This window comes from Nocardia sp. PLKS1-43 (assembly GCF_059510335.1).
The window spans coordinates 862,005-910,822 of sequence record NZ_JCAJZQ010000002.1; the positions used below are offsets into that span (position 1 = coordinate 862,005).

The following is a 48,818-nucleotide window of genomic DNA, read 5'->3' on the forward strand; positions in this document are numbered from 1 at the left end:
AGCGGGTGAGTTCGTCGGCGACCTGGCCGGGGGTGCCCGCGAATCCGGACCGGTGTGATGTTTCGATCGCGACCTGACGCAGACTGAGGTTCTTCGCCTCGGCCAGTTCGCGCCACGCGCGGGCGATCTCGATCCGGTTCTGGCCGTCGCGTTGAGCGCCGCGCGTTCCCGAAATCGGTAAGGGCGCGGGATCTTCCGCGGGCAATGAGCCGTCCGGATCGCGATCGGACAGATCCAGACCCCACACCTGACCCACCAGCGACAGCGCGGTGGGACCGGTGATCTGATTCTCCAGCACCCAGCGCACCTTGTCCGGAACCTCGGATTCCTTCTCCGCCAGCACGATCTGGGTTCCGGGCAGGATCTTGATATCGTCCTGCGGCCGCCCGGCGGCGCGCAGCCGGGCCCGGATGTCCGCGGCGAAAGCCGAGGCCTCGTCGAAATCGGTTCCGTGCCTGGAGAAGATGACCTCGGCGTGCGCGGCGGCGAAATCCCGTCCGGCCGGTGAATCACCGGCCTGGAAGATGACCGGATGTTCCTGGGGGCTGCGCGGCAGGGTCGGGGTGATCGATACCCGGAAATGGTCGGTGCCGGCTTGCACGGGACGTACCGCACCGGGGTTCAGCCACGCGGGACTGTGGATCGAGGAGGCGATGGCGTCCTCGGACCACGAATCCCAGATTCGCCGTGCGAGAGTGAGGAATTCACCCGCCCGCTCGTAGCGCACGGCATGGTCGGCGAATCCGCCGCGCCGGAAATTCTCCCCCGTCCACGCGTTGTCCGTGGTGACCGCATTCCAACCGGCCCGCCCGCCCGACAGCAGATCCAGCCCGGCCAGCTTGCGCGCGAGGTCGGCGGGCTCGTTGTAGGTGATGTTCTGGGTCGCCACCAGACCGATGTGGCGGGTGATTCCGGCCAACGCGGCCAGCTGGGTGATCGCATCGGGGCGGCCGGCGATATCCAGATCCAGGATCTTGCCGTCCTGTTCGCGCAACCGCAGGCCCTCGCCGAGGAAGAAGGCGTCGAAGAGTCCCCGTTCGGCGGTCGTCGCCATCCGACGGAAGGTCTCGAAGTCGATCTGGGAGCCGCTGCGCGGATCGGACCAGATCGTCGTGTGGTTGACCCCCTGGAAGAAGATGCCGAAATGAATCTTCCGGTCCGGGAACCGATCCTGGCTCACAGCTGCTCCTCGGCGTATCGGTTGGCCGGTCGCGCCAGGCCGAGATTGGCCCGCAGCGTCGCACCGGGGACGGGTCGGTGCGCGATTCCGGTGCGGAACAACACCGGAAGTACCGCACGGGACAGAATCGGCAGATCTTCGTCGATCACCGCGGGGTGCAGGCGGACGCCGTCGACGTGCCGGGACAATCGCGTCAGCAGGCTCACCAGATCGCCCGGCGGGCCCGAGAATCGCAGGCGGCCATGGGGTTCGCGGGTGGCGTGGGATTCGAGTTCGGCCAACCGGGTGGCGGCGCTGTGGCTCGGAGTGTCCAGGGCGACTTCGAGATCGATGAACACCAGCGCGTCCCCGGCTGCCTGTTCGGCGGTCGAGACGGCCGCCCCTTCGTCGGGCCCGGTCACCAGGACGACATCCGCGCCTCCGAAAGAGGCTGCACCCGAGCCGGGTTCGTTCCACCCGGGACCGTGCACCCGGCCCACTCCGGCAGTCGCCCCGTCGGCGAGCACCGTCGTGCGGTCGGCGAACACGACGACCTGTCCCTGCGGCGGCCGCGGCACGATCGCGGGCCCCTTCACCGAGAACGTTTCCCCCTCGAAGTCGATGTAGTGCAACCTATTCCGGTCCAGGAACCGCCCGCTGCCCCAGTCCCGGATCACCGCATCGTCCTCCCAGGAATCCCAGAGACGACGGGCGACCTCGATCGAATCACGCTGTTCGCGCCGCACCTCGGGTCCGCTGGTGCGTGGTTCGCGTCCCCAGGTCGCCGCCGCGCCGGGATCGACGGTGGCCAGCCACCCGGCCCGGCCTCGGGACGAATAGTCCAGTGTCGCAAGCGCGGACGCGGTGTGGAAGGGCTCGGCGTACGTGGTTGCCACGGCCGGAACCAGCCCGAGCGTGCTGGTCGTCGCCGCGACGAAACAAGCCCGGGTCGGCGCATCGATCCGCCCGGCCGGACCGGTTTCGGGCGGCAGGATCGAATCCTCGAAGGTGGCCAGGGTGAATCCGGCGTTCTCCGCGGCGCTCACCCGCGCCTGCAGTGTCCGCGCGGACAGCAACTCGGCGGGCTCGCCCCGCGATCTGCGCCACGCGGCGGGATGATATCCCGCACCGTCGAGTTCGATCCCCACTGCGAAGCGGCTCATACTTCGACGATCGTCGCCCCACCGCCCGGCGACCATCATTTCCCTCCACGTGATCGCAACACCGGGAAGAGCCGACCGCGCGCGGGAGGCTACTGTGGCTATCGGTCATCCGTAGATCGGGAGGATAAGCGATGAGTTCCACCAGCCCTGCTTCGAACGGCCTGGTCAAAGGGCTGATCCGGGCATTCAACAATGGAATGGTCGCCCTGATGCGGTTGCCCGTGCTGGGTGAGCGGATGAGCGGCAGCATGGCCGAGATCAGCTACGTCGGCCGCCGCTCGGGCAAAACCTTCCGCACCCCCATCGCCTACCGCCGCACCGGAGACGACATCGAGATCGGCGTCGCGATGCCCGACAAGAAGACCTGGTGGCGCAACTTCCTCGGCGAGGGCGGCCCCATCACCGTGCACCTGCGCGACGGTGACCGCACCGGACATGCGGTCACCACTCGGGACGAGAAGGGCACGGTCACCGTGAACGTCCATCTGGACCAGCCGGCCTGAGCCGCCCGGGGCCGGGCGAAACGCTGTGCATCGCAACAGGTTCCGCTGATCGACGGCGGATTCATGCCGAGTACGGGATCTGAATCTGCTCCGGCTCCCGCGATCGGGTGAGCAGGATGGCCCGCCCCGCGGCCAGCGCATCGGCACTCACGTCGCCGGTGAGAGCAACGCTCTCCTCGGCCGGTGTTCGCAGCATCAGCATGGGCGCGGAGAGCTTGCTCAGGCAACCCAGCAGTCCGGTCTTCAGTGCCTTGTCCAAGCCGGTCGCGCGCCGGGTGACGATCAGATGAAAGCCGATCTCACCCGCCATCGGCACGAACTGCTCGAGTGGCGACAACGGGTCCTCGCCGTCCGCGACGACCGTGTCGTAATCGTCGACGAGTACGTAGAGTTCAGCGCCCGCCGCACTGCCACGTGCCCGCCGCCCGGCGGTTTCGATGCCCTCGATCCGGTCGGCGAGGCGAACGCACAGGCGCTCGACCTCCTCGCGCAGTACCGCGGCCGAGGGCGCCGCGACGATCGCCGAACCCTCGTCCACCGAACGCACCAGCGCACGCCGAGAGTCGACCAGCAGGATGCGGACCTGGCCCGGCGTCGCGTTCTCGAGCAGACCGAGCAGCACGGTACGCAACAGAACGGTCTTGCCGAAACCGGCGTCGGCGAATGCCATCAGATGCGGATTATCCTGGAAATCCATTATCACCGGCGATAATTCGCGCTCCCCGATGCCGATGGCCAGATGCGTCTCGTCCTGCGTCAGGCCGGCGTCGCGGGCCGCCCGACGGACCTGGTCGCGGGATATCATGCGCGGCAACGGCAGCACTCGCGGGGCCTGCCGCGCACCGTATCCGGTGCGGATCCGCCGGACCGTCGCGGCCAGGCCGTCCTGCGGCCGCTGTGCACCGGTGTCGGTATCCACTCGGGGCAGCGCGATCAGTAGATGCCGTTTGTCGGGTGACAACCCCCTGCCGGGACGGTTCGGCGGAACCTCTCCGGCGGCGCCCCGGTCCAGCCGGGAGTCGGCCGGGTCACCCAGCCGCAACTCGATCCGGGTGCCGATGGTGTCCGGCAGGGCGAACTGGGACCACGGCGGCAGGGTCACCACGACGTGAATCCCATACCGCGCTCCGGTCGCGGCCAGGGTGGAGATGATCCGCTCGAGCGCCGGATGATCCTGGTGGACCACATCGAGGCCGTCGACGATGAGGAAGACATCGCCGTACGCATCGGCCGAAACTCGGTCCACCGCTGCGACATCGGAGTTCGTGGCCGCCGAATCCCGCCTGCGGGAGCGGAATTCGCACAGCGAGTCGATCATCTCGTCATCGAACAGACGCTCTCTGCGCTCCAGCAGAGCCGCCACATCGAAGACGGCACGGCGAATCCCATCCACGTTCCGGCGCCCGGCGACGGTGCCGACGTGCGGCAACTCGGCCAGCTCGGCCAGCGCGCCGCCGAAATCCAGACAGTAGAACTGCACCTGCTCGGGAGTACACAGCTCCGCGGCGGCCACGATCAATGTGCGCAGAACGGTCGACTTCCCCGATCGCGGACCACCGACGATCGCCAGATGCCCGGAACCACCGTCCAGATCGACGACCATGACATCCAGCCGGTGCCGCTCCGGGATGTCGACGAGCCCGAGCGGCAGGCGCAACGCTTCCGGCAGGCCCGCACCGGACGCACCGTCCCAGCGCGCCAGCAGTGTCCCGACCGTCGGCGAGTCGGTCAGCGGATCGGTCCACAACTGCCGCGCCTGCGGGGCGCGCCCGGTGAGCGCGTTCGCCAGCAGTTCGACCATCGGCCGATCGACAGGGTCGGCGGCTCCGACCGGCCCGGGACCAGAGACGAACGCTGCCCGGAACCGGGACGTGATTCCTGCCGCGGTGCGCAGGTATCCGTAGCCGGGGATGCGCGGCAGGTGATACGCGGCGGCGGTCTTCAGCAGCAGATTCGATTGCGCGAACGAGAAGGTGCGCAGCACGATTCGATACGACAGGTAACTGTCCAGATCACGCAACTGCCACTCGTCCGGACGCTGCGTGCCCAACAGCAGATGCACCCCGAGCGATCGGCCCAGCCGCCCGATCCGCACGAGTACCTCGGCGAACTTCGACATGCCCGCCACCAGATCCATGAACTCCTCGATGACGACGACCAGCGCCGGTAGCACCGGCAGCGACACCCCGGCCGCGCGGGCGGCTTCGTACTCATCGATGGTTCGGTAAGGGCACTCCTCACCGATGTGTCGCTGCCGCTCGAGGATCTCGCCCTCGAGCACCGCCTGCAGCCGCTGCAGCAGATAGAGGTCCCGTTTCACGCGTACATGACCGGCGACGTGCGGCAGGCCGGCCAGCGGCTCGAAGGTCGCGCGATCTTCGACCCCGACGAGCAGGAAGTTCACCCGATCCGGGCCGTGCCGCAACGCCAGACCCAGCACGATGGTCCGTAGCAACTCCGATTTCCCGGCGCCGGTAGCACCGGCGACCAGTCCGTGTGGGCCGGTGCCGCCGTCGGCGCTCTGCTCGAGGTCCAACACGATGGGTTCGCCCGGGCCGACGATGCCGATGGGCACCTGAAGTCGCCGGCGAGGCGGGCCCGCTCGCCACCAGCGATCGGTGTCCGGCGCGGACACATCTGCGATCTCGAACAGGTCCTCGAATCTCACGTCCAGTTCCTGGCCCGCCGTGATCTGACCGGTCCGCGCGACGGCGCCGCGGTCCCGGAACAGTTCGACGAGTTCGGCCGCACCGTCCCCGGCATCGTCCGCCTCGGCCGGGTCCGCGGCGGGTTCGCGGATATCGGGCAACGCGATCCGGAACGGCTGCTCACCGTGCAGCGCCCAGCCGGCGCCGTCCGGGAGACGGACCGCTCGGTCCGCGGCGGCCCGCGATTCACCGGACCGGTGCAGCCGAAGTTCGATCTGCACGGTGAGCAGCCTGGCCGCCCAATCCGGAACCTCGTCCCAGGCCCGGAAGGTGGCGACCACGTGCACGGCGTATTCGGGTCCGGTCTCGGCGATGCGCCTGACCTTCTCCTCGACGTCCGGCAGCAGTGCGAAATCTTTCCAGCGATCCAGAATCAGGAACAGATCGGGCACCGGGCCCTCCGGCAGTTTCTCGGCGCGAGCCGCGCGCAATCTGGCCGGGGAGTCGATGCGATGGTTGCGATACAGCTTCTTCCGGTTCAGGATCTCCTCGATCACGCCGGTCAGCATGGCTTGCACGGACTCGCTCTCGTCGTCACCGACGACGCCGGCGACATGCGGCAGATCTCCCATCGACCCCAGTCGGTTACTGGAATCCAGGACGTGGATGCGCACCTCGTCCGTCGAATGGGTCAGCGCCAGGGCCGCCACGAGCGTGCGCAACAGCGTGCTCTTGCCCGAACCGGCGCGCCCGACGATCAGCAATCCGTGATCCGGAGCGGCGAATTCGAGCTGGACGATATCGCCGGGTGCGCCGTCCGGCCGACGCTGCCGGCCGATCGGGACGCACAACTTGCTTGTCCCCCACCAGCTTTCCGCACGCATTCCGGAATCCTGCACCTGCTCGAGCCGTCCTAACAGACTGCCGAGCAGAACCCGGTCGCCGCCGTTTGCGGCACCCGGTCCACGCCGTGTCTGCGCGATGTACACCTCGTCGTTCAGCAGACCGTAGTTACCGGGGGTCTGGCGGTCGGTGCGGCGGCGGACCTCGTCCTTGACGTAGGTCCACAGACTGTGCGTGCTGATCTGCCCCGACCCGTTGCCCGCCAGGCCGGTCAGGATGCCGTTGACGATCGCCGCGGTGAAGGTCGACATCGGTACGGAATCCTCTGCGCCCGAACGGTTGCCGTCCTCGGCGATCTGGACGCCGGTGCACGCGGTGAGCACGCAGAGCCCCTCGCCCGTGACCAGATGCTCACCGACACCGTCACCGAGATCGTCCCCGGCCTTGAGCGCGTCGCCGCCGAGAAACGCGCCGCTGTAGCAGCAGTCCAGCAGAATGATCTTGGAAGCGGCGTTCGACTCGCGAATCATCTCCTTGATGAACGACGACGAAATCCCGGAACTGCCAGGTAGATTCGCATCCGTATTGCTGGCCGCGAGATAGAGATTCTGGCTGGTACGAATGCCGTGTCCGGAGTAGTACAGCAGCAGCAGATCTTCCGGGCCCGCGCCGCGGAACATCCGCTCGATGCCGCGCTCGATTTCCATCTTCGATTCGTTGACCAGTATCTCCGCGGGCTGGAATCCGCCGATATCCGGTTCGTGCAACAGGTTTCGCAGCGCTCGCGCGTCCGAGACCGGTGCGTAGAGCCGGGACAGCGACCGCGAATAGAAGGTGTCGTTGGCAATGAACAACGCTACCCGGCGACCTTGCAGATCAGCCATCGCTCAATAGGTCCGACAACTGCGCGACGATCGTGTCGACCTGCCCGTCGGAGGGCCGTTCGATGGTGACTTCCCGATCGCCGTTGCGCAGCGTCACCGAAGTCGCCCGGCGCCGTTCGAAGAACTGGATCAGCACATCGCGAATCGCCGAAGTCATCGCGCCGCCGAGCGCACCGGAAACCACCAGGGAACCAATGGCCAAGCCCACAGCGGACTTCGCACCCGGGACATCGGCTGCGCGAACTCGGCGGACCGCCACTCCCCGGACGCTGCGCAGATCCTTTTCCAATTCCTCGACCCGCTGATCCAGTTGCCGCATTTCGCGCGGATCGATCGTGACGGTCAACAGCAACTCTGCCATCACTTTGCCTCCCCATACCGACGACCGCACTGCCACGGCGTATCACCACTCTAACCACACTCCACCCGGCGATCACCGCTACGACGGGAACACGTGCGTACTACAGCCCAGCTTGATGAGCCTTGGAGTGCTGCAACACTTTCAGCGTCGTGGTCGTCATCCGATCACGCAGCTGACCCACCCGTGCGGTCCACTGCCGGGTGAAACCCGGATCGGACTCGAGACCCTCCCAGATCGGCCGCAATCGCGGCGACGCGTGCGCACCCGGCATCCACAGCGGCACCAATTCGTCCAGCACCGGAGACAATTCGTCCAGGACCGTATCGGGCCGGGTCTCGAACGCACCGAAGCGTCCGGCTACCCGCCCGATGGCGGTCAGCAACCAGTCGTGGGTCGCGAGATCTTCACAGAAACGTTGCGCCTCGGCGATGTGCTTGCGCGGGAGCACGATTCGCACCGAGCGCAGGGTGTCGTCCTCGAGCCGGAACGAGAATGGCAGCGCGTGCTCCGCCGGTTCGCCCACCTCCACCGCCCAGCGCAAACGCGTGGTACCCGCGTGGCGAAACGGAATACGGTGATCGAGACGGGGATCCACGCGGGTCAGATTCGACATCCGACCACAGATCGAGGTCAGATCCAGCAGATCCTCCGCGGACGGGCGCAGATAGCCCTCGACCAGCGACCCGCTGGACGCGGACGCACTCAGCGCCTCGACGGTGCCCGGCTTGCTCAGATAATGTGCCCACGGCTGCCGGTCGGATCCCTGCGCGCGTACCACCATGGTCTGCGACGAGCCCTGCATGACCCGTCCACCGACAACCACGGTCCGCGAGGCCACGGTGCCGATCACGTGCACACGCTTACCTTCGGTCCGGTCCGGGCGGCCTTGGGCCAGGTTGCAGTCGACCCCTTCCAGCCGATTCGGCGAGATCACCAGGGGCACAGGACGTTCCCGTGAGGTCACCGCACTGCCGAGTTTCATCGCGCTCAGCAGTTCGACGCTCGCCGCGGTGTCCAGTACCTGCCTGGACGGCAGCAGACAGGTCTGGACCTCCCCGAACATCGCGAGAGGGGGCTCGTCCGGGCGCACCTCGGCATCGGCCATATCACGCCCCATCAGCAGGCCTCGCGGAGACCTCATTGATGAAAACATGCTGCAGACGCCTGGTGATCTCGCGAGGAATCTCGACGCCCTCGCGCGCACCGCGCTCGATGATCTGAACCATGAGTTCCTCGTCGACGTGCACGTGGTCGAGAATCGTCCGGACCGCATGTTCGATCTTCAGATAGCTCTGCGGCAGTATGGACAGTGTCTGATAGGCGGCAAATGGCGCCGCTTTCGGATTCAGCTGCACCACCGCGGGCATCTCCCACCAGCCTCCGGGCCAGCCGGCACCGCGCGGCTGCGGCTGTACGGCGGCGCCGCCGTCGTAGCGCACCAAGCCCAACCTCAGCAATTGCCAGATCGACGCGAGGTAGGGGCATGACCAGTGTGTGCGCCGCGAGCCGTCCTGGGCGATGCGCTCGCTCCACATCTCGACGTCCAGGAATATCGAATGCACTCTGCGTCCGAGTTCCTCCGGAGGCCGATACTCGGTCAGCTGCATCGCCTGTTTCGAATCATATTCCGAGGAACGCCGGCCATTACACAGCCAGCCGGACTCCACATCCGGCGGGCGTCCTCCCGTGGTCGCGGGTACCGGTTCGGCCACGATCCACGATCTGACCATCTCGGCCAGCTCGATATTATGTCCGGTTCGCTGATTGTCGACGTATTGTGGCGATTCCCAGCAGCCTGCCTCCCGAGCGAGGTAGTCGATGACCAACCCACATTCCTCGGCGACCCCGAGGATTTTTTTCAGAACTTCCGTCGGATCGGTTTTCGAGCTGAAATAGTCGTCGATCAGGAAACATGTGCTCAACCGCGCGGAGTCGCCGAACTCGGCCTTGGCGGCCGCGGTATAGAGATCCACAAGCTTCTTCACGCGCAAGAACTGCGATCGAATCGGCTCGGTCCCGTTGGTCAGATCCTTCATATAGAAATGTCCGGTCTCGATCGAGACGTGCGACAATTCCACATTGGCGATCCTGGGCTGCTCGGTGGCCTCGCGGTACTCGGTTCCGAATTCCATGGTCAAAATTCCCCCTCTGCCGCCCAGGTTTCGTCGTCGACGAGTTCGTCCGCCAGGTCGGCAAAGGCCTTCACGGTTTCCTTGTTGGCGATCTTCGCCTCGACGTCGGCATCCAGGATCACTTGTTCCCGCCATTGCAGCACCGGTTCCACCGGAGTTTTGCCGAGGGTGACGCTCGTGCTGCCCATCAGATTTGCCTGGGCGAGATCCTCCAGAGCCTCGTTCTGCTTGCGCAGCCATGCCCACTGGGCCCCGCTGCCCGTGACGCCGGGCTGCGCCTCACTGGTCGAGGGCACCGCGGTGCGCACATACCGCATCGAGTCCAGCAGCCGCCCGGTGTCGTGGCCGAGTTTCGCGCTGCTCTCCAGCAGGCCGTTCGGCCCGTGCACCAGACCGTTCGCGGCCAGGATGTGCTGGCGCGTCCAGCGGTGGAAAACGAGCCACCGCGCCACCGCGTCGCGCAGCGGCTTCGCGGCCATGGCACTGAGCACGATTTCCAGAGCCGCCGACCGACCGGCACTCAGATCGATGAATGTGACGTCGAAATCCTGTTTGCAGATCACCAGCATCTCGACGCACCTTTTCACCACGTCGGCGGACGCTCCGAACTCCCCGCCGCCACGGTCCCCCGGAAACAGGGTGAGCCGGTACGGGTGACGCGGTGCCCGCAGATCCGCACGTTTGGTCTCCGAACGAATATCGTACTGGGCCGGGATGGACTTCTTTCCGGTCAAATACTTGTGCAGACCGTTGCCCTCGGTCGTGCCGCGATCCATCCGATCTATCTCGAACAACGCACCGGCGGTGGGAGATCCGAAGTCGAAATCGAGATAGGCGACGTTATATCCCTGGATGCTGAGTCGATACGCTATATTGCAACTCGTCACCGAGCGCCCGGTGCCACCTTTGTCCGAGGTGGAGAAGACGAGTATCGGATCGCGATCACTCAATTCACTCACCCCTCATCGCGTCGAGGGTGGCGAAATCGAGTTCATCCAATTCTCGCAGAGCGTCGGCACACAAGCTGTGCGCGGTTCCCGGCCGCTCATCCACCAGCGCCCTGGCACGCAGCAGCTTCTTCTCTATGTTCTCCAACGTCCACCGATTCGGCGTGTGATCTTTTTCGCTGAGTTCCAGGAATCTCTGGTTGAGCAAATGGTCCGCTTCATTGAGCAGGTCCAGCGAGCGAGTCGCCGAGGTCGGCGAGCGCAACGGTGGATCCCGGTACGCCTTTTCCGCGGCAACCAGGCATTCGATGATACGCTCGGTGAAATACCACGACACATGAGCCGCCTCGGGCGAGAACTCGGCCGATCCATTTCGCCGCGACTCTGCCGAGAAATACCGATCCGCATCGTCCCACAGGCCCTTGGCAGGGCCGTTCTGGAAGGCCCTTCTCTCCAGATGATCCATGGCCGTCTGCGCCAGCTCCATCAACTGATCGCGGGTGGCGAGCGTGTCGGAGAGCTGCGCGGCCTGCAGGGTCCGCTTCAACAGCATCGGCGCGTAGTCCGATACCACCCAGGACAGCCGCGGACCGTCACCGACGGTCTCGCTGCCCTGGAGCCTCAGCGACACTCCCGGGACGTGCAGCGCCCGTGCGGGATCGTTGACGGTCAGCCGGCTGGTGATCCGGCCTCTACGCGCCAGCTCGTCGAAAATCGGTGTGGCCCTTGTGAGATCGTCATCGCTTGCCACCCGCGCGACGAGGTCCTGGATCAACAGCGCGGACATGCAGAGACTGAAATAGTCCGACTCCTCGCCGTCGGCTGTGCGCCACGGAATGTCCTCCAACGGCCAGCGGCCGGTCCCGTAACGGGCCATAGCCGACCAGTACCGCTGCGCCAGATCCCAGCGCAACTGCAGCGCGTCGGCGAGCCGGCGCTGCTCGGCGTCGAGCAGGTCGAGTTCCCGCGTGCGCGGCTGGGTCAGGTCGTTGATACCGTCCAGCGCCACAATGGTGAAGTACAAATACGGCCGCCCCGCCGCATATCCCGGCGCGGAGGCCAGCGGTATGTCGACGAAGTCGATTTTCTGCGCATCGCGCACCACACCCCAGCTCCAGCCGCATTCGATCAGCAGACCTTCGTCCTCGAGGTCGCTGTCGGGGGTTTTGGTGAGCGTGACATCTCGGCGCAGCCGGCTGCGCACCCGCTCGAGCCTGCGAGCCACACCGGCGACCACCGCATCGGGTTCCGATTCGGTCTGGTTGAACATGCTGAGCATCGCCTGGCCGTCATCGGTGACCGGGTCCACCGACCGGACCACGAAACTGCGCACCAGTCCGACCATGGCCGCGGTCAGGCGTCGGTTCAGCCGGCCCTCGACCGGCTCGAGCATCTCTTCCAGCCGTTTCTCGGTCCGCCTGCTACTCGCCGTTCTGAGCGATCCGAGGAACTGCAATCCGGCCAGGCAGAGTGTCAGCGACATCGAGTACGAGTCGACGACGTCGAGCGCTCGCTGCTCGGCGGCGGGCGGGGCGTCTGCCGGGTGTCGCAGGTAGGAGTCGGCCGAGAAGATCGGCTGCCCGTCCTGCTCGTACTTGCGGAGGTATTCGTCCATCACCTGGACGATCCGGATGCCGATACGCCGTCCCAGCGGACTCAACGCCGCCTGAACGTCGTCGGCCATGCGGTCGGGGTCGTGTAACGCGAAGCTCTCGATCTGGGTCGCCGGGTACAGAATGCACAACAACTGCTCGGCATCACTGATGGAATTGGAACCGGCCAACCCACCCCAGTTCCACTCTCCGTCCCGGTAGCAGGCCGCCAGCAGCGAACTCCACACGTTCAAGATCTGCCGCCGTGGCTGGATTCTCATCGACCGCAGTCCCCTTCACTGCTCAACGTGGACGCGCCCCAGCGGCGGGTCGATCCGATCGAGGCCCACTGCGGCGATATGAGGCGAAATTATCATGGGTGGCGATCCGAATCACAGCAAACTTACTCGGTGTCGCAGGATGTCCGTGGGCGGACAACAGCGTTCGCCTACCCGCTCGGGACATCCTCCATCATCCACCTATTGCGGTCAATTCGGACCGGCTTGGCGCACAAGGCCTTCGGCGCCCCTCCGGCGACCACGTCCGCCGAGCCGACAGCACCTCACATGCGGAACCACTTCCGCACCAACAGCGCGAAGAACACCGACATCGACACCGTTCCGGCCCACGGCTCGATCGCGAACAGCCATCGCGCGGAATCGTGCAGTGGCACAAGATCTCCCGGTCCGATCGGGTTCAGGAACGATGTGACGCACATGTAGACCGTGTCTCCGACGGAAGCTCCCACCGATGCGATACCGACGATGGTGAACACCGCCAGTTGCGCCAGCACCCAGCCCAGCAACCAGAACGGCCGATATCCGTAGCCGCACAGCACATCCGAGAACAGACCGACAACCCGCCGCCACCCGTGCGCGGCACGGGTGCGAGCCCTGGCCAGCGCGAGACCGGACCGATCCTGGCCCTCGACGTCCTCGGTCATCCGGTACAACGTCCTGGCCCGCTGATATGCCAGCGCGGCGACCAGCGGGAATCCGGCGAACAGGTCCCCCAGACCCTCGTAGATCTTCGCGAGGTGCGCGCTCTGCGGTTCGCCCAGTCGCACCGGACCGCGGAATTCGGCCTCGGCCGCCACCAGAGCGGCCAGCCGCTTGGCCAACGCCGCGATCTCCTGCTCGTCGGGCACCGGCCGCAATGCGGTCGTGTACATATCCTCGAACAACAGGTCGCCCGATTGGCCGGAAGGTAGCTGAACAATATGCGCGGAGAGGTTTTTGCGCACGGTGTCGGTGAACCGAGTAAGCCAGTCCAGTAGGTCGGGTTGAGTTTTTTCCCGCTTCACCATCTTGCGCGCGTAATCCGCGGCGCGACGGTCGATCCGATCGGATACCGAGGTGATGAATGTCGAGTCCTCCCCCATGGGACGAGTTTACCCGGGCCCGAGCCGGCGCTTCATGATCCGACGAGGTTGCCCGGGCCCGAAATATTGCTCGTCGTATGCCACGGATTGAAAATTCGCCGCCTTGAAGATATTCAACGCGGGCTGATTGTCCGGCCGAACGGTCAATTCCATCTCCAGCGCACCCGCCTCGGAACAGCACCGCATGGAGCCGTGCAGCAGGGCGCGGCCGAAGCCGCGATTCCGCAGCGGTCTGTGCACCGCATAGGTGAACAACAGCGAGCGGTTGTCTTTGACGAGCGCCAGCGCATAGCCGATCAGCACACCGCCGAGTTCGGCCACCAGCCATTGGCCGCCGTGCAACTCGAACAGTTGGCGCAGCATGAGTTGCCCGTAGGGTTGCTCTTCTTCGAAAATTTCGGCCTCGAGCGCCGCGATGGCACTCAGATCCCCGATGGATGCCCGCCGATAGACCGGTTCCCGGTCGTCCGCAGTATCCATCCGCTTCCTCGCCCCGACGCAACAAGCTATACGATAACGAGCCTGTCCCGGCCCCGCACCGCTCGGCCCAGTTTAGCGTCGGATGTACGTATCTTTGTGCGAGAGATCATGATTCGACCGGCCGGCCACATCGCCGCATCGCGATCGGCTCCGGCTTCTCGTGCACGGCAACCGAGCTGTCCAGCACGTTCACGACACCAGTTACCGCATCGCATGGTGTGCTCGGCCGTAGCCGGGCGAGCATGGGGCGGTACGCGACTGCAACGCGGACTGCCACCCCGCACAGATGAGCGCCTGAACTCCCGCTGGTGGCCGATCCATTTCGTATCACGCGGCGCTTCGACCGCCCGTCGACGAATCGGGCCGGACAGACCCCGGCTCGGTGCTGGCCGCCCTGATCGCCGCCGAACTCGAGTTTCGCGGACCGCTGTTCGCGATCGAAGCGCGGGCGGGCACGGTGTCGATGTCGGTGTTGTTCGCGCTGGTGGTTCGCAAGTGGTTCCGAATGTGAAGCGCGCATTACCTCCCGCGTAATCGCACGTCGTCGCCTTCTCCGGCAGGGTTGTGTTCGTTCGGTTCACGATCTCGGAGAAGGAGAATTCGATATGAGCACCTATGACGATGCGGTCCAGCGGTATTTCGCGGCGTGGAATGCTACCGGCGCGGAACTGGCCGACGCGGTGGCGAAGGCGTGGGTCGAGGACGGAGCGTACACCGATCCGCTGACCGAGGTCCGCGGGCACGAGCAGTTGGCGGCGGCCATCGCCGGTGTGCACGAACAGTTTCCGGGCTTCGTCTTCCGCCCGCTCGGCGACGTGGACGGTCATCACGACACCGCGCGGTTCAGCTGGGAACTGGTCGCTCCCGACGGCAGCGCGCCGGTGGCCGGTTCGGATGTCGTCGTGCTGGACACCGACGGGCGAATCAGCAGCGTGCTCGGCTTCCTCGATCGCGTCCCGGCGTGATCGAATGAGTCTTGCCGCGCGGTACGGTCACACCATGACCACCGCCCCGCCGAGAGTCGGCCCACTACTGCGCGAGTGGCGCAACCGCAGACGGTTGAGCCAGCTGGATCTCGCGCTGGCGGCCGACTCCTCGGCCCGGCACATCAGTTTCATCGAGACCGGGCGCTCGCGCCCGAGTCGCGAAATGGTGTTGCGCCTGGCCGATCACCTGGATGTCCCTGTGCGCGAACGCAATACATTGCTGATCGCGGCGGGGTACGCACCGCATTTCCCGGAGCACTCCCTGGAGGATCCGCAATTGCGCGAGCTGCGCAGCAATCTGGAGCGTCTGGTCACCGCGCACGAACCGTTCCCGGCCCTGATCGTGGACGGCGGTTACGATGTGGTGGCATCGAACAACGGTGTCGGACTGCTGCTTTCGGGCGTCGCCCCGGAACTGCTGGAAAGCCCCAACGCGATGCGCCTGACCCTGCATCCCGCGGGCATGGCCCCGCGCATCCGCAATTACGCGCAGTGGCGCGGCCATCTGCTGCACCAGATGCAGCGCCAACTGGCCCTGACCCGCTCCACTCCGCTGCGCGCACTCTACGACGAGGTCGAGTCCTATCCCCCGCCGCCGAACTGCGGCGAGGAACTGGCCCCGGCCTCCGCCGCACCCGCCCTGCCGCTGCTGCTGGAAAACGACGGCCGCACATTGGCTTTCATTTCCATCATCGCCACCTTCAACACCCCCACCGATATCACCGTCTCGGAACTGGCGCTGGAAACCTTCCTCCCCGCCGACCCGGAAACCGCCGCGTTCCTCACCGGATAGAACGGACCGGCCGCGGGTGGCCGGGCGCCTCGCGGCACGGCGGCCGGGGCGACGGCCGGCCGGACGCGGCCGGTTGCTCAGGCGACGGTGGCGGCGCGCGGGGCCGGGGTCAGGGAAGCCCGGCCCAGGCCGAGGTGGTCGCGCAGGGTGGTTCCGGTGTACTCGGTGCGGAACAGGCCGCGGCGCTGGAGTTCCGGGACCACCAGGTCGACGAACTCGTCGAACGTTCCGGGGGACTGGGCGGCCGAGAGGATGAACCCGTCGGCCTCGCCGCCGTGGAAACTCTCCTCGATGCGGTCGGCGATCTGCTCCGGCGTTCCGACGAACTGCGGAAGCAGCACGCCCTGCGCGTAGAGCTTGCCGACGTCGCGCAGCGTGAGGCTGTCCTCGACGCTGAGCCGGTGCGCGACCTCGAACAGCCCCTGGGTTCCGGGGACGGTGACCTCCTCGATGGGCGCGTCGAGGTCGTATTGCGAGAAGTCGTGGTCGGTGTGCACCGACAACGTGATGAGTCCGGAGATCGGATCGGCCAGCTCGTTGTGATAGGCCTGCTTCTCCTTCGCGATCGCCTCGGTCTCCCCGATGAACGGTACGAAGGACGGGAAGATCTTCACGTCGTCGGGATTACGCCCGGCGTCGGACGCCCGGGTTTTGATGTCCTCGTAATAGGCCTTGCGCCCCTCCGGCGTCGGGTCGATCTCGAAGATCGCCTCGGCCCAGCGGGCGGCGAAATCCCTGCCGGTGGGCGAGGATCCGGCTTGGATGATCACCGGCCGGCTCTGCGGCGAATGCGGCACCGTGAGCGGGCCGCGGGTGGCGAACCACTGCCCCTCGTGGTCGACGGTGTGCACCTTGTCCGGATCGGCGAAACGCCCGGATGCCTTGTCCCGCACCAGCGCATCGCGCTCCCAGCTGCCCCACAGCTTGAAGGCGACCTCCAGGAACTCCTGGGCGCGCTCGTATCGCTCGTCGTGACCGAGGTGCTCCTGGACGCCGAAATTGTGCGCCTCGGCCTGATTCAGCGACGTCACCACATTCCACCCGGCCCGGCCACGGGACAGATGATCCAGCGTGCCGAAGATCCGGGCGACCTCGTAGGGATGGAAATAGGTGGTGGACTTGGTGATCGCCAGGCCGAGTCTCTCGGTGACGTTCGCCAGGCTCGCGGCCACGAGCGAGGGATCGATCGTGGCCGCGGCCTGCGTTCCGCGCTCGATGGGGACCCGGATGTCGTTGCCGAAACGCACCGGTGTGGCGAGCAGATCCGCGAAGAACAGGAAATCGAACTTCCCGCGTTCGAGCGTCTGCGCAACCCGGCGATAGTAGTCCGGCCCGAAATAGTCCGTCGTCGATCCGGGATGCCGCCACGCGGCATGTGAATGGGTCACGTTGGAGGCGATCAGAAAGCCCGCCAGATGAAGTTCACGTGCCACTTGCTCGAATCCTAACCGTCGAATCCACACGCGGTGTCGGCCACCGGCGCGTCCGCACTACATGATCGAAGGCGAGCAACCAGCAGGCAACGGTTGCGATCGAGCCGATCCGAACCGACCGGCCGCAGCGCCGGTGTTCGGAACCGGGCCGGAACTCACACGAATTATGTTCCACCCCAGCAGCTTTCGCTCGCGCGATGGCCGATCGTCGCACGGGGCCGCAGCACTGCGCCGGGACGTGCGCACCGCACCCTGTCTACCACGATCCGGCAAGCCGGGCGATCGTGAATCGATCCGGCGACGAATCCGCCATCGGCACAACGGACAACAGCCAGATCGCGGCGCCGCCGGAGATACCGGCGCCGCTCGCACCTGGCCTGGGGCGTAGGCGCGCCCAGCTGTCCGGCACGGCATATCGCCTACCGATCGCCGAGGCCGCGATCGAGCAGTTGCTCGACTTCCTGCCCGATATCCGGCTCGCGGTTGCGTACGACGCACTGACCTGGCGTCCGGGACCGCTGCACCGCACCCTCGCCGATCTCCCGGTGACCTTCCCCGCCTGCCCGCCACTGCGTCTGCCCTGACCCGTGCGGTCGAAACATACCGGGCCACTGAACTTTTCCGTACAGCGACGACGCACGGGAACGATCGCGCGACCCGAGATCGTAGACTTGCGGCCATGAGCGAGACGGTCACGATGGTGGCACTGCCCGGGACACTGTGCTCACCCGCGATATTCGAATCGCTGACCGAAGAATTGGCCGGTCGGCCGCGCGTGGCTCCGTACTCCTGGCTGACCGAGACCGGTCCGTGGGATATTCCGTCGATCTCCGCACGAGTGGCCCGCCACATCGAGCGCACGTATGCCGAGCCGGTGCTGGTGTGCGGCCACTCCACGGGCGGAGCGATCACACTGCACCTCGCGCTGACCCATCCGTCGGTGGTGCGCGGGCTGGTGCTGGCCGACACCGGCGCACAGATGCGCGGCCACGGCGACGTCGACGCCATCCTCGACCGCCTCCGGAACGGATGGGGCGAGGAACTGCGCGCAGCGGTCCTGGACCGCTCGTTCCACACCCCGCCCGATCCGCGCCTGCGCGCCGAACTGCTGACCTGGGCCGCGGCCGTCGATCGGCACGCGGTGCTCGACGTCCTGACCAGCCAGCGGGACCTCGACCTGACCGCCGATCTGGCCCGAATCTCCCAGCCCGCCATGGTGTTACACGGACGCCACGACCGAGCCCGCGACCCCGGACACGGCCGCGACCTCGCCGCCGCCCTGCCGAACGCCCGATTCCGCCTGCTGGATACCGGCCACACCCCCATCCAGGAGGATCCGGCCGCGGTGGCCGAAGCCGTTCGCACACTGCTGACCATGGTCTGATCCGCTGCGGCCCAAGGTGTTTCGGTCTCCACAGCCGCCGAGAGGTCCATCCCGGTACCGCGAACCGGCCGAAACGATCTGCGGCGGCGACATCATCGGATGTGCGGGCGGCGGCGGGTCTTCAGCGGCGCGTCTTCAGCGGCGCGTGATCGTCACCGAAACATCGTGGGCCGCACCGGAAGTGGCAGCGATCTTCACCACCCGGGCATCGGGCGCGGAGACCACGGTCCCGCCGTCCACCCGGACGTCGTAGCCGTGCGGGTAGTGGCGAGCGGGCACGAAGATCTCCGTCGGAGTACCGGAGGCGAGATGTGTCCCGGCAGCGGCGGCGGTCGAATAGCTCAGCGTCATGGCCGAAGTGGCGCGGTCGAAGTGATACTTCGACGGTGTGCCCGCGATCGCGCGTGCCCACGGCACGGCCAGTGCGTCGAGTTTGGCCTGCTTGGCGTTGGCCGGGGAGGCGGGTTTGCGCTCGTCGACCAGAAGGCCCTGGGTGTCGGAGTTCGCCGGATCCTGTGGGTGGTAGACGTAGTAGGCCCAGTAGGTCCACGACCAGAAGTGCTCATCGGCCAGGTCGACCAGCCGGGCGTTGTCGGTGTTCACATCGCTGGCGCCGAATTCGGACAGGAATCCCGGCTCGTCGGCACGGTCGGCGTTCACGGCTACGGCCTGATTCTCCTGCGGCGGGCAGACCACGTCGAAGCCCGGCGGCGTGGGTACGCCGACGATCCCCGCGCCCAGCACCGGGAAGCAGTAGACGTGAAAGTTATGGCCCACAGCCGAATCCACCGGCGCCGTGAGCGCGGTGCTGCCATCGGTGTTCGGATCGGATTCGGGGAAGATCACGTGTGTGTCGCCGGAACCACGCAGCGCGGTGATCACCCGACCGTAGAACTGCGCCAGCGCTCCCCCTTCGAACGCCGGACACGAGGCGATGAACGGCTGGCAGGAATACCCGCTGCCCGCATACGGCTCGTTGAACGGGTCCAGTCCCACGATGTTCGCCCGGCCCGGCCCCGCGTTCAGCATCCGGATCACGTGCTGCCACGCGTGGATGAAATGCGTTTGGATGCCGACTCCGTCGGCCGCGGGCTTGTCGTTCCAGAACGCCTGGAAGTCGTCCTGGGCGTTGCGCGGGTCCGCACCGAGGGTGGCCCACTGCGGGGCGCCGTCACCGCCGCTGTTCCCGAGTTGGGCGATCCCCGCCGAGCGGCTCCAGCCGTCCTGATGGAAGTCGACGAGTGTGCGGATTCCGTGCGCGGCGAGCAGATCGTTCAGCGCGACGATCCGGCGGATGTAGGCGTCGTCGTATACCCCCGGCCGCGGTTCCACCGCTTCCCAGATGAAACCGATTCGCGCGGCGTCGAATCCCTCGCTCGCCAGCAGCGCGGCGTCCGCCGCACCGAAGTCGGCCGGATAGTAGGGCGCGGTCTTGCGGACCAGATTCACCCCGTGCACCGAGATGACCCGGCCCTGCTCGTCGGCCAGCCACTTACCCGCCCGAGCGGGCGGACGCGGAGAATCCGCCGATGCGCTCGGCGGCACGGCCGCCACCGCCAACGCCAACAGCAGCAGCGCGATCAGCCACGGCCGCCGCAGGCCCGTGCGAGCGGCGGCGTGCCGGGGTCTGCCGGGACGAAAGTCGTTGAATCGCATACGTTCTCCTTCTCGATGCGATCGCGGGATAGCTACGAGCGAAAGTCATCGGGCGCAGAGGATCCGCGCCGCGGCTCGATCCCACTCGGCGACCAGATCCATATCGTCGGGGCAACGCAGCCACTGTTCTTCCAGTCCGGTCATCGTGGCGATGAGATGGCGCGCCACCGAACGCGGGTCGTCCGGCAGCTCGAGCCCCTCGACCAGCCGCGTGAAGGCATCCAGTACCCGCGTCTCGCGATCCCGGAAGTACTCGTGGGCCGGATGTTCGCGATACAGCGATTCGCTGCGCAACATCGTGTGCAGCCGCACGATCTCCGGCTGAGACACGTTGCGCGCCACCACGGTACGCAGCGCCCGCCGGGCGTCGGTGACGGTCGGCGTCCGCCCGAACTCCCGCCCGAGCTGCTCGAGCACAGCCTCGGTATCGCGCCGATCCCGCTCCTGCAACAACGCGATCAGCAAGCCCTCCTTGGTCCCGACATGATGCAGCACCCCCGCGACGGTGAGCCCGCACCTGTCGGCGAGCTCCTGAACGCTGAACCCGTAATACCCGCGCTGCCCGATGATCCGAATCGCCTCGGCCAGGATCTGCGCCCGCCGGTCCGCCCGCCGCACACGCCCGCCGCTCGCGACCGCCGTCCCGCTCATCGCACATCCTCCGTTACCTACTAAGTACTCAGTAGGTAACGATGGTAGCCGCTTGCCGAGCCTCGGAAAACCCCGAAACGACCGCGCCCAGGATCTTTCGGTCTTCCCGCCGGCGGCGGCCGTCCGGCGGGAAGGCCGAAGTCGCAGTCCGGACGGCCCGGCGTCACCGCATCCCGAGTGCGGTCGGCTCAGCGCAGGGTGGCGATCCAGCGGCGAGTGTCGGCCGGATCGATGACGTCGTCCAATTCGCCGACCGTGGCCGCGGTGAGGGCTTTACCGCTCTCGTACGCGGCGGCCACGAGATTGTCGAAGGCGGTCTGCCGGGCCGCGGGGTCCTCGATGGCGGCCAGTTCCTTGGCGAAGCCCAGGCGGACCGCCCCTTCCAGTCCCATGCCGCCGATTTCGCCCGTGGGCCAGGCGATCACGAAACGCGGAGCCCGAAAAGAGCCCGCGGCCATGGCCTGCGCCCCCAGGCCGTACCCCTTGCGCACGATGACGGTGCCGAAGGGGACGGTGAGCGCGGCGGCATCGATGAACAGCCGGCTGAACCGGGTGACGGTGGCCTCCTTCTCCGCCTCGGGCCCGACCATGAAACCCGGTGTGTCACATAGGGATACGATCGGCAGGCCGTGGGCCTGGCACAGCCGCAGGAAGGCGCCGAGCTTGTCGGCGGCCGGTGCGTCGATCGCGCCGCCGAGATGGTGGCAGTCGTTGGCGATCAGGCCGAAGGGGCGTCCCTCGAAACGAGCCAGTGCGGTGACCACGCCCACGCCCCAGTCGCGACGCAATTCGAGTGCCGATCCGCAATCCGCGACGGCCTCGATCACGGAACGGATCTCGAAGGCGCGCAGCCGATTCTCCGGCACCACATGCCGCGCCGAACCTGCCTCGGGAGCCTGCCAATCATCCACGGCCCCTTGGAAGTACGACAGATACCGGCGGGCCATATCGACCGCCTCGGCCTCGTCGGCGGCGGCGAGATGGACCACTCCGTTGCGACGCTGCACCTCGATCGGCCCGATGTCCTCCGGCGCGTAGACCCCGAGTCCGCCGCCCTCGATCATGGCGGGCCCGCCCATACCGATATTGGCGTCGGGAGTGGCGATCACGACATCGCACATCCCCAGCAGCGCGGCGTTTCCGGCGAAACAGCGACCGGAGACGATACCGATCAGCGGCACCTTCCCGGACAGCTCGCCCATCACGCGGAAGGTGGTGACGTCCAGCATCGAGATGCCGCCGTGGTCGGTGTCGCCGGGCCGCCCGCCCCCGCCCTCGGTGAAGAACACCACCGGTAGCCGCTGCTCGTACGCGAGATGCAGCATGCGGTCGGTCTTGGCGTGATTGCGCACGCCCTGGGTGCCCGCCAGCACCGTGTAGTCGTACGACATCACCACCACCCGCGCCCGATCCACCCCGAACCGGCCCGCGCCGACGGTGGCGACCCCGGCGACGAGGCCGTCGGCCGGAGTGTTGGCGATGAGGTCCTCGGCACTGCGCCGAGCCCGTTGCGCGGCAACGGTGAGCGCCCCGTACTCCACGAAGCTGTCCGCATCGACCAGATCGGCGATGTTCTCCCGTGCGGTGCGCCGGCCGAGGTCGTGCCGTTTGGCGACCGCCGCCGAACGTCGCGCGTCGCGGGTGTTCTCGTGCCGGGCCCGCACCTCGGCCAGATCGGCCCGCTCGGCATCGAGGTCCACCACCGCGGCCGCGACATCCGCACCGTCGTGGTCGGCCTCGGTCCAGCTCACCAGCACCGCGTGCGGGTCGACGACATCACCGGGCGCGACCAGCTGCCGCAGCACCCGCAGCGAGGTGTCCGCGCGCACCACGTGCTGCATCTTCATCGCCTCGAGCACGGCCACTTCCGCACCGGCGGGCAGCACCGAGCCGGGTGCGGCCAGGCTGACCACGGTCGCGCCCATCGGGCTGCGCAGCGCCTGTTCGTTCTCCTCCAGCACGGCCTGCAACGGACTCGACACGGCGCCACGCACCTCGGGCTGGGGCGTGTAATCGGCTGCGCGGGATAGCAATCGGCCGAGTTCGCGCTCGAACCAGCCGGTGTCCACCGATTCGTCGCGAGGCAGTTCGTCCAGTGCGGCGCGCAATACCGCGAGATTGGTGTCCACGCCGGTGATGGTCGTCTCGGCGAGCGCGTCCGAACACCGTTGCAGCGCGGTCGGATACGACGAGCCCCGTGTGATGACCTTGGCCAGCAGCGAATCGAACAGCGCGCTCTGCCGCATCCCCGGACACGCGGCGGTGTCCACCCGCACTCCCGCACCGGTGGGCGCGCCGAACTGGGTCAGGGTTCCGGTACTCGGCAGCAGATCACCGCTCGCGCAGACGATTTCGGCATTCACCCGGGCCTGCACCGCGAATCCGCGCGGTGTGGCCTCGGGCAGGTCCAAATCGGCCAACCGCTCCCCGAGCGCGAGCCGGAACCCGACCGCGACCAGATCGACCCCGCTCACCTCCTCGGTGACCGTATGTTCCACCTGCAGACGCGGATTCACCTCGAGGAACCACGCCTGCGTGCCACGAACCAGGAATTCGACCGTGATCACCCCGCGGCATTGCACCGATTCGGCGATCGCGACCGCATCGCGATGCAACCGTTCCCGCAGCGCCGCGGGCAGATTCGGCGCGGGCGCCAGCTCGAGCAGTTTCTGCCGACGTCGCTGCACACTGCAGTCCCGGTCACCGAGCGCGACCGCGCGCTGCCCGTCGGCAACGATCTGCACCTCGACATGCCGCGCGCCGGTCACCAGGGCTTCGGCGTAGACGGCGTCGTCGCCGAATCCGGCCAGCGCCTCGGCCCGGCACCGTTCGTACGCCTCGGCCAGCTCGCCGGGCTCGCGCACCGAACGCATCCCGCGACCACCGCCGCCCGCGGCCGCCTTGACCATCACCCCGTCCGGATGTTCGGCCAGCAACGCGGCGATCGCGTCGAGCCCGTCCTCGCCCGAGGTGGCGGGCAGCACCGCGGTTCCGGTCGCCTCCGCCGCCGCCCGAGCGGCGACCTTGTCCCCGAATATCCGCAACACATCGGGTGAGGGCCCTACGAAGACGAGTCCGGCCGCCGCGCACGCGGCCGCGAAATCGGCACTCTCACTGAGGAATCCGTAGCCGGGATGAACCAGCGTCCCGGCTCCGCCGCGCCCGGCGGCCGATACCACCGCGTCGATGTCCAGGTAGGCCGCGGCGCCACTGCCGGGCAGCGCGACCGCCTCGCCGGCCAGGCGCACGGGCAGTCCGGCCGATTCCTCGGCGGTGTGCAACACCAGCGTCGAATATCCGCACTCCCGGGCGGTCCGCACGATCCGGACCGCGATCTCGCCCCTGTTGGCCACCGCAACACGCATGCCCCCAGCCTCGCATCCCCGCACCCGGCGCGCGGCCCGGGGTGATCCTCCCCGGACAGCGGCCGAAGCCGCTGTCCCGCACGCCGCAACGCCGCCACCGGCAGATGATCCCGGGTCGGGATGCGGTAGCGGACCGTCGCCTCGCTGATGTCCGCCCGAGCGGCGGTCTCGGCGGTGGTCACGCCGCCGTGCCCCTTCTCCAGAACCAGATCCAGGACGGCACGTGCGATCGCGCCACGCCGCGCAGCGGTTCCGGGGTACGTTCCGCGGCGGATTCACCGGTACCGAAACCCGCTTCTCGCTGTACTTCCCTCCGGCCGACAGCTACCGCGGACGGTTCTTCAGCACATCACGCCGGTTCCCGACAGCGAGCACCTCGCCCAGTACGCGACGGGGCGCGAGGACAAGATCGGGTTCACCTTCTCCAGCGGCGCGTACTTCGTGGAGACCAACGGCAGCGGACGGCCCGCGGTAGGCGGCACGATCGACCCCACCATCACCGCTTGCCGCGCCAATGCGGCTGCCGCACAACACTCCCGCGCGGTCGCCGCCCGGATCTACGGCGCGCATCGCCCTACGGATACGCCTACGGCGGCAGTGGCGGAAGATACCGGATCATCGGCGGCGCCGAATGCACCGAGGGTGCGACGTCTCGCTCCGGGCGACACCGTCGAGATCGACAACAGCAGCTTGCCGGCCGCCCAGACCTGCCACCGGCACCAGATCCCCGACGCCACCTACACGGTGTGGGACCAGTTCCGCGACCGGGACGGCAATCAGGTTCCGCCGCAGCGGGATCTGCTGCTCGGCCCGCTGTTCACCAGCGCGGCGTCCGGACATCTGCCGACGGGAGAATTCGCCGGCAAAATGATCGTGGTTGCCTGCCTGCTGGACCGCGAGGCGTTCCCCTGGCAGGCGGACCGTCACCTGATCGCTCGCGCCGCTCCCCCGCGACCGTGCCGGGTGTTCACCCATCGACACCCGGCACGGCCCGATGACATCGGGCCTGTCTCGTTGCCATCGAATCCCATTATCACACAACGGAATTCAGCAGCGGAAGACTAGCCGACCGTGATGTTCTCGGTGAACGTCTGCGCGGGAGCCGAGCCCGCCCGCACCGAGATCAGGCGCAGCGTGGTGTGGCCGCGCCCCGCGGCGGTGAAGGTCCACACACTCGTACCCGCCGCACCCGGCATGGGGTTGTTCGAACGGAACTGCGGCGTGCCCTCCTGATGCAGTACCCCCTGATCGATCGGGCTCAGCTGCCAGACATAGCCCGAGGACGGATTGTCCGGCAAGGCCACCGCCAACTCCTGCCCGACGGACAGGGTCCGGCTCTGCCCGTTTCCGTCGGTTCCGACGATGACCGGCTCGTCGACCGGCGAGGCGGTGGGGATGGCATCCGCCACCGCCACCGCATTCGCACCGCCGGCCGCGAGGGCCAGACCGAGAACAACCATCCGCAAAGGTGTACGCACCGCATTCCTTTCACACTGTCGAGGCGCCCACCTTACCGGCGATCTCGGCCGAACCGCGTTCGTGTGCCGAATGCGTTCCCCGGCAGCGGGTTTCGTCAGCTCGGTTGGACCTCGCGCCAGGCCCGCACCGCCGCGAGCTCATCGGCGCGCGGATCCACCCGCACCGGCGAATCGGGGTGGTCGAAGATCTGCACCGCGCGATGACCGGCATCGAACCGCGCCCAGCCGGGATCACCGTGCGTCGCGAAATCCGCCCACGCCCGATGCACCCGATCGGCCAGGGCCTGCGGCGGGTTCGGTCCGGTCAGACTCACCGCGGCGTCCAGGCGGTCGAAGACGAACGGCACCTCTAGCACATGGCAGGCGCCCAGACCGTCGATGCCCGAACGCCAACCGAATTCGTACATGTACGCCGGTGCACCGGCCGCCGCGACGGCTTCGGCGATCCGCACCGAATCCTCCCGAAAAGCCATATCGGTGACGATCGCGTTGAACACGTCCGCAGCCGAACCATCGGGCCGGTTGGCCGCGTAGACCCGGGCCAGCGCGGGGTCCAGACCGTAACGCCGCAGCACCATCGGCAGCGTCCGGTCGGTAATGGCCGCGGCCAGCCCGGCGGGCACGGTGAAGAAGCGGAACTCCTCCGCGGTGCATCCGATCAGCAGCGGCACCGCTCGTTCCGGTCGCGCGGCAAGGACGGTGCTGGACAGATCCTCGATCAACTCGCCATCGATCACCGGGAACAGGCTCATCACGCCCAATCCGTGGCTGATCACGGTCTCGCCCCATCGCGCCGGATCCGGATCCTGCATCAGCTCCAACGCCATCGCGTCCTGTGCGGCCCGCAACCGGTCCGGCCCCAGCTCGCCGAACGCCGCCGCGGTCGGCGCGACACCGGCCTTGTCCGCCAGCACCTCGGCTACCCGGCGGGCGTCCTCGGCACGGGCGATTCCGATCCCGTTGCCGCTCTGGATGATCGCACGCCGGAACAGTCCTTCGGTCAGCGGCGAGGCGATCAGCGCGGCGATACTCATCCCGCCCGCGGATTCCCCGAAGACGGTGACGTTGCCGGGATCTCCGCCGAATGCCGCGATGTTCTCCCGCACCCACCGCAGCGCGAACACCTGATCGTGCAGGCCGCGATTCAACGGTGCGTCCGGTATCGCGGCGAAACCGGAGACGCCCAGGCGATAGTTGATCGATACCGTCACCACACCGTCGCGGGCGAAGGATCCGCCGTCGTAGATCGCGCGTGCGTTGGATCCGCGCACGAACGCCCCGCCATGGATCCACACCAGCACCGGCAGCCCGGACCCGCCCGCATCGGGAGTCCAGACGTTCACGTTCAGGTACTCGTCGCCGGGAATGCCGTCACTGCCCAGCAGCGCGTGAATCGGTGCGGGATATGGCGATTGCGCGCAGGTCGCGCCGTATTCGAGCGCATCGCGCACACCGGCCCAGTCCGGCACCCGGGCGGGCAGTTCGAATCGCGCGGGCCCGACCGGCGCCGCCGCGTAGGGGATCCCCAGAAAGGTGGCGATGCCGTTCCGGGTGACCCCGCGAATCTTGCCGCCCGTCACGGACACGATGGTTTCCACTGCGAACCTCCTGAAGTCACCAGCATTCTGCCTCGCCGGACCCGATCCCGGGTTCGCTGCACGATATGCACCGTCAACGGGCACAATGCTCGGGTGGTCCCGATTTACTACGCGTTGTTCATGCTTCTGTACGAGAGCCAGCGTCTGCTCGAGTTGCTCATCGGCCCGTGAGCGACGCCCTCGGCGCACAGTGATCTCACAGCGGCGACCAAGCCCGGCTCCAGCGGGGCCGACGACTGTGGTGCACATGAGCGAAATGACGATTGCATCGCATACCACCGATCGGAACGGCGCAGCCCCGCGCGTTCCGACGCTGGACATCGTGATCCCGGTCTACAACGAGGAACGCGGCCTGAGCGACTGCGTCCGGCGGCTGATGTCCCACCTCGAGGGTTTCCCGTTCTCGGCGCGCATCACGATCGCCGACAACGCGAGCACCGACGGAACCCTCGCGGTGGCCAACGCACTGGCCGCGGATTTCGACAACGTCCGGGTCATTCACCTGGACCGCAAGGGCCGGGGCCGGGCCCTGCGCGCGGCCTGGCTGGCCTCCGACGCGGCCGTGGTCGCCTATATGGACGTCGACCTGTCCACCGATCTGAACGGGCTGCTGCCGCTGGTGGCCCCGCTGGTCTCGGGCCATTCGGACATCGCGATCGGCACCCGCCTGGACCCCGCCTCGCGGGTCGTGCGCGGCCCGAAGCGCGAATTCATCTCCCGCAGCTACAACCTGATCCTCAAAGCCGCTCTGCGCGCGCGGTTCTCCGACGCCCAGTGCGGCTTCAAGGCGATGCGGTCGCAGATCGCGCAGGTGCTGCTACCGGTGGTGCAGGACGGTGAATGGTTCTTCGACACCGAACTGCTGGTGCTGGCGCAGCGGTGCGGCCTGCGCATCCACGAGGTCCCGGTCGACTGGGTCGACGATCCGGACAGCCGCGTCGACATCATCGACACCGCGCGCAAGGATCTGCGGGGCGTGCTGCGGCTGCGTCGCGCCTTCGCGGCCCATTCCCTGCCGATCGAGGACCTGCGCGCGGAACTCGAGCGCAAGCCCCTGACCGCACGCATGCCGCTCACCCTGGTTGCCTAGGATCGCGCTGCCGAACGGGCATTCTCGACACGACCACACGAACGTGCGAGTCTGATAGTCATCTGAGAACAGCGCAAAGCGGACACTTTCGGCCGATACCGGGCGTTGACCGGTAAGCAGGCCCGCGACCACGAAGGAGTTCGTCATGGCCCTCATCGGAGCCCTCATCGGGTATGTGCTGACGCTGTTCATCCTCGTGCTGCTCGCGCGCATGGTGCTGGACTGGATCCAGATGCTCAGCACCTCACCCAGTGCGGAATGGCTGGTGAAGGGACGCCGGATCGCCCACTCCTGCACCGAACCCGTGATCGCGCCGGTGCGGCGCGTACTGCCGCCGATCCGGGCCGGCGGCATGTCGATCGACCTGGCGTTCACGCTGGTGTTCATCGCGGCGATCATTCTGCGCTCGATCGCCTTCAGCCTCTGACCGTTTCCCGGCCGTGCGGCGGTCATCGCGAGAACCGCTGCCACCCAGTCGAACAGCTCCCGCACACGTGACCGGGCCAGTGCTGCCCCGGCGTATTCACTTCTCCGGGAACGACTTCACGAACGCGAAACCGATGGCCACCGCGCTGAGCACGGCAAGGACCGCAATACTCCACATATGAATCCCTTATTCGACTGTGCAACAAGCGGTTTGAAGGTACCCCGCGGCTACCCGCGCTGTCCGGGAAACCGGCCATCCCCGTCCCCTCCCCCTCATCCGGGCGTTCTTGTACCGTCGCGCGATCGGTCGGATCACGGGAGCCGAAAATTCCTTATGCACATGTTCCAATGCGCATAGGTGAGTATGAGCATGTTCCAGACTGATAAGTGACCACTCCGGTGGGCCGGGATTCGGCCCACCGGAGGCGATCTACTTCTTCCTGCGGTCGCGCTTCTCGCGCACGCGAACCGAGATCCGCACGGGCGAGCCGTCGAAACCGAATTCCTCGCGCAGCCTGCGCTCCAGGAACCGGCGGTACCCGGCCTCCAGGAATCCGGTGGTGAACAGCACGAACGTCGGAGGTCGCGTGGTCGCCTGGGTAACGAACAGCACGCGCGGCAGCCGGCCGCCCCGCATCGGCGGCGGGGTGGCCGCGACGACCTCCTTGAGCCAGGTGTTCAAACGCCCCGTAGGGATGCGCTTGTCCCAGGACTCGAGCGCGGTTTCCATGGCGGGAACGAGTTTCTGCACCGCGCGGCCGGTATGCGCGGAGATATTGACCCGCTGCGCCCACGGCACCTGCACCATTTCCCGGTCGATCTCACGCTCGAGCTGTTCGCGGCGGTCCTCGTCCACCAGATCCCACTTGTTGTAGGCCAGCACCAATGCCCGGCCGGCGTCCGCGACCATGCTGATCACCCGCAGGTCCTGCTCGGTGATCGGCTGCGAGGCGTCGATCAGCATGACCGCGACCTCGGCGGCCTCGATCGCCGATTTCGTGCGCAGCGAGGCGTAGAACTCGGTACCGCTGGCATTGGCCACTTTGCGGCGCAGCCCGGCGGTATCGACGAAACGCCAAGGCTTACCGCCCAATTCGACCAGCGAATCGACCGGATCCACGGTCGTGCCCGCCACGTCGTGCACCACCGAACGCTCGTCACCGGCCAGCTTGTTCAGCAGACTGGACTTGCCCACATTCGGTTTGCCGACCAGCGCCACCCGGCGCGGCCCGGAACCGGGCGCGGCGACGTCCTCGCGCGGCGTCTCGGGCAACACCTCGAGCACGACGTCCAGCAGATCACCGGTGCCGCGACCGTGCGCGGCGCTGACCATATGCGGTTCACCGAGTCCCAGCGACCACAGCGAGGCGGCCTCCGCCTCGAGTTTCTCCCCGTCGACCTTGTTCACGACCAGCACGACGGGCGTCTTCGACCGGCGCAGCACCCGCACCGCCGCCTCGTCGGTGGCGGTCGCGCCGGTGGTCACGTCGACCACCAGCAGGATCGCGTCGGCGGTCCGCATGGCCAGTTCGGCCTGCCGCGCCACCGACTGCTGCAGCCCCTTGGCATCGGGCTCCCAGCCGCCGGTGTCCTGCACCAGGAATCGCCGGCCGGCCCACGACGCCTCGTAGGAGACGCGGTCGCGGGTGACACCCGGGACGTCCTCCACGACGGCCTCGCGACGCCCCAGAATGCGGTTCACCAGAGTCGATTTGCCGACGTTCGGACGACCGACGACGGCCACGGTCGGCATCGGCACATACTCGTGCCCCTCGACGTCACCCTCGAGATCGGCTATCTGCCAATCGTTTTCGTCGTTCCACACCCCATCGGCGGCGTAGCCGACGGCACCGGAGTCCGGGAAGGTCATCGCCCTCCTCCCGCGGAAAGGTGTTGCGCCACAACCTGGAACAACTCGTCGATGACCTGCTCGCGGGTCAGCTCGCTGGTGTCCACGATGATCGCGTCCGAGGCCGGGCGCAGCGGGGACACCGCACGGGTGGAGTCAAGGGTGTCCCGGCGCTGCACATCGGCGAGCACGGCCTCGTAGTCGTCGCCGCGACCCTCTTCGATGTTCTGCTGATTGCGCCGGTACGCGCGGGCCGGGGCCGAGGCCGTCAGATAGATCTTGGCATCGGCGCCGGGCAGCACGACGGTGCCGATATCGCGGCCCTCGACCACGATTCGCCCTGCGCCGGAGGCGATCTCACGCTGCAGGGCGACCAGCTGCTCACGGACCTCGCTCACCGCCGACACCGCGGAGACCGCCTTGGTGACAGCGTCGCCGCGAATCTCGCCCGACACGTCCGCACCGTCGAGCTCGATGACCTCACGACTCGGATCGGTGCCGATCCGCAGCGGCAGGTCCTTCACCGCCACCGCGATCGCGGCGGGATCGTCCAGATCGACCTCGCTGCGCAGGGCGTGCAGCGTCGCGACCCGGTACATCGCGCCGGTGTCGAGATACCGAGCGCCCAGCCGGGTGGCCAGCAGCCGGGACACGCTGGATTTGCCGGTCCCGGAGGGCCCGTCCATCGCGATGACCAGCGAACCCGAATCCGACATGCGTTCGGGAATCTCGATCGACATCTTCACACCGTTCACAGGTCCACCGCCTCGTAGAGCTTGCCGATTTCGTCGCGTCCGAGCACCCGCAGCGTGCCGGGACGTTGGTCGCCGAGCGCGACCGGGCCGATCCGTGTTCGCACCAGCGCGGTCACCGGATGCCCGACCGCGGCCAGCAGCCGACGCACGATGTGCTTGCGGCCCTCGTGCAGAACAACTTTCACCAGCGATCGGCCTTCGCCGACCTCCAGCACCTGGAAGTCGTCGACCGTGGCCGGGCCGTCGTCGAGTTCGACGCCCTTGCGCAGGCGCTTGCCGACCTCGCGCTGCACCTCGCCGTCCACGGTCGCCAGGTACGTCTTGGACACCTGGAAGGACGGGTGCATCAAGCGGTGGGCCAGGTCGCCGTCGTTGGTGAGCAGCAGCAGACCCTCGGTATCGGCGTCGAGCCGCCCGACGTGGAACAGCCGCTGTCCGGCCATGACCCGTTCGGCGACGATATCGCCGACGCACGGCCGGTTGAATTCGTCGGACATGGTGGACTGGAAACCCTTGGGCTTGTTCAGCGCCAGATAGACCTGTTCGTCGCGCACCACGATCCGCACGCCGTCGACCCGGACCACGGCCGTGTCGGGATCGATGCGCAAACCCTGTTCGCGCACGACGACCCCGTCGACCTCGATGCGGCCCTGCTCGATCAGCTCCTCCGCGACCCGGCGGGAGGCGACGCCCGCCTTGGCGAGCACCTTCTGCAGCCGCTCCCCCTCACCCCACGGCAGCCGCTTCGGGCCCTGCTGCTCTTCTTCACCCTCGACGTGCTGGTGCCGAGCCGGTTTGGCGAAGCTGAGCACGGTGGGCTGCTTGCGCTGCGGTGTGGGCTTCGGCTTGCGGTGGGGCGTGGGCCCACGACCCGCGGCCGGACGCCCCTGTGCGGAGCCGGCGCGTCCGCGATCCTGGGAGTTGCCGCCCCGTCCACCCCGGTCCGGCGCATAACCGCGACCGGTCCCACGTTCGTCGGAATAGCCACCCCGCCCGGAGCCGCGATCCTGCGAATGGCCGCCCCGGCCGCGATCCTGCGGATAATCCCCGCGACTCCCCCGGTCCTGCGCATAACCGCCCCGCCCGGAGCGCTCTGCCGAATAGCCGCCGCGACCGGCCCCACGATCCGACGAGTAGCCGCCACGACCGGCGCCACGGTCCTGCGAATAACCCCCACGACCGGTACCGCGATCGTCCGAATAGCCGCCACGACCGGCGCCCCGATCGTCCGAATAACCCCCGCGACCGCTGCCGCGATCCCGCGAATAACCCCCACGGTCAGTACCGCGATCGTCCGAATAACCCCCGCGACCGCTGCCACGGTCCTGCGAGTAGCCGCCGCGGCCGGCGCCCCGATCCTGCGAATAGCCCCCGCGGCCGGTGCCGCGGTCCGGCGAGTATCCGCCGCGGTCCGAACGATCCCCCCGGGAATATCCCCCACGGTCGGCTGCGCGTTCCGCGCGGCCGTGCCTGTTGCGATTACGGTCCGGTGTGCCATCTCGGCGAGCGGGTGTGTCCACTGTGTCCTGTCAATCCTCGGCGCCGAGGTCGATATCCGACTCGGCGGGTTTCTTCAGCCTGGTGTACCGGGGATCGGTGTCCAGGCTCTCGTTGATCTCATCGATCAGGTCGACGCCCGGCAGCAGGGGCGCCAACGGCGGGAGGTCCGCCAGCGACGCGAGCCCGATCCGTTCCAGAAACAGCTCGGTGGTGACGTACAGGGTGCCGTTGGTGTCGGGATCGGCCCCGGACTCGGCGATGAGCCCGCGGGCGACCAGCGTGCGAATCACACCATCGACATTCACCCCGCGCACGGCGCTGACCCGTGCTCGCGTAACCGGTTGACGATAGGCGATGACAGCCAGAGTTTCCAAAGCGGCCCGCGTCAGTTTGGACCGCGCACCGTCCAGCAACATGCGTTCGACATACGGCGCGTATTCGGTCCGGGTGTAGTAACGCCAGCCGTCACCGGCATATCGCAGATCCATACCGCTGCCCCTGGCGGTCAGTTCGGCGGACATCTCCCGCAGCGCCTGCGTGACGCGTTTCTCACTGTCGCCGAGGGCCGAGGCGAGCAGTTCGGCCGATGCCGGTGCGTCGACGACCAGCAGCATAGCCTCGAGCGCCGAGCGGAATTCGTCCTCACCGAGCGACTGCGCGCCGAACTGCTCCTCGGCCGCCTCGCCGTCGCTCACCCGATCGACGCCGTCGGACGCATCGGTACCCGCTGTCACCGTCACCCGTAATCCTCTTCGATAGTCACCGTCTGTGCTGTTTGCGCATCGTCCGCATCACCGGTCCAGCTGACCGCCAAGGGGCCCAGCGGATCGGGTTGGTCGAACTCGATCGTCTTGCCCCGGTACAGCTCCAACAGCGCCAGAAATCTCGCGACGATCTGCACCGGTACCTCGCAGTCCGCGCAAATCTCGTGGAACGTCGTCCAATTGCCCGCTCCGCGTGCCCGCAACATCTCCAGCACCATCGCGGCCTGCTCGGCGACCGAGATCGCGTGGGCGTGCAGATGGTCCAGACCCACCTTCGGCGCCGGACGTGGCCGGAACGCCGCCGCGGCGATATCGGCGAAACCGGCGGCGTCGACCCCCAGCGTAACCTCCGGCAGAAGTTGCAGGTAGCGATCCTCGAGCGACACCGCCCGCGGATAACGCCGCAGCGCGGCGGCTTCCAGCTCCCCCAGCAACTCGGCGACCTGCTTGAACGCCCGATACTGCAGCAGTCGCGCGAACAGCAGGTCGCGCGCCTCGAGCAGTTCCAGATCGTCGGCGTCGGTGACCTCACCCGAGGGCAGCAGGCGCGCGGCCTTCAGATCCAGCAGAGTGGCGGCCACGACGAGGAATTCGGTGGTCAGGTCCAGAATCTTGTCCGCGCGCAGGGTCCGGTCTTGATTCAGCGTGGAGGTCAACGCCTTGGTGTACGCGATGAATTCATCGGTCACCTTGTGCAGCGCGACCTCGGTGACATCGAGCCGCCGCTGGCTGATCAACTGCAGAAGCAGATCGAAGGGGCCCTCGAAATTGGTCAGGCGCAGGTGGAAAACGTTCGTTCTGTCCGGATTGCCGGTGGCCCCGGCATCTTCGGGACTCGGAGTGGCCTCGTCGGGGAGAGCGGGTGGATCCGTAACAGTGGGCGGTTCCGCGGTCACCGGCCCGACCGGTGGATGACTTCCCGTGCCATCGCCCGATACGCCTCCGCGCCACCGGATTTCGGCGCCCATGTGGTGATCGGCTCACCCGCGACACTCGCGTCCGGGAACCGCACGGTCCGATTGATCACCGTGTCGTACACCAGATCCCCGAAGACCTCCACCACCCGGGCCATTACCTGCCGCGAATGCAGCAACCGCGCATCGAACATGGTGACTACGATGCCGTACAGGCTCAATCGCTGGTTCAGCCGGTCCCGCACCTTGTCCACGGTGTCGGTGAGCAGGGCCAGTCCACGCAGCGAGAAGTATTCGCATTCCATCGGAATGACCACACCATCGGCGCAGGCCAGCGCGTTGACGGTGAGCAGGCCCAGCGACGGCTGACAATCGATCAGGACATAGTCGTACCGATCGCTCAACGGCGCCAGCGCACGACCCAGGGTCTGCTCCCGGCCGACCTCGTTGACCAGCTGGATCTCCGCGGCGGACAGATCGATGTTGCTGGGCAGCAGGTCCATCCCCTCGACCTTGGTGGACATCAGCACATCGTCGACCCCGGCCCGGCCGCCGACGAGCAGGTTGTGCACGGTGAGATCGAGATCGTGGTGCGCGACGCCGAGGCCCGCGGACAGCGCCCCCTGCGGATCCAGGTCCACCAGCAGCACCCTGCGACCGTACTCGGCCAGCGCGGCGCCGAGATTGATGGTCGAGGTGGTCTTGCCGACGCCACCCTTCTGGTTACACATCGCGATAACCAGCGCGTCTCCGTGGCGGGACACCGGCGGCGGTTCCGGTATGTCGCGCAACGGGCGTCCGGTCGGTCCCACTTCCGTGCCGTCCGCCACGATATCTTTCGCCTCCCATAATGTTCGGGCCGCATGCTCTATCCGCGATCCTGATCGGTTGGATGAAAGCGGGTCTGTCGCAGCTCTCCTATGCGGTTCGCCCGCACCGGCTGTCGTCATATCCGCTGCTCCTTACAAGTCCTGCATTGCCCCGCCCAGCGCTGCGGGGCCGATCTTCATCAGGGGGTGCCGCGTTAAGCACTGCCATAGACGCTACCGCTTCGTAGCACAACACCGCTGTTCCGCCTCTCCGGGACTTCAGCGTGTTGTCGGGTGCTCGAGGACTCGAGCTTCGGCACGGCGGTTCAGAGCCGAGCGCCTTTCGGGCGTCCCCGTGAGCACCGATGTTCTTACGAAATCAGTTGGCGGGACCGCCTCTCCGGGGCTTCAGCGTGTCGTCGGGGACAAGGAGGGCGCGCGCCTGTGACCGGCACGTGCGGAGTACCCGGTGAGTTATCCGCGTTCATGGCTCTTGCGAAATCGGTTGTCGGGACCGTCCGTCCGGGCCGTCGAATACCCGCGGTCCCCGCGTTTCGGGCGGGCGACGCGTGGCATCGCAACCCCGCCGGTCGCTCGTATACTCGCGAAAACAATTGCCGGACAGGCTTTTCCGGGCGAACAGCGGCGGGCCGGGAGCCGGATTGCGCTGTCACTCGACAGGGCGATCATCCGCCGCTGGTGGGAGTAGCGGACCGAGCGGACCCAGATCGATGTTGAGGTCTTCCGGTGTGAGTCCGAAATGATCGCGCAGTTCGCCCATGCGTTGTTCCAGAAGCATGAGTGTGGTTCCGATGCGCTCGATCTGATCGTCGGTGAGATCACCCGCGTCGACGCGGCGCAGCGCCTGCCGTTCCATCAATTGCCGCAGCAGCTCCACCAGGGTGAGCACGAGGGTGACGAGCCCGCGCTCGACGGATTCCGGATCGCTGTCGATCCGCGGTGGGATGCCGCCGAATTCAGTCATCGCCGAATTCCGGCGCCTCGCTCGGCGGTGATCCGATCGGCGGGTAGAGGGTGCTGATCGAGGAGATGAGGGCCCGCAACGAGATCTGGACCAGATCGACGTCGGCAATGGCGAGTTTGACATCGCCGGAAATGACCACCCCACCGGCCAGCACCCTGTCCAGAAGATCCACCAGCGCGATACGGCGCTCGGTGTCGGGGGTGCGATCGGCGCGAATCATGTCGCCCCTCGTTGGATACCCGCGAACGAATACGGCGGCCAGGGGCCGGTGAGTTCGAGCCGGATGCCCGGAAACTCGGCTTCGAGCTTCGTGACGGTCGCGGTGAAGTCCTCGGTGCGGTCGTCGTCGACGAGATAGGTTCCGTTGAGCACCATCCAGTCCCGGCGGCCGCTCACGGCCGGGTCGGTCAGCGGCTGACACCGTCCTGCCGCCGCATGGCGTACCAAACACGCATGGATCCGCTCGGCACGCTCGGCCGCGTCCCGCTCGACGGTCTCCTGCGCGGACAATTGCGCCCGGCGGCGAGCCAGGTACGCGGCGCCGGGCCCGGACGTGCCGCCTTCGGCCGCCGCGGCCTCGGCAACGGCGGCGGTGAGGGCGGCACGATCGCCATAGGCTCGTACGCCCCACTCGGTACGCGCGCTCACCAGTTCGAGCGCGGCGGCGAAATCCGCCCGCCGCTCGTGCAGCAATTCGCGTACCCGGTTGTCGTCGTGGAAGACGGTCGCCAGCCGCAGCGGCACGACCGGTCCCCGGCCCACCATGGCCGAAACCACCGCGTCGTGTGCCCGCGCGGTCGCCTCCAGCCAGTCCAGATCCTCGAAGTTCCTGCGCAACGGTTGCTCCCCGAAGACATCCAGCGGCACCGAACCGACCACGGCGGCCAGGTCACCCGACACGATCGTGCGCACCGGTTCGCCCGCGACTCCCGTCAGGCCGGCCGTATCCGCGTACCCGTCGCGCCGATCCGCCACGACGTACAGCCAGACCGCGAAACCTCCGGTCACCGTTGCTCTTCCGTCGACTCGCGGCCGCGCTCGAGCGGTTGCCGGCGCTCGTCCACCGCCTCCAGCTGGGCGATCCGCTCCCGGAGCCGGCGATTCTCGAGCTCGAGATCCGGGCCTTGCCGCTCCACCGCGCGAGCCTTGCTGTTGAGCCAGGGGTCGCTCTCCCACCAATCGATGCCCACCGCCTTGGCCGTTTCCAGGGACGCGATCACCAACCGCAGTTTGATGGTGAGCAGCTCGATGTCCAGGAGATTCACTTGGATGTCACCGGCGATCACCAAGCCCTTGTCCAGGACCCGTTCCAGAATGTCGGCCAGGTTCGTGGATTGGTGCCCGCCCCCGTAGGGTTGCGGCGCGTACGAACCGCCTCCGTTCACCGTCATCGTCGTTCCCTCGAGCCGATGTCGGTGCTGCCGCGGCTGTAGCGTTTGCTTCTCCGGTAGGCCAGCAGACTTCCGTCGAAATCGATCTCCACCTCGTAGAGCGCCAGGATGTCCGCCGATGAGGGGATACGACGGTCTTCGAGTGCCTCGACCTCCACGAGCCAGCCGTCCTCCATGGGTTCCACGCTCGTGACTCCCTGGACGTCCTTCGACGTCAGCTGCACGAGACGTTCGATCGCCAGCACGGCGGCTTGCTCGGCGGTCAGGGCCGGCTCTTCCGCCGACGCCGAACGAGCCTTGCCGGAATCGTCGGAAACGGTGTTGCGAGCCACCTCGATCACTCCTTCGGTTCTATCGCCCGCCTCCCCGGGAGCCCATCATGCGTTCCAGGACCGCCTGCTGGGCTTGTTCGGCCTCCTGCGCGGACAATTCACCCGCCGCCGCGGCGCGCTCGATCTCCTCGAGCTCGCGCCGCAGTATCACGGGATCATGGAGCTGCTGTTCGACCTGGTCCTGGATCACTTCGCCGATCCAGATCACGCCGCGAACCGGCACGGTGACCGGCGCGAGCGGCAAGGACAATATCGAGGAGAGCAGACCCATAACTCACTCCTCGGGAGCCGGCTTGGCGATGAAGTCGTAGGCCGCCATCGGCCCGAGCAACTGCAACTCCACCCGGCCGTCCCACTCGGCCATGAGCCGTTGCAACGCCTCCTCCAACTCGTTCTGCCGGGCCGACTCGACCAGCACCGCGACGTGGACGGCATCCTCCTCGTGAGTCGGTTGGCGCTGGTTGACCATCGCGTCGAGTTGCTCCACCTCGGACACCACCTTCGCGGAGTCCTCGGCTCGCTTGGCCTCGATCGACTGATTGATCAACTCGCCGAGCGCGATTCGCTCGTTGCGGGTGGCATCCTCCGGTTTGCCGCGGATCTCGTCCCGCAGCCGGGCGGCCTCGGCATTCTCATCGAGCAATTCCCGCAGGATCGCGTCTTCGACGTAACGCCCCTTGATCACGAACTGCGCCCGGCCCTCGAGTTCTACCAGCGCCGCGTGGAATTCTTCCTCGTGCGCCGCGAGTAGTTCGTCCTCCACCGCCGCCGTGTCGGTCATGACCGCGCCGAAGCGCAGCGGCAGCACCGGGGTCACGGCGGCCGATCCGTCCAGCAGTTTCTCGTGGGCGGTGAGGTCCTGGGGCGTGCCCAGTGCCCGATCCGACACCAGCGGGCTGACCAGCGCGGCGATCTCGCCGTGCCGCACCACCTCGATCTCACCCGGTGGATCGCCGACTCCGGTGATGTGCGGCTCGGGCTCGACGTCGGCGGGCACGATGCCGTAGACGTAGACACCTGTGGGTGATTGCGGAGCCATCACTTCTCCTCACGCCTGGATGGCCGGTGTACTGTCTGGCGCTTCTCCTGCACGTCACCGAGGAAGTCCGCGACCTTCTCACTCGCCGCGTCGAGTGCGCCCTTCGTCTTGTTCTTCGCCAAGCCTTGGGTGGTGTCGCCGACGAGATCGCTCAGGCCCTTGGGCTCACTGCCGAGCTCGAGCCGGTTGACCGCGTCGGCGAAACGCAGATAGGTATCCACGCTGGCCACCACGACACGCGCGTCGATGGTCACCAATTCGATGCCGACCAGCGACACACGGGCGAACGCGTCGATGACCAGGCCCTTGTCGAGAATGGTGTCGATTACATCGGCCAGGCTGGACGAGTTCGGCCGGGCCATCGTGCCGGTTCCGCCACCGCCGCCGCCTCCTGCGGGTTCGATCGTCATCTGCTTGCTCCTTGGGTAACACGCGACCGGCGGGGCGCCGGGCTGTTGCGGGCGGCTGTTCGGCGGCGAGGCGGCTCCGGTTCGGCCTCCTCCTCGTCGGCATCACGCTGATCCGCGTCCTGCTCGTCGATCTCGTTTTCCTCGGCCTCGTCCATTTCTCGGTCGTCGGCTTCGTCGTCGGCGCGCTCGTCATCCTCGGCATGCCGGCCTTCGATATCTGCTTGCTCCTCGCGCCGTGCGCTCTCGTCGTCCTGCACGACCTCACTGTCGCGGATTTCGCCGTGCCAGCCCACGATGTCATCGCTGTGCAGCACGGTCTCCTGCATGACATGCCGCTGAAAGTGCTTGAGCTCCAACCGGCATCGCCGGCCCGCCGCGCGCCACAGGTTCGCGGTCTTCTCGAATACTCCTTGTGGGTGGTACGCGAGCACCACAAGGATGCGGGTGAGGTCCGGTGTGATCTCGTGGAAGCTGACCGCACCGTCGATATAGCCTTTGGCCCCCTTGGAACGCCACACGATCCGCTCGAAGGGCACCTGCTCGATGATCGTGGACTCCCAGGTCCGCCTCGACCAGAACACTTTTCCGGTCCAGCTGAGCTTTTCGTCGGAGATCTGCTCGACCTGCTCGAGTTTCTTCGTGAATTTCGGGAAGTCCGCGAACTGGGTCCACTGGTCGTAGGCCAGATCGATCGGCACGCCGACGTCGATGTGCTCGACGATATTGGTCAGCTTCAGCTTCTGTGTGCCGCCCTTGCCCTTCCCTCCGGTGAGCGATTCCTTGACTCCCTCGACAACACCTCCGAACGTCTCCCGGAACGATCGCCCGAGCTTGTCGGCACCCGCGCTCATCACTGCGCGCAACGGCGAGGCGCCGCCCGCCAGCTTCTCCACGCCGGTCACCGCCGCCAGCAGGTTCCCGCCGCCGTCGGCGGCGTACTCCTGCAGCCGATCGGCGGTTCTCATTGCCCGGTTCGACAAACCGGCTACCGCACGTTCGGCCAGCGTCCCCGCGAGGTTCTGCACGGATTGCTGCAGGACACCGGTCGGGGCGCCCGCCGTATCCCCGGCCGCCGTACCGGCCCGGGTCGTGGCTTCCGCGATCCGGCCAACCGCCTCGGAGGCCGCCTTGCCGACTCCAGTTGCGGTGTCGCTCAACGCTTTCGACATCGATTCACCTCCTCGTGCGACGCACCGGCGCGTCGCCGGCGTCGGCACCGGCACGGCGTCGAGCAGAGGAGGAGACCGGCGTGCGATCCGCCGAACCTGCCCCACGGTTCGAGGTCCGCGAGCCGGCCCTGCGCGTGCGTGCGGTTACCGGCCCGCCCGATCGTGATCCAGTGGCACGCCGAGAACCGGTTCGCTCCTGGTCGTCTCGGTCTGCTCCGTATTCATCTTCGTCCGGAGAATCACCGTGCCCGCCGGCGCTCGCTGCCTCGGCCTCGCGGCGGTGCCCGTCACCGGTTTCCGGTTCGTCCGAATCGGTGTCGCGCGCCCGGTGTCGATCCGTGTCCGAGACGGACGTAGCGCCCTGTTGCAGCCGCTCGCTCAGCGCATCGATGCGGTTGCTCGCGGCGGTCACCGCGGCCGACCGCGCCGCATCCATCAACTCGCCGCGAACCGTATCGGTGAGTTCGGTCAGCGCCGACGACGATTTGAGCAGCTCGGTCCCGCGCTCCAACAGTTCGGCAGGCGTTCCCGTGGATCGTCTCGCCATCGCCGCCCCTGCCAGCGACAACGCGAAGCGCATCTTGCGCGTGCGCCCCAGCAGGTAACCGACGCCCACCCCTATCGCAATTCTCGTGCCACCTTTCATGGCTCACTCCTTGCTTGCTCGACTACTGCCGCGTCGGCACTGCCGCGGGGGTCGAGCGATAACACCCCGATGTATGAGGTAGGCCATATTGCCAATGGCCATACACCAGCGTATACCCAGCTATTCCGCTGGGCGGGCCGTCGGCCGGATGGCTGGGGGCCGCCGCGGACCAGGCACGCGATGCCGCTACCTACGATTCGCCGGGCTTGTATGCCGACGAATCCGGCTCCGGCTACCGGGGCGCCGGGGCCGGGTGCACAGTCCGAACCCACACCCCCGGCCCCGTGGCTCGCGGTCAGTCCTTGAAGACGTCCTTGACCTTCTCCCCCGCATCCTTCAGGTGGGCTTTGGCCTGGTCGTCCCGGCCCTTTTGCTCGCGCTCGGCATTGCCCGTCACCTGGCCGGCCTTCTCCTTGGCCTTGCCGCTCAGTTGTTCGGTCTTGTTCTTGATCTTGTCGGTAGCACTCATGACGGCTCTCTCCTTCCAGTGCGCCCGGGGCCGCCGGCAACGGCCCGGTGATCGATCGCCTACCCCGGCGCCGGCCGCGCAAACAGCAGCGAATCCGCTCACCACCGGACCGGCCGGGCGCATCCACCGAGACCGAGAATCACCGTTCTCGCGTGACCGGCCGCCAGGGCGCGACCAGACGAGCGCTTCGGCCGGGCGCGGACCGGTGTGGCGATTCCGCGCCCACGACCGAGTGCGAAACATCCACGGCGAGTACGGAGTTCGTCGCGGTTATCGGGCGCGGGGGTGGGCCGTGGCCCAGACTTCGTGGAGGGTGTTGACGGTGACCAGGGTGTAGATCTGGGTGGTGGTGACCGACGCGTGGCCCAGCAATTCCTGCACGACACGTACGTCCGCGCCGCCGTCGAGCAGGTGGGTGGCGAAGGAGTGGCGCAAGGTGTGCGGGGAGACCGCGGCGCCGATGCCCGCGCGTTCGGCGGCGTCCTGGAGCACCTGCCAGGCGCTCTGGCGGGAAAGCCTGCCGCCGCGGGCATTACAGAACAGGGCGGGATTCCCGGTGCCGCGCATCGCGAGTGCGGGACGCCCGCGCACCAGGTAGGCATCCAGGGCCTGCAGGGCGGGGCGTCCGATCGGGACGATACGTTGTTTACCGCCCTTGCCGCGCAGCACGACCGAGCGGTTGGCGGTGTCGATATCGTCCACGTCCAGATCGATCGCCTCGGAGATCCGCGCGCCGGTCGAGTACAGCAGTTCGAGCAACGCCCGGTCGCGCAGTCCGCGCGGGCCGCCGTCGGCCGCGCCGGAACCTCCCGACGCCTCCAGAAGCCGCGAAACCTGTTCGTAGGGAAGGGCTTTGGGCAGCCGCCGAGCCGGGGTCGGCGGTTTGACGGCATGCGCGACATCCCCGGCGGTGATGCCCTCGGCCGCGGCGAAACGATGCAGTCCGCGCACCGCCACCAGTCCCCGCGCAGCGGAGCTGGCGGCCAGCGGCGGATACCCGTGCGCGCCCGCCCGCAGCGAGACGGTGAAATCGCCGATATCGCTCTCGGTCACCTCGGCCAGGCCCGCAATCCCCCTGTGATCCAGGAATTCCCGGTATCGTCCCAGGTCGCGCCGGTAGGCGTTGAGCGTGTTGCGCGCGGCCCCGCGCTCGACCGTCAGATGGTCGAGATAGGCATCGATCTCCCGCTGCAACACGCCCACATCATCGCAGCAAGGTCCGACATCGGCCGCGCGAAACGCGCCCGCCCGCGATCGGTCAGGTGTTGTCCGCGGCGGACTTGCGATCGAGGAACCGGGTCGGCATACCGGGCCAGGGCGCATCGGCGGGACGCAACTCGATTCCCGACGCGCGGGCGGTGGACAGCGCCAGCACGCCCGCCACAGCGGTCGCGTTGACGATCTCACCGGCCAGCGCGGCGCGCACGGCCTTCTCGACCGACATCCGCACGAGTCGCAGATCCGCCTCCTCCAACTCCGGTTCGGGCCGATCGGTCCGGTACAGGTCGGTGGCCAGATACACCCGCAGCGACTCATCGGTGAACCCGGGCGACAGCGCGACGTCGACCAGCACCGACCAGGTTCGCGCGGCCAGCCCGGTCTCCTCCGCCAACTCCCGCCGCGCCGCGGTGAGCGGATCCTCGCCCGGCTTGTCCAGCAGACCCGCGGGCAGTTCGAGCAGGCGGCGGCCGATCGGATGCCGGTACTGATCGATCAGCACCAGATCGCCGTTCTCGTCCAGCGCGGCGACCGCGACGGCGCCGTGATGCTCGATCACCTCACGTTCGGCGACCCGCCCGCCCGGCATCTCGACCTGATCGAGCCGCAACGCCAGAATCGCTCCCGAATACACGATGCGACTGGACACCGTCCGGAAATCGTGGCGGTCCGCGGCCTCGGGCTCCTGCGACGACGCGCTCGGCGCGGACTCGCTCACCGGGACACGCTCCGCGCTTCGCCGAGTTCCATATCGCCCTCGATGTCGACCGGAAGCCGTTCGGCCGCTTTGTATTTCAGCGCCGCCGTGATCAGCGCGGCGAACAGCGGATGCGGGCGGGTCGGGCGGCTCTTGAGCTCGGGATGAGCCTGGGTGGCCACGAAGAACGGATGCTTGTCGGCGGGCAGCTCGACGAATTCGACCAGATGCCCGTCCGGGGAGGTGCCGCTGAAACGCAGTCCGCTCTCGGCGATCTTGGCGCGGTAGGCGTTGTTCACCTCGTAGCGGTGCCGGTGCCGCTCGGAGACCTCGTTCTGCCCGTACGCCTGCGCCACGACCGACCCCGGCTCCAGAATCGCGGGATACGCGCCCAGTCGCATGGTGCCGCCCAGATCGGCCTCACCGGCGACCGCCTGCTCCTGATCGGCCATCGTGGAGATCACCGGATGGGAGGTCTCCGGCTCGAATTCCGCGGAATTGGCATCGTCCAACCCGACCGCGCGCGCGGACTCGATGACCATGCACTGCAGGCCCAGGCACAGTCCGAGCAGCGGAATGCCGCGAGTGCGCGCGTAGCGGATCGCGCCGACCTTGCCCTCGATCCCGCGAATGCCGAATCCGCCGGGGATGAGCACCGCGTCCACATCACCCAGGAACGTCTGCGCACCGCTGGGAGACTCGCACTCGTCGGACTGCACCCAGCGGATGTTCACCTTCGCCTTACGCGCGAATCCGCCCGCCCGCAGGGCCTCGGTGACCGACAGATAGGCGTCGGGCAGATCGACATATTTGCCGACCAGCGCGACGGTCACCTGCTCGCGCGGGTTGTGCACCCGCTCGAGCAGATCGCCCCACACCGTCCAGTCCACATCGCGGAACGGCAGGCCGAGCCGGCGCACCACATAGGCGTCGAGCCCCTCGCGGTGCAGCACCCGCGGAATGTCGTAGATCGAGGGCGCGTCCGGGGTCGAGATGCACGCCTCGACCTCGACGTCGCACATCAGCGCGATCTTGTTCTTCAGCCCCTGCGGTACCTCGCGATCACAGCGCAGCACCAGCGCGTCGGGCTGGATGCCGATATTGCGCAGGGCGGCCACCGAATGCTGGGTCGGCTTGGTCTTGAGCTCGCCCGAGGGCGCCAGATAGGGCACCAGCGTGACGTGCAGGAAGAAGCAGTTGTCCCGGCCCACCTCGTGCCGGATCTGCCGGGCCGCCTCGAGGAACGGCTGGGATTCGATATCGCCGACGGTGCCGCCGATCTCGGTGATCACCACGTCGGGGGTGTTGCCCTCGCGATCCGGGGCGCTCATCGCCAGGATGCGGGATTTGATCTCGTCGGTGATGTGCGGGATCACCTGAACGGTGTCGCCCAGATACTCGCCACGCCGCTCCTTGGCGATGACCGACGAATACACTTGTCCCGTAGTGACATTCGCGTCTTGCGTCAGGTCGCGGTCCAGGAACCGCTCGTAGTGGCCGACGTCCAGGTCGGTCTCGGCGCCGTCCTCGGTCACGAACACCTCGCCGTGCTGGAACGGGTTCATGGTGCCGGGATCGACGTTGAGATACGGATCGAGCTTCTGCATCGTCACCCGCAGGCCGCGCGAGGTGAGCAGCTGGCCGAGGCTGGAAGCCGTCAGGCCCTTACCCAAGGAGGAGGCGACGCCACCGCTGACGAAGATGTGTTTGGTAGCCGTTCGCGACGGAATCCGTGATTGACCCACGGGTCTTCACGTTAACACGAAAACGGCCCGTGAATCGAATGCGACGCACAGTAGCCGAACAGTGGCTGACCGGCGATTCGGCGGGGTGTCACACCGCCGCGAATTCCTCGGAGCAGCATCCGGGCGCCGGGTGCGAATCACTGCTGTGAATGTGCCCGTGACGCCGCGATGTGATCAGAGCACCGGCCGGCGGCCCGGTTACGGCAGCGCCGCGACGGTCAGCGAACTGGCCCTGGCCCCGGTTCCGTACCGCCCGGTGAGCCCCTTCAGCTGTTCACTCAATCCCAGAGCCGTTGTGACCCGGCCTATTTCGTGGTCCACGTTGTCGACGGTCGTCACCGAACCGGCCAGCCGGCCGTCCGAGCGCACGACCGCGATCGGGCCCGCACCGTCGGCGGACCCGGCCCGGCCCGCGAGCACGGTTCCGGCACCGCGTCCCCGCAACCCGCCCGCGAACTTCGCGATGATCGAGCCCTGATCGTCCTGCCCGGCCTGTGCGCCGTCGCCGGTCACCACGACGGCCAACTGGGCCGGCTGCACGTCACCGAAGGTGAGGAAACCGCCGCTACGCAGGGTGTTCAGGATCAAGGTACGCTCCTGCGGAGTGGCCCGCTGATGCCCGTCGGCGGGATCCCCGAGCAAGGCCAGCCCGAGCAGGTCACCGGCGAGGCTGCCCTGATCGACCGACGCGGTCTGCAACTGCGCACCGGCGGGAATCATATTGGTCACCGCGGTGCGCAGCCGATCCCCCTGACCGGAGTCGACGAACGGATTCGTGAGCGCGATCGTGCCGGTCACCGTCGCGCCCGCGGCCCGCAACGCCTTGCCGACCGACTCCACGTCACCGCGGTCGGCGTCGGGCGTGGTGAACAACAACACGCTGTGCCCGCCGAGAGTGCCGCCGAGCAGACGCCCCTGCGCCCCGGCCAGGAAGGCATCGGAGGCGGCGAGCTCACCGCTGAGCCGGTCGTGCTGCGCGGTCAGCGTGTCGACTTTCGTCTGCAACCCGTGGTCCGGGCGTAGCGCGGTCAGAATCCCCGAATGCGAACCGAACACCACCCCGATCGCGAGCGCGAGGAAGATCCCCGCGATCGAGACGGCGTGCTGGCGTAGCGAAATCACCTGTACCCCTTCAGTGTTGCCGATGTAGCGAGTTCGATAGGTCGTGCGCGACGCCGCGGGCCTGCCGCCACACCGACGCGGCCCAGTCCAGCACCTCCCCGCCCAGATGCAAGGCAAGCATCGCGACGATCAGCGCGACCAACGCGGCCAGAACCACCAGCGCCACAGCCCATCCCGAGGTGCGATGGCTGTAGAGCGTGGCCACGGCCTTGGCATCCATCAGTTTCGGGCCGGTTTTGAGCCGGGTCAGGAAGGTCGCCGGATTGGATTCGCGGCGGCTGCGATCGAAGAAGTCGTCCAGCGAGGCCGCCGCGCCGCAGGTGACGATCAACGCCGCCCCGTGGTGGTCGGCCAGCAGCAACGCCAGGTCCGGGGCCGATCCCGAGGACGGGAACGTCGTCGCACCGACGCCCAGATCCTGGATGCGGTCCAATCCCTTCGCGTGACCGTCGGTGTCTGCGGGCAGGATCACCTCGGCGCCGGATTTGAGTGTGGTGGCGGTGATCTCCTCCGGATCGCCGACGATCAGATCGGGCCGGTAACCACAGCGCGCCAACGTGTCCGCACCGCGCCCCACCCCGACGAGAATCGGCGCGTACTCCTTGATGAAAGGTTTGAGCGAGCGCAGATCGTCACGATGGTCCGGTCCGTCGGCCACCACCACGACATGCCGGTTGCGCATGTCCAGATCCAGCTCCGGAACGCCGAAACCATCGATCAGCAGCGCACTCTCGGTGCGGATGAATTCGATCGTATTGCCCGAGAACGCTTCCAGATGATCGGCCAGCCCGGTGCGCGCGGCGATCATCCGCTCGGCGATGCTGGATTCGGTGAGCTCGATACCCTCGACCAGCACCTCGGGCTCCTTCTTGGTGAGCCGGTCGGCGTAAACCACGCCACCATCGATGCGGACCTTCGCACCGTCCTTGATCCGGGCGAACACATCGTTGGATACCGCGTCCAGCAATGCGATTCCATTGGCGACCAGCACCTCCGGCCCGAGATTCGGATAGCGTCCGGAGATCGACGGCGAGGCGTTGACCACGGCCGCCACTCCCGCCTCGACGAGCCGGTCGGCGGTGAGCCGATCAAGGTCCATCTCGTCGAGCACCACGACGTCGCCCGGTCCCACTCGTTTGAGCAGACGCCGGGTGTTGCGGTCGACGCGCGCCAGCCCCGTGCGCCCCGGCAGCGTTTCGTTGTTCTTCGACAACAGCGCCAGCATCTTCATGGCAACCGATACTGACCGTAAAGTCTCAACCATTGGTGGAGGCGCGCCGCATGCACTATCACAATCACAACCGCGACGCCAATGACACTTCGCACGCCGAAGAGATCCGGTACCGATATGCTGTCCCCGCGACGTATTGCTGAGACTACTTGTCACAGAAAATTCGCCGCACCGCCGCGCCCGACCAGAATCGCAAGGAGATTCCGCCCATGGCCAGCACCACCATCGATACGGTGATTTCCGCTCCCCGCGACGTCGTCTACAAACTCTTCAGCGAACGCGACAGCCTCAACGGCTACCTGCCCGTCCGATTCACGCTGAAGAAGCCCGGCGACACCGAGCGCACCGGCGTCGGCGCGCAATTCCTCGTCGGCCGCGGCGGCGTGGGCGTCACCGAGGAGACCACCCTGTTGGTTCCCGGCGAACGCATGGAATACAAAATCGTCGCCGGCGCACCGGTGCGCAGCCACGTCGGCATCATCACCTTCGCCGACGCCCCCGGCGGCACCCTGGTCTCCTACCGCATGGATTCCGAGCCCAAACTCCCCGTCCCCGACCGCATCACCGAACTCGCCCTGCGCGGCCTGATCAACCCCTTCCTGTCCGCCGCACGTAAAGCAGTATCTAATTAGCCTCCGCTTCGCTGCTGGATTTTTGGCCTCCGCTTCGCTGCGGCGGGTTTCCGGCGCTGTAAGGCTCGTCGTTCAGCCCTCGAGACTCGGCCTTCGGCCATGCGCTTCGAGGGCTGAACGACGAGCCCGCGCCGAAAACCTTGGGGGTTGGTGTTGCTGAACCTATCGCTTCGCGGGCGACTCCCAGC

At 67.3% G+C, this 48,818-nt stretch carries 47 protein-coding genes and 1 pseudogene (1 of these 48 only partly in view); 10 read left to right on the forward strand and 38 right to left on the reverse strand.

What is annotated here, in order from left to right; translation table 11 throughout:
- A protein-coding gene (locus AC5WS7_RS11810; RefSeq protein ID WP_495954459.1) for an NtaA/DmoA family FMN-dependent monooxygenase crosses the window boundary here: on the reverse strand, positions 1-1,180 show its 5' portion. 185 nt of this gene lie to the left of the window's left edge; only the first 1,180 of its 1,365 coding nucleotides appear in the window; it begins with the start codon at positions 1,178-1,180; its stop codon lies beyond the left edge, outside the window.
- On the reverse strand, positions 1,177-2,322 hold the full coding sequence (locus tag AC5WS7_RS11815) for an LLM class flavin-dependent oxidoreductase (RefSeq protein WP_495954460.1): 1,146 nt from the start codon (positions 2,320-2,322) through the stop codon (positions 1,177-1,179). The genes AC5WS7_RS11810 and AC5WS7_RS11815 overlap by 4 nt, the downstream gene beginning before the upstream one ends.
- A gap of 131 nt (positions 2,323-2,453) precedes the next feature.
- Between AC5WS7_RS11815 and AC5WS7_RS11820 the strand changes: the two genes are divergently transcribed.
- On the forward strand, positions 2,454-2,825 hold the full coding sequence (locus tag AC5WS7_RS11820) for a hypothetical protein (protein WP_495954461.1): 372 nt from the start codon (positions 2,454-2,456) through the stop codon (positions 2,823-2,825).
- Between the two features lie 61 nt (positions 2,826-2,886).
- Here AC5WS7_RS11820 and eccCb read toward each other — a convergent pair whose 3' ends face one another.
- The 8 genes from eccCb to AC5WS7_RS11860 form a co-directional block, all read right to left on the reverse strand.
- Positions 2,887-7,200 (reverse strand): type VII secretion protein EccCb, encoded by a 4,314-nt coding sequence (eccCb, locus tag AC5WS7_RS11825; protein ID WP_495954462.1) that lies wholly within the window; start codon positions 7,198-7,200, stop codon positions 2,887-2,889.
- Positions 7,193-7,561, reverse strand: a complete 369-nt coding sequence (locus tag AC5WS7_RS11830) for an effector-associated constant component EACC1 (RefSeq protein ID WP_495954463.1) — start codon at positions 7,559-7,561, stop codon at positions 7,193-7,195. Before AC5WS7_RS11830 ends, eccCb begins: the two co-directional genes overlap by 8 nt.
- Positions 7,562-7,661: 100 nt before the next feature.
- Positions 7,662-8,702 (reverse strand): SCO2521 family protein, encoded by a 1,041-nt coding sequence (locus AC5WS7_RS11835; protein ID WP_495954464.1) that lies wholly within the window; start codon positions 8,700-8,702, stop codon positions 7,662-7,664.
- Positions 8,668-9,693, reverse strand: coding sequence for an SCO2522 family protein (locus AC5WS7_RS11840; protein WP_495954546.1), 1,026 nt, complete (start codon positions 9,691-9,693; stop codon positions 8,668-8,670). The genes AC5WS7_RS11835 and AC5WS7_RS11840 overlap by 35 nt, the downstream gene beginning before the upstream one ends.
- A 2-nt stretch (positions 9,694-9,695) precedes the next feature.
- A complete protein-coding gene (locus AC5WS7_RS11845; RefSeq protein WP_495954465.1) occupies positions 9,696-10,652 on the reverse strand; it encodes an SCO2523 family variant P-loop protein in 957 nt (318 codons plus the stop codon).
- Entirely contained in the window at positions 10,645-12,513 is a 1,869-nt protein-coding gene (locus tag AC5WS7_RS11850) for an SCO2524 family protein (RefSeq protein WP_495954466.1), read from the reverse strand. The genes AC5WS7_RS11845 and AC5WS7_RS11850 overlap by 8 nt, the downstream gene beginning before the upstream one ends.
- A 281-nt stretch (positions 12,514-12,794) precedes the next feature.
- A complete protein-coding gene (locus AC5WS7_RS11855; RefSeq protein ID WP_495954467.1) occupies positions 12,795-13,613 on the reverse strand; it encodes a hypothetical protein in 819 nt (272 codons plus the stop codon).
- A gap of 9 nt (positions 13,614-13,622) precedes the next feature.
- Positions 13,623-14,093 (reverse strand): GNAT family N-acetyltransferase, encoded by a 471-nt coding sequence (locus AC5WS7_RS11860; protein WP_495954468.1) that lies wholly within the window; start codon positions 14,091-14,093, stop codon positions 13,623-13,625.
- 382 nt (positions 14,094-14,475) lie between these two features.
- Here AC5WS7_RS11860 and AC5WS7_RS11865 point away from each other — a divergent pair, with 382 nt between their 5' ends.
- From AC5WS7_RS11865 to AC5WS7_RS11875, 3 genes are all read left to right on the forward strand, one after another.
- Positions 14,476-14,604: a hypothetical protein gene (locus AC5WS7_RS11865; protein ID WP_495954469.1), complete on the forward strand. Its 129-nt coding sequence runs from the start codon at positions 14,476-14,478 to the stop codon at positions 14,602-14,604.
- A 94-nt stretch (positions 14,605-14,698) separates the two neighbouring features.
- Positions 14,699-15,058, forward strand: a complete 360-nt coding sequence (locus AC5WS7_RS11870) for a nuclear transport factor 2 family protein (protein WP_495954470.1) — start codon at positions 14,699-14,701, stop codon at positions 15,056-15,058.
- 34 nt (positions 15,059-15,092) lie between these two features.
- Positions 15,093-15,872: a helix-turn-helix domain-containing protein gene (locus AC5WS7_RS11875; protein WP_495954471.1), complete on the forward strand. Its 780-nt coding sequence runs from the start codon at positions 15,093-15,095 to the stop codon at positions 15,870-15,872.
- Positions 15,873-15,949: 77 nt separating this feature from the next.
- On the opposite strand, the gene AC5WS7_RS11880 is transcribed toward AC5WS7_RS11875, so the two are convergent.
- Positions 15,950-17,305: an LLM class flavin-dependent oxidoreductase gene (locus AC5WS7_RS11880; RefSeq protein ID WP_495954472.1), complete on the reverse strand. Its 1,356-nt coding sequence runs from the start codon at positions 17,303-17,305 to the stop codon at positions 15,950-15,952.
- A 197-nt stretch (positions 17,306-17,502) separates the two neighbouring features.
- Here AC5WS7_RS11880 and AC5WS7_RS11885 point away from each other — a divergent pair, with 197 nt between their 5' ends.
- Both AC5WS7_RS11885 and AC5WS7_RS11890 read left to right on the forward strand, forming a co-directional pair.
- The gene (locus AC5WS7_RS11885) at positions 17,503-17,889 is read left to right on the forward strand and encodes a hypothetical protein (protein ID WP_495954473.1); all 387 of its coding nucleotides are present in this window, start codon (positions 17,503-17,505) and stop codon (positions 17,887-17,889) included.
- A gap of 95 nt (positions 17,890-17,984) precedes the next feature.
- Entirely contained in the window at positions 17,985-18,689 is a 705-nt protein-coding gene (locus AC5WS7_RS11890; protein ID WP_495954474.1) for an alpha/beta fold hydrolase, read from the forward strand.
- A gap of 135 nt (positions 18,690-18,824) precedes the next feature.
- Here AC5WS7_RS11890 and AC5WS7_RS11895 read toward each other — a convergent pair whose 3' ends face one another.
- From AC5WS7_RS11895 to AC5WS7_RS11905, 3 genes are all read right to left on the reverse strand, one after another.
- Entirely contained in the window at positions 18,825-20,345 is a 1,521-nt protein-coding gene (locus AC5WS7_RS11895; RefSeq protein WP_495954475.1) for a cellulase family glycosylhydrolase, read from the reverse strand.
- 45 nt (positions 20,346-20,390) lie between these two features.
- Positions 20,391-20,996 (reverse strand): TetR/AcrR family transcriptional regulator, encoded by a 606-nt coding sequence (locus AC5WS7_RS11900; RefSeq protein ID WP_495954476.1) that lies wholly within the window; start codon positions 20,994-20,996, stop codon positions 20,391-20,393.
- Between the two features lie 188 nt (positions 20,997-21,184).
- Positions 21,185-24,361 (reverse strand): acetyl-CoA carboxylase family protein, encoded by a 3,177-nt coding sequence (locus AC5WS7_RS11905; protein WP_495954477.1) that lies wholly within the window; start codon positions 24,359-24,361, stop codon positions 21,185-21,187.
- Positions 24,362-24,508: 147 nt separating this feature from the next.
- Between AC5WS7_RS11905 and AC5WS7_RS11910 the strand changes: the two genes are divergently transcribed.
- The gene (locus AC5WS7_RS11910) at positions 24,509-25,426 is read left to right on the forward strand and encodes a hypothetical protein (protein WP_495954478.1); all 918 of its coding nucleotides are present in this window, start codon (positions 24,509-24,511) and stop codon (positions 25,424-25,426) included.
- Here AC5WS7_RS11910 and AC5WS7_RS11915 read toward each other — a convergent pair.
- Positions 25,423-25,821 (reverse strand): protease inhibitor I42 family protein, encoded by a 399-nt coding sequence (locus AC5WS7_RS11915; protein WP_495954479.1) that lies wholly within the window; start codon positions 25,819-25,821, stop codon positions 25,423-25,425. The genes AC5WS7_RS11910 and AC5WS7_RS11915 overlap by 4 nt on opposite strands.
- Positions 25,822-25,934: 113 nt before the next feature.
- Positions 25,935-27,437 (reverse strand): carboxylesterase/lipase family protein, encoded by a 1,503-nt coding sequence (locus tag AC5WS7_RS11920; RefSeq protein WP_495954480.1) that lies wholly within the window; start codon positions 27,435-27,437, stop codon positions 25,935-25,937.
- 247 nt (positions 27,438-27,684) lie between these two features.
- Between AC5WS7_RS11920 and AC5WS7_RS11925 the strand changes: the two are divergent.
- Both AC5WS7_RS11925 and AC5WS7_RS11930 read left to right on the forward strand, forming a co-directional pair.
- Positions 27,685-28,521 (forward strand): annotated as a pseudogene (locus AC5WS7_RS11925) (dolichyl-phosphate beta-glucosyltransferase); the annotation flags it as partial.
- Positions 28,522-28,672: 151 nt separating this feature from the next.
- Positions 28,673-28,954 carry a YggT family protein gene (locus tag AC5WS7_RS11930; RefSeq protein ID WP_495954481.1) on the forward strand — a complete coding sequence of 94 codons (282 nt, stop codon included), beginning with the start codon at positions 28,673-28,675 and terminating at the stop codon, positions 28,952-28,954.
- 429 nt (positions 28,955-29,383) lie between these two features.
- Here AC5WS7_RS11930 and der read toward each other — a convergent pair whose 3' ends face one another.
- The 22 genes from der to steA all read right to left on the reverse strand — a co-directional run bounded on the left by der (position 29,384) and on the right by steA (position 47,998).
- A complete protein-coding gene (gene der / locus AC5WS7_RS11935) occupies positions 29,384-30,823 on the reverse strand; it encodes a ribosome biogenesis GTPase Der (protein WP_495954482.1) in 1,440 nt (479 codons plus the stop codon).
- Positions 30,820-31,518, reverse strand: coding sequence for a (d)CMP kinase (gene cmk / locus AC5WS7_RS11940; protein WP_495954547.1), 699 nt, complete (start codon positions 31,516-31,518; stop codon positions 30,820-30,822). Before cmk ends, der begins: the two co-directional genes overlap by 4 nt.
- A gap of 35 nt (positions 31,519-31,553) precedes the next feature.
- A complete protein-coding gene (locus AC5WS7_RS11945) occupies positions 31,554-32,369 on the reverse strand; it encodes a pseudouridine synthase (protein WP_495954483.1) in 816 nt (271 codons plus the stop codon).
- Positions 32,370-33,086: 717 nt separating this feature from the next.
- The gene (gene scpB, locus AC5WS7_RS11950; RefSeq protein WP_495954548.1) at positions 33,087-33,752 is read right to left on the reverse strand and encodes an SMC-Scp complex subunit ScpB; all 666 of its coding nucleotides are present in this window, start codon (positions 33,750-33,752) and stop codon (positions 33,087-33,089) included.
- Between the two features lie 41 nt (positions 33,753-33,793).
- Positions 33,794-34,717, reverse strand: a complete 924-nt coding sequence (locus AC5WS7_RS11955) for a segregation and condensation protein A (protein ID WP_495954484.1) — start codon at positions 34,715-34,717, stop codon at positions 33,794-33,796.
- Entirely contained in the window at positions 34,714-35,685 is a 972-nt protein-coding gene (locus AC5WS7_RS11960) for a ParA family protein (protein ID WP_495954485.1), read from the reverse strand. The genes AC5WS7_RS11955 and AC5WS7_RS11960 overlap by 4 nt, the downstream gene beginning before the upstream one ends.
- Before the next feature lie 529 nt (positions 35,686-36,214).
- On the reverse strand, positions 36,215-36,529 hold the full coding sequence (locus tag AC5WS7_RS11965; RefSeq protein WP_495954486.1) for a gas vesicle protein K: 315 nt from the start codon (positions 36,527-36,529) through the stop codon (positions 36,215-36,217).
- Positions 36,522-36,749 (reverse strand): gas vesicle protein, encoded by a 228-nt coding sequence (locus AC5WS7_RS11970; RefSeq protein ID WP_495954487.1) that lies wholly within the window; start codon positions 36,747-36,749, stop codon positions 36,522-36,524. The genes AC5WS7_RS11965 and AC5WS7_RS11970 overlap by 8 nt, the downstream gene beginning before the upstream one ends.
- Positions 36,746-37,537 carry a GvpL/GvpF family gas vesicle protein gene (locus AC5WS7_RS11975; protein WP_495954488.1) on the reverse strand — a complete coding sequence of 264 codons (792 nt, stop codon included), beginning with the start codon at positions 37,535-37,537 and terminating at the stop codon, positions 36,746-36,748. Before AC5WS7_RS11975 ends, AC5WS7_RS11970 begins: the two co-directional genes overlap by 4 nt.
- Entirely contained in the window at positions 37,534-37,920 is a 387-nt protein-coding gene (locus AC5WS7_RS11980) for a gas vesicle protein (RefSeq protein ID WP_495954489.1), read from the reverse strand. Before AC5WS7_RS11980 ends, AC5WS7_RS11975 begins: the two co-directional genes overlap by 4 nt.
- The gene (gene gvpO / locus AC5WS7_RS11985) at positions 37,917-38,252 is read right to left on the reverse strand and encodes a gas vesicle protein GvpO (protein WP_495954490.1); all 336 of its coding nucleotides are present in this window, start codon (positions 38,250-38,252) and stop codon (positions 37,917-37,919) included. Before gvpO ends, AC5WS7_RS11980 begins: the two co-directional genes overlap by 4 nt.
- A gap of 19 nt (positions 38,253-38,271) precedes the next feature.
- A complete protein-coding gene (locus AC5WS7_RS11990) occupies positions 38,272-38,523 on the reverse strand; it encodes a gas vesicle protein GvpG (protein WP_495954491.1) in 252 nt (83 codons plus the stop codon).
- A gap of 3 nt (positions 38,524-38,526) precedes the next feature.
- Positions 38,527-39,291, reverse strand: a complete 765-nt coding sequence (locus AC5WS7_RS11995; protein ID WP_495954492.1) for a GvpL/GvpF family gas vesicle protein — start codon at positions 39,289-39,291, stop codon at positions 38,527-38,529.
- A complete protein-coding gene (gene gvpJ, locus AC5WS7_RS12000) occupies positions 39,291-39,701 on the reverse strand; it encodes a gas vesicle protein GvpJ (protein ID WP_495954493.1) in 411 nt (136 codons plus the stop codon). The genes AC5WS7_RS11995 and gvpJ overlap by 1 nt, the downstream gene beginning before the upstream one ends.
- On the reverse strand, positions 39,698-40,870 hold the full coding sequence (locus AC5WS7_RS12005) for an SRPBCC family protein (protein WP_495954494.1): 1,173 nt from the start codon (positions 40,868-40,870) through the stop codon (positions 39,698-39,700). The genes gvpJ and AC5WS7_RS12005 overlap by 4 nt, the downstream gene beginning before the upstream one ends.
- A gap of 4 nt (positions 40,871-40,874) precedes the next feature.
- Complete coding sequence (locus AC5WS7_RS12010; protein ID WP_495954495.1) at positions 40,875-41,516, reverse strand: hypothetical protein; 642 nt, start codon at positions 41,514-41,516, stop codon at positions 40,875-40,877.
- Between the two features lie 295 nt (positions 41,517-41,811).
- Entirely contained in the window at positions 41,812-41,985 is a 174-nt protein-coding gene (locus AC5WS7_RS12015) for a CsbD family protein (RefSeq protein WP_495954496.1), read from the reverse strand.
- A 270-nt stretch (positions 41,986-42,255) separates the two neighbouring features.
- A complete protein-coding gene (xerD, locus tag AC5WS7_RS12020; protein ID WP_495954497.1) occupies positions 42,256-43,182 on the reverse strand; it encodes a site-specific tyrosine recombinase XerD in 927 nt (308 codons plus the stop codon).
- Between the two features lie 61 nt (positions 43,183-43,243).
- Positions 43,244-43,921, reverse strand: a complete 678-nt coding sequence (locus tag AC5WS7_RS12025) for an NUDIX domain-containing protein (RefSeq protein WP_495954498.1) — start codon at positions 43,919-43,921, stop codon at positions 43,244-43,246.
- Positions 43,918-45,645, reverse strand: a complete 1,728-nt coding sequence (gene pyrG, locus AC5WS7_RS12030; RefSeq protein ID WP_495954499.1) for a CTP synthase — start codon at positions 45,643-45,645, stop codon at positions 43,918-43,920. Before pyrG ends, AC5WS7_RS12025 begins: the two co-directional genes overlap by 4 nt.
- A gap of 198 nt (positions 45,646-45,843) precedes the next feature.
- Positions 45,844-46,767, reverse strand: coding sequence for a copper transporter (locus AC5WS7_RS12035; protein ID WP_495954500.1), 924 nt, complete (start codon positions 46,765-46,767; stop codon positions 45,844-45,846).
- Positions 46,768-46,777: 10 nt separating this feature from the next.
- Positions 46,778-47,998: a putative cytokinetic ring protein SteA gene (steA, locus tag AC5WS7_RS12040; RefSeq protein WP_495954501.1), complete on the reverse strand. Its 1,221-nt coding sequence runs from the start codon at positions 47,996-47,998 to the stop codon at positions 46,778-46,780.
- Positions 47,999-48,207: 209 nt separating this feature from the next.
- Here steA and AC5WS7_RS12045 point away from each other — a divergent pair, with 209 nt between their 5' ends.
- Positions 48,208-48,630, forward strand: coding sequence for an SRPBCC family protein (locus AC5WS7_RS12045; protein ID WP_495954502.1), 423 nt, complete (start codon positions 48,208-48,210; stop codon positions 48,628-48,630).
- Positions 48,631-48,818: the final 188 nt, after the last annotated feature.

Coding starts and splice junctions, on each gene's coding strand:
- AC5WS7_RS11960 (WP_495954485.1), bottom strand. CDS start 35,685: ATGACGACAGCCGGTGCGGGCGAACCGCATAGGAGAGCTGCGACAGAC.
- AC5WS7_RS11905 (WP_495954477.1), bottom strand. CDS start 24,361: ATGCGTGTTGCGGTGGCCAACAGGGGCGAGATCGCGGTCCGGATCGTG.
- AC5WS7_RS12045 (WP_495954502.1), top strand. CDS start 48,208: ATGGCCAGCACCACCATCGATACGGTGATTTCCGCTCCCCGCGACGTC.
- AC5WS7_RS11900 (WP_495954476.1), bottom strand. CDS start 20,996: ATGAGCGGGACGGCGGTCGCGAGCGGCGGGCGTGTGCGGCGGGCGGAC.
- AC5WS7_RS11840 (WP_495954546.1), bottom strand. CDS start 9,693: ATGGAATTCGGAACCGAGTACCGCGAGGCCACCGAGCAGCCCAGGATC.
- AC5WS7_RS11915 (WP_495954479.1), bottom strand. CDS start 25,821: ATGGTTGTTCTCGGTCTGGCCCTCGCGGCCGGCGGTGCGAATGCGGTG.
- AC5WS7_RS11965 (WP_495954486.1), bottom strand. CDS start 36,529: ATGACTGAATTCGGCGGCATCCCACCGCGGATCGACAGCGATCCGGAA.
- cmk (WP_495954547.1), bottom strand. CDS start 31,518: ATGTCGGATTCGGGTTCGCTGGTCATCGCGATGGACGGGCCCTCCGGG.
- AC5WS7_RS11970 (WP_495954487.1), bottom strand. CDS start 36,749: ATGATTCGCGCCGATCGCACCCCCGACACCGAGCGCCGTATCGCGCTG.
- AC5WS7_RS11860 (WP_495954468.1), bottom strand. CDS start 14,093: ATGGATACTGCGGACGACCGGGAACCGGTCTATCGGCGGGCATCCATC.
- AC5WS7_RS12005 (WP_495954494.1), bottom strand. CDS start 40,870: ATGTCGAAAGCGTTGAGCGACACCGCAACTGGAGTCGGCAAGGCGGCC.
- der (WP_495954482.1), bottom strand. CDS start 30,823: ATGACCTTCCCGGACTCCGGTGCCGTCGGCTACGCCGCCGATGGGGTG.
- AC5WS7_RS11855 (WP_495954467.1), bottom strand. CDS start 13,613: ATGGGGGAGGACTCGACATTCATCACCTCGGTATCCGATCGGATCGAC.
- AC5WS7_RS11980 (WP_495954489.1), bottom strand. CDS start 37,920: ATGACGGTGAACGGAGGCGGTTCGTACGCGCCGCAACCCTACGGGGGC.
- AC5WS7_RS11995 (WP_495954492.1), bottom strand. CDS start 39,291: ATGGCTCCGCAATCACCCACAGGTGTCTACGTCTACGGCATCGTGCCC.
- AC5WS7_RS11870 (WP_495954470.1), top strand. CDS start 14,699: ATGAGCACCTATGACGATGCGGTCCAGCGGTATTTCGCGGCGTGGAAT.
- AC5WS7_RS11815 (WP_495954460.1), bottom strand. CDS start 2,322: ATGAGCCGCTTCGCAGTGGGGATCGAACTCGACGGTGCGGGATATCAT.
- AC5WS7_RS11890 (WP_495954474.1), top strand. CDS start 17,985: ATGAGCGAGACGGTCACGATGGTGGCACTGCCCGGGACACTGTGCTCA.
- AC5WS7_RS11820 (WP_495954461.1), top strand. CDS start 2,454: ATGAGTTCCACCAGCCCTGCTTCGAACGGCCTGGTCAAAGGGCTGATC.
- AC5WS7_RS11930 (WP_495954481.1), top strand. CDS start 28,673: ATGGCCCTCATCGGAGCCCTCATCGGGTATGTGCTGACGCTGTTCATC.
- gvpJ (WP_495954493.1), bottom strand. CDS start 39,701: ATGACGATCGAACCCGCAGGAGGCGGCGGCGGTGGCGGAACCGGCACG.
- AC5WS7_RS12015 (WP_495954496.1), bottom strand. CDS start 41,985: ATGAGTGCTACCGACAAGATCAAGAACAAGACCGAACAACTGAGCGGC.
- AC5WS7_RS11895 (WP_495954475.1), bottom strand. CDS start 20,345: ATGCGATTCAACGACTTTCGTCCCGGCAGACCCCGGCACGCCGCCGCT.
- AC5WS7_RS11990 (WP_495954491.1), bottom strand. CDS start 38,523: ATGGGTCTGCTCTCCTCGATATTGTCCTTGCCGCTCGCGCCGGTCACC.
- AC5WS7_RS11885 (WP_495954473.1), top strand. CDS start 17,503: ATGGCCGATCGTCGCACGGGGCCGCAGCACTGCGCCGGGACGTGCGCA.
- AC5WS7_RS11830 (WP_495954463.1), bottom strand. CDS start 7,561: ATGGCAGAGTTGCTGTTGACCGTCACGATCGATCCGCGCGAAATGCGG.
- AC5WS7_RS12010 (WP_495954495.1), bottom strand. CDS start 41,516: ATGAAAGGTGGCACGAGAATTGCGATAGGGGTGGGCGTCGGTTACCTG.
- steA (WP_495954501.1), bottom strand. CDS start 47,998: ATGAAGATGCTGGCGCTGTTGTCGAAGAACAACGAAACGCTGCCGGGG.
- AC5WS7_RS11910 (WP_495954478.1), top strand. CDS start 24,509: ATGTCCGCCCGAGCGGCGGTCTCGGCGGTGGTCACGCCGCCGTGCCCC.
- AC5WS7_RS11850 (WP_495954466.1), bottom strand. CDS start 12,513: ATGAGAATCCAGCCACGGCGGCAGATCTTGAACGTGTGGAGTTCGCTG.
- eccCb (WP_495954462.1), bottom strand. CDS start 7,200: ATGGCTGATCTGCAAGGTCGCCGGGTAGCGTTGTTCATTGCCAACGAC.
- AC5WS7_RS11835 (WP_495954464.1), bottom strand. CDS start 8,702: ATGAGGTCTCCGCGAGGCCTGCTGATGGGGCGTGATATGGCCGATGCC.
- AC5WS7_RS11875 (WP_495954471.1), top strand. CDS start 15,093: ATGACCACCGCCCCGCCGAGAGTCGGCCCACTACTGCGCGAGTGGCGC.